We start from the raw sequence: 56,272 nt of genomic DNA on the forward strand, positions 1-56,272 counted from the left end.
CAGCAGACGGGGCGTATGACACGCGCAAATGTCACGAGGCGATAGCCGCCCGAAATGCCCACGCGGTAATCCCACCTCGCAAGAACGCCAAACCATGGAAGCCCACGAGCGCCGGTGCCACGGCACGCAACGAAGCGGTCAATGCTCAGCGATACCTAGGCCGCGCCCTGTGGCGACGATGGAGCGGATACCATCGCCGCAGCCGTGTCGAGACAAAGATGCATTGCGTGAAGCTGCTGGGGCAAAGCCTCATGGCTCGGGACTTTGACAGGCAGGTCGCGGAAATCCAAATTCGCGTTGCCGTGCTAAACCGCTACACAGCTATTGGCATACCCATCACCGAGGCCGTAGGATAAGTCCGCCCGGGGAAAGGGGAACTCCGACCTGCACCCGATTTGTACAACAGAGCCCATCACCGGCCATGTCGCGGGCCGTAACTTCAACCTCCGGAGTGCTTTCAACAACCGACATTCCGGCCTGAACTTTCCACGTGTCGGTCTCGACTTCTTGCCGCAAACCACGCTCAAGGCGGGTCGTCGCTGTCAGCTCAATTCCGTATCCTTCGGCAACCTCAACCTGGATAGCGCGCTGAACGTCTATGTTCATGTCGCTGCTCATGCCCATAGCCAACCACTGCCCATGTTCGACGCCTCGGTTGTTCACAACGATGTGGACATGGGGGTTATCGGTGTCGTTGTGGAACACGGTCAGATAGTCCCAGATATCGCCAAAATCACCGCTTCCAAATAGGCGATCAGCGAACTCCAATCCGGCCTCATGCGCGGCGTCCGGATAGGTGCCTTCGGGAAAAGAAACGATCATGTGACGGGTGTAACCGTAGTTGGTTTTCCCGTTGAAATCCTCAGCCCAAGTCTCGATCAAATCAATGACCTGGTCCGCATCGAGCGGGGTCACGCCATTGTCTCGGATGGTATTGCCAAGTTGTTGCCTGGGTTTGATAAAGATATGTCAGCCCTATGAACATTCCGATTGATATGTCGCGCCTGAAGGGCTTCCGTTTTCCTCGTGAGGTTATTGCGTACGCTGTTTGGGCGTACCATCGGTTAGCTCTGAGCACGGCTGATGTTGAAGATCTGTTGGCCGCGCGGGGCGTGATTGTCAGCCGAGAAGCGATCCGGCTGTGGGTCAATCGCTTTGGTCAACACTTTGCAAATTGCATCCGCCGGGATCGACCACGGCCGAACGACAAGTGGCACATGGATGAAGTCGTGATCACGATCCGTGGCAAGAAGCATTGGCTGTGGCGCGCGATCGACGCGGATGGAGACGTCCTCGATATTCTCGTGCAAACACGCCGCAATGCCAAAGCAGCAAAGCGCTTTTTCCAAAGATTGGTTTCACAGTTTGGCGAGCCGAGGATGGTCATAACTGACAAATTGCGCAGCTATATCAAGCCGGTCAAAACACTGGCCCCGAACGCTGACCATCGCGCGCACAAGGGCTTGAACAACGCGATCGAAGTGTCGCACCGGCCAACGCGTAAACGAGAGAAGATCTTCGGCAAATTCAAATCCCACCGGCAGGTTCAGAGGTTTTTGGCCGCACATGACCAGATCAACTTGCTCTTCCGTCCTCGCCGCTATCAACTGAATGCAACTTCATACCGCCACGCCCGCTCTGATGCGTTCAGCCTCTGGACTGAATACACTGCCGAAATGACGGCATGATCTAACATTCACCGATCCTTCACAAGCTGACGCCAACAACTTGGCAATACCCTGAGCCTGTATGTGAGACTTGAACTTGCCGAATAGCTTCTCTCTTTTGCGAGTCGGTCGGTGCGAGACTTCGATCGCGTTGTTGAGACCTTTGTGGGCACGATGGTCAGCGTCCGGCGCCAGAATTTTGATCGGTTTGACATAACTGCGCAATTTGTCAGTTATGACCATCCTCGGTTCGCCAAATTTGGCAACCAGCCCTTTGAAGAAGCGCTTTGCAGCTTTGGCGTTTCGGCGAGTCTGCACGAGAATGTCGAGCGTGTCGCCATTTGCGGCGATCGCGCGCCTCAACCAGTGCTTCTTGCCACCGATCATGATCACGACTTCGTCCATGTGCCACTTGTCATTCGGCCGTGGACGATCGCGCCTGATGCAATCTGCAAAGTGTCGACCAAAGCGATTGACCCACTGCCGAACTGCTTCCCGGCTGACGATCACGCCCCTCGCAGCTAAAAGATCCTCGACGTCAGCTGTGCTCAGCGCAAAGCGGTGGTAAGCCCAAACCGCATAAGCAATGATCTCTCGAGGAAAGCGAAAACCCTTCAGGCGCGGCATAATCGTTGGCATGTTCATAAGCGCGACTTAGCTGGATCACTCAGCACGAACAACTTGGCAATACCCGAAGCCGCTATGGGTAGCAAAGCTGATACCGGCCAGCCCGATCAGGATTCCGATCAGCCGGTAAGCGGGCAACATTCGCTTTTCGACCAAAGCCGTGATGGCGAAGGTAAAGAGAGGCGAAAGCGTGACCAGCGCGGAATAGAAGCCGGTCGATACTTGGCCCAACACTGTATAGGCAATCAGGGCAGGGCCGCTGATGCCGAGGATGCCCGCCCCCAGATAGTAGTATAGAAACCTGCGATGCAGCGGCGGGCGCTTGCCGGTGGTGGAGGCTATAGTGATCGAAACAAGGCTTGCGACCAGGAGTTGCCAGAAAAGCGCCACCTGCGGAGTGATGCCCGCGATTGCCACAAATTTAGACAAGGTAAAACTGACCCCAACCAGCGCACCGATCGCGATGATCAGGGCTGTCGGAGGAAGGTTTTTGACAAAGCGGGGCATCACGCGGCCCCCTGTGTCAGGAGTGCATCAAATTTACACGGCTCTGGCCCGATCGGGATGATGCCACTCGGGTTGATGTGGCGGTGGCTGAGAAAATAGTGCGCACGGATATGCTGCAAATCGATGGTTTCAGCGACGCCTGGTACTTGTGCGAAATCCGCCAGGTAGCGCGAAAGGGCTGGGTAATCCGTGATCCGCTTCCGGTCGATCTTGAAATGCGTCACATAGACGGGATCGAACCGCAGGAGCGTTGGAAAGAGCTTCAGGTCAGCCTCGGTTGGCACCGCTCCAGCCAGGTACCGCCGCGCCGTCAGCACTGCTTCGACGGTATCCAGCCATGCATAAAGCTGGTGGATCGCCTCGTCATAAGCCTCCTGCGTGGTGGCAAACCCGACACGATAGACGCCGTTACGAATGGGAGACTGGATTAATTTCGCCAACCGGTCGATCTCAACGGTTTTCTCGGCTGGATAAAGGTCCGGATCGGTCGCGTCCACGAAGACGGTGTTGAGCATCCGTATGATATCTGCAGATTCAGCGCTGACAATCTGACCGCTGTGCTTGTCCAACAGTACCGGGACAGTAATTGCGCCGGTATAGGCTGGAGCGGCGCGTTGATAAACCTGATAGAGGTAACTGTCACGCGGCACTCCGGCTGTATCGTCAAAGTTTGATTGGTCGATGACCCAGCCTCCTCGGACATCACCGGGTCCATCCAGGTGATGCTGATTACCTCGCGCAGCCCTTTGAGCGCCAACACCAGGTCGACGCCATGACACCATGGGCAAGCCTTGGACATATAGAGGTGGTAACGGCCAGACGCCGCCGGAAAATCTGCCTGTTCGTCCGAGCTGATCCAACTACGAAAGGAACTGGGCAAACGGTGAAAGCGCCCGCCGGATTGCACTGGCTTGTCGCGCAGAATTCCGTTGATGAGCATTTTAGACATGGCCGCCTCCATCCAATATGTGTTGAAGACGATCTAACGTGTTTCCTAAGGCGCGATAATTAGCTATTTGCTATACTCAAGGGTGAGGAAAAGTTGACTATATGACAGTAGCATGATCGAAATCGGCGCTATCCCCGTATTTGTCGCCGTGGCTGAAAGCGGTGGTTTTGCCGCAGCTGCGCGACGATTGGGGATCACCAAATCAGCCGTCAGCAAACGGATTGGCGCGCTTGAAGCGCAGCATTTCGTTGACCGAGGCTGGGGAAATCTACCTGACGCATGCTGTTTTGGCGCTGGGATCGGCGCAGGAGGCGGAAGACGCGGTTGCGGCAGTTCAGGGGCAACCGGTCGGGCATTTGAAGATAAGCGCACCCATGTCTTTCGGGCGGCTGCATATTGCGCCGATGCTCACCGAGTTTCTGGCCGCCTATTCTGATATCACGATGGACTTGACTATGGATGACCGGGTCGTCGATCTGGTCGATGCGGGGCTGGATTTGGCCATCCGGGCCGGCACCCTGCCGGACTCTGCGCTAATCGCGCGTCGGCTGGCGCCGATCCACAGTGTCCTTGTCGCTGCGCCGGATTATCTGTTGCGGCAGGGTGATCCACAGCAACCAGAAGATCTATTGGCGCATAACTGCCTTCATTACGCCTATTCACGAGATCCGATGGAATGGGTGCTGCATGGACCAAATGGTGAGTTGCGGATACGCACCAAAGGCACTTTGCGCATTAATAACAGCGAGACGCTTTGCACCGCCCTGCTTGATGGGCTTGGGATCGGGCGGTTACCGACCTTCGTGGCGGGTGCTCATTTGGCCGCTGGCCGTCTGATCCGGGTCTTGCCTGAATACGTATTGCCGGAACAGGCGCTATTTGCGGTATTCCCCGAGCGTCGGCATCTGCCTATGAAAGTGCGTGCCTTTGTGGATTTCCTCGCCGAATGGATCGGGAAGGACAGACCATTCTGGGATACCGAAGCGGGGCTTGATGCCTAAAGTTGCCGTCATTGATGATCGCGATCGTTACGCCTGGTGCAAAAAGCGACTTAGCACGCGCGGTAATTGACTTCTATTGCGGTCCAGGAGGCAGCGGCCAGTGAGCCGGATCAAAGAGTGATAGGGCGCGTGTTATTGGCCAACACTGATGAGGCCAGAGGTCGCACGGGAAGGGGAGATTGGCGTCATTTAGAGCAAAATACCGAATGCTGCGGGACCCGCAAATGACGGTTTCCGTTTGAAGGTTGTCTGCCGACCCGATCCTTGCTCATACGATATTGGCCGCCCAACAAGCACAGGAAACGGATCGCTCAGCACGGATGTTTTTTCTTAACTGACTGGCATGCAGAAATTGAAAGGCATGACCATGGAGTTGAAAGACAAAACAATCATCATCAGCGGGGCGAGCAGCGGGATCGGCGCGGCCGCAGCACTTTTGTTTGCATCGGAAGGGGCGAATGTCGTGTTGGGTGCGCGCAGAGAGGCGCGGCTGAACGAAATTGTTGGGCAGATAGAGCAAAGCAATGGGCGCGCCGTTTATCTGGCGGGTGATGTTCGCGATGAGGCTTTTGCCAAGGGCCTGGTTGACTTGGCAGAACAACGGTTTGGTAGCCTCGACGGCGCATTCAACAATGCAGGAATTGTGGGTGATATGGCCTCAATTCCAGAAATGGAAGCAAACAACTGGCAGTCCGTCCTCGCGACAAACCTCACCAGCGCATTTTTCGCGGCCAAAGCCCAGATTCCCGCTTTGCAAAGACGTGGCGGTGGATCGATCGTCTTTACAGGAACGTTTGTTGGCTTCAGCAACGGCGGCATGCCGGGCATGGCAGCCTATGCAGCGTCGAAAGCAGGACTGATAGGATTTACACAGTCGCTGGCTTCGGATCATGCGGTGCAAGGCATTCGCGCCAATACAATACTGCCGGGCGGTACAAAGACAGACATGGCCGGTGACGATCCGGCGGCGCACGACTTAATCGCTGGCTTGCACCCCCTTAAACGCATGGCTGAACCGAACGAGATTGCTCAATCTGCCGTGTTTTTGTTGTCGGACCGGGCAAGCTTCGTGACAGGCTCTCCGCTAGCTGTTGATGGTGGCATGGCGACACGCCTGCTTTGAAGAACTGCTGTTGGTCGCTTCATGGCCAACGGCGGCTTCGTCCATGTTTCGGGCGGGGCGGAAAAATGTCTGGCCAACACATGATAAACCCGCGCCCACTTGTTCAATTCGTCAGATTGCAGCAAGAAATCGGCCTGGTGGCCGCGGTCAGTCCGCGCAAGCGCTTTCATCCCTTTTGAATGGCGATGGAACGAGACGCAAACTCCATGAAGCGCCTGAACTTCGGGCAATCCATATGGGTCTCTGCCGGACAATCCGCCACGTGACGCAACGCATCGCGTAGTCGGGTGAGGCCTCGGATCTGTTCGTCGAGAGCATCTGCGCGCAGGTGCAATTCGGGGCGCGGCAATTGTGGAGTGCCGTCATTGGCGAACATTCCCTTGATCTCAGCAAGTGAGAATCCTGCCATTTTTCCTAAAGAGATCAAAGCAAGCTGCGTCGCGACGCGTATCTCAAACTCTCGTCGCAGCCCATACCTCGCAGCGGACTGGATCAGTCCGATTTCCTCATAATAGCGCAGTGTTGAGGGTGGGACGCCGCTCCTTTTGGACAAGACGCCAATATCAAGAAGTTTCATGGTTGACCTCAAGTCGACTTGAAGTGGCAGGATAACTCCTCACTGGCACATGAAACAAGAGAGTTCACGATGACTGATACGGTGCGGGCGCAATCTTCCCTTCCCATCCTGATCACCCTCGCTGCAGCGACACTGACCGCCTCATTGGGTATCAGTATCGCGGCGGTCCTGCTTCCGACGCTCACGCGTAGCTTCGCTGCGACAGTTTCCGAGGTACAATGGGTCGTACTGGCTTACCTGACATCCGTGACCATCACGATCGTCTCCGTCGGACGGCTTGGCGATCTATTCGGTCACCGTCGCTTGCTGATTGCTGGTCTCATCGTCTTTATTGCAGCGTCGGTTTTAAGCGCGATGACCCCGAGTCTCAGCTTGTTAATCACCGGACGCGCGTTGCAGGGGCTTGGCGGAGCGATCCTGATCGCGCTTCCGATGTCTATCGCACGTGATTTTGTCCCGACTAAGCGGCTGGGCACGGCAATGGGATTGCTTGGCACGACTTCTGCTGCGGGGACTGCCCTGGGCCCCTCACTGGGCGGTGTGTTACTGGCGATGGGCAACTGGCGTATGGCATTCTGGTTTCTTGCCGGCTTTGCTGGTGTCACGCTTATACTGTCTGTCACCGCAATCACGCGCGATTCCGAACGTCCGACAATATCCTTCCGAGAATTGGATTTTCCGGGAACCATAGTGTTGGTTATTGCACTCGCAACCTACGCTCTGGCAACCAGCGGCGGAGCCTCGCATATCCCCGTGCCACCGGCCGCATTGTTTTCTGCTGCTCTGTTCGCAATTTTCTTGTTTGGGCTTGTCGAAACCCGTGTGGCTTCACCGCTGGTGCCGATGAAATTGCTCCGCGACCAGAGGACAAGTATCGGGCTACTTTTGAACCTTTTGGTCAGCGCAATCATGATGTCCACTTTGGTTGTGGGTCCGTTCTTCCTAGCATATTCTCTGGAATTGAACGAAGCAATCATCGGTTTGGCTATGGCCGTTGGACCGCTGGTCGCTGCGCTCTTCGGCGTTCCGGCCGGATGGGTGACGGACCGGCTTGGTGCTGATCGCGCGATGACCATCGGCCTTGTGCAGACTACGGTTGGTCTGCTGTGTCTGGCGTACCTGCCGGGATACTTCGATGTCGGCGGCTATTTGGCCGCACTCATCATGTTGACGCCCGGCTTCCAGCTTTTTCTCGCCGCTAACAACACAGCGGTTCTGATCCACGGCGCCTATGAACAGCGTGGCCGGCTCTCTGGCCTTCTCGGGCTCTCGCGAAATCTGGGTTTGATGACGGGCTCGCTGACAGGGCTGGAACTGTTCCACAAGAAATTTGATCTGCCGGTCGAACAGGTGATCCATACCGAGGCACCGTACTACTACCGCCGAGACAATCTGAACCAGTCCGAAGAGCAGTTTGTCGCCCATTGCGCAACCGAACTGGAGGCGTTGATCGAACGTGAAGGCGCCGACACCATTGCCGCCTTCATCGGCGAACCGGTTCTGGGCACCGGCGGCATCGTGCCTCCGCCCGCCGGCTATTGGGAAGCCATTCAGGCAGTACTGAAGAAACACGATATCCTGCTGGTGGCCGATGAGGTCGTCACCGGTTTCGGTCGGCTCGGCACCATGTTTGGCAGTGAGCACTACGGGATCGAACCCGACATCATCACCATCGCCAAGGGACTGACCTCGGCCTATGCGCCGCTGTCCGGCTCGATAGTGTCAGACAAAGTCTGGAAGGTGCTGGAGCAAGGCACCGACGAAAACGGCCCGATCGGCCATGGCTGGACGTATTCGGCGCATCCCATCGGGGCCGCGGCAGGCGTCGCCAACCTGAAACTGATCGACGAACTGAATCTGGTCTCAAATGCGGGTGAAGTGGGCGCCTATCTGAACCAGGCCATGGCCGAGGCGCTGGCTGACCATGCCCATGTCGGCGATGTTCGTGGCGAAGGCATGCTTTGCGCGGTCGAGCTCGTAAAGGACAAGGACAGCCGCACTTTCTTTGACGCGGCCGGCAAGATCGGTCCGCAGGTCTCGGCCAAGCTGCTGGAGCAGAGCAAGATCATCGCACGCGCCATGCCGCAAGGAGACATCCTGGGCTTTGCCCCGCCTTTCTGCCTGACCCGTGAAGAGGCTGATCAGGTGGTGGCCGGGACCGTTCAGGCCGTCAAAGCCGTTCTCGGCTAAAGTCTCAGGAAAGAGCTACGAAAGGGCCGGTCATTCCGGCCCTTCTATCATTCCGCCTTGTTCAAATCGCCGGTTGTCAGGATCGCGCCGGCCTGAAGGTCTTCGGCGTCGAGCATCGTCGCAACCCTTTCGAGCGCGGCAACAAGCATCGCCTGCTCCCAGTCCTCCATCTGCTTGAACCGCTGCACATAGAGCTGTTGCAGCGGATCAGGAGCGTCCTTAAGGGTTTGCCGCCCGCGATCCGTGACCAGGATATTGGTCTGCCGTCGGTCGCTCAGGGATTTCTCGCGCACGACCATGCCGCCCGAAACCAGCTTGTCCACCAGTGCAGTGACCGTGGCCTGGCTGACATGCATGCGCATTGAAATTGCCTTGGCGGTGGTTTGCCCGGTTTCGCCAACCACCTGCAATACACGAAGTTGGACCGCAGTCAGCCCCGCGGCTTGCGCCAGTTCCCGGCCGGACATCTCGGTCGCGCGCAGGATTCGGCGCAGGGCGACAAGGCTGCTGTCGATACGATCCATGTCTCTACTCCGCATTCGAATGGAGTGAGATTGTCAAAATTGCATTGATTGCTCAAGCGTTAACCGAAAATGGAATAATTAGTCTTACAAATTAAAATATTGTTAAAAGAGATGAGTTTATGACGTTCTAGCAAAACTAACCTTAGGGTTCTGAAGTTTTGGTCTTCCTGTGGTACTTAGCTAATCAAAGTTTATTGATGGAGCGGTACATGCAGCATTCTTTGGAGTTGTTCGAACAACCTATTCCGGTTTTGCGTCCCCCTTTGCCGGAAGACGGTACAGCGGTGTCTTCGCTGGCCAGAACCGCGGATCAGGAAGCTATTGGTGATTTGCTTGGCGAACTGGCGGCGTTTGATGACTACAAAGAATTCTCGATCATTGCGGAACTGGATGGAGATCTGGTTGGCGCGATGCTGGCTTATGTACTGCCATATGACCCGGAAACCCTGTTCATCTGGCAAGTCGGCGTTTCAGAGCGTGAAGCGGACAAGGGTCTTGCGTCCCTGATGCTGGGGCAGGTGATGCGTCGGGAGGTCTGCACTGAAGTAACCCGTGTTCAGACTGTGATTACGTCGAACGACGAGGGTACCTGGGCGTTGTTCCACCGGTTTGCGCGGTGGCAGCGGTCTCGGATGGAAATCCAGCCCTTCTTCACGCAGGCGCTGACCCCTTATCGCCGTCATGAAAACAGCAACCTTGTGACGATCCGTCTTGCGGATCGCAGCGAACTCGCGGCCTGACCGCGCCACGAAATTTTCAAACAAAGTGAGAGAGCAGAATGAACGTAGCCACGACTATATCAAACGACACCTCATATTACGGTGATGAAGCAGCAACCTTGGGTGACCGGATCGTCGCCGCGCGCGAAGCCGTTGGATATTCGCAAAAGAAGCTTGCGAGCCGCCTGGGCGTCAAACTGAAGACCGTACAGGGATGGGAAGAAGATCGCACCGAGCCGCGTGCAAACAAGGCGCAGATGATGTCCGGCATTCTTGGCGTCTCTCTAGCTTGGCTTCTGAGCGGTGAAGGAGAAGGTGTGCTTGAACCGACCGATACCACTTCCGGATCGGAGGATATTCAAGGCATCCTTGATGAAATCCGTAGCCTGCGGACAGATATCACTCAGGCGACCCAAAAGCTGAGCACTGTCGAGAAGCGCCTGCGCGCCAGACTTTGACATCTACGCAAATGCGTATTTCAGGCATGACCTATGGCCATGCCACAAATGACAACAAAAAGGAGCAGATGATGACAGGACCGGATCCCTGCCTTGTGCCCGTTGATCCGGCGCAAAGCAACCGTTCGGACACCAATTCCGAGCCCGTCGCTACACCGCTTGAGGTTCGCGAAAAGGCCGGTTTGACCGCGGCGGAAATGGCCGAACTTATCGGGATGAGCGAAATTGGTTACAAACTGTGGGAGAGCGGCGCCCGCCGCCCCGGAGGACCAGCGTACAAGCTCCTCGCGCTGCTGGATGCTCATCCGAAAGAAACAGTGGCGCGGCTGCGGCAACACGGTTGAGTGTGGTGCTCAGCGGTAAGTGCGCATGTCCATTGGCGTTGCCTCAATAGCAGCCAAGACCTCCTGTAGCAGCAATTCTTCGGCTCGGTTTTTGACTGTGGCCGGGTTCCAGACAACGTGAACATCGATGGCAGGGAGACCTTCGTAAGGCGGAACTTGCCAAAGGTGTTGATCTCGGACGTCCCGTGCGGCGACATGCAGAGGGAGAGGGCCGATTCCAAGCCCGGCCACGATCATGCGCCGAACCTCTTCCAAATGGCTTGAGACGCCAGTTATCTTCTGCCCCAATTCGGCTTGGGCTCTCATAACAGTGACCGGTCTCAGTACGTCCTGGAGGCGGTCCGTTTCGAAGCTGACAGAGCTTTGCCCTGCCAAGTCCGCGACGGTTAAGTCTTTGCGACCGAAAAACGGATGATTAGGACCACAGAATAGCCCGAAGTATTCACGATATAAGCGACGGTATTCGAGTTTGGGATTGTGATCCTTCACCAGGCAAACTGCAAACGATGCCCGCTTCGCCGCGACCTCGGCGATGGCGTCGGCGCTGGAATGTACTTCGATCGAAAAGCACGCATTTGGGTGGTCCGCGTGGAAGCGGGCCAAGGCCTCGTCAAGTAGTGGGCACACAACGTGGCTGGCCACCGCGATCTTGACGTCGCCCTGAACCTCGTCAGTCAGGTCTCGCATCAAGGTTGAAAGGCGTAGAACGGACCCGTTGATTTCAACGGCCTCGCGATAAAGCAGATGGCCCGCATCGGTCAGCACAAATCGCCCTGGGGAACGGTCGAGCAGTTTTCGGCCAATCCGGTCTTCGAGTTTCTTGAGGGCCGCAGAAACCGAAGGCTGGCGAAGCCCAAGCTTATTGGCGGCGTCGGTTATCGAATGACTTTCTGCAAGAACAACAAAGGTACGCAGTAGGTTCCAGTCCAACTCGCGGGTCGTGCGGTCAGGATCGAATTGGTCGGGCGTCTCTGCCATAGATGATATCTATACTCAGAATTTCAATTATCTATTTGATCTATGATTGGAGCATTTGCACTGTAAGGGCAAGAGTCTATCCGAGGCCCAATATGTCAATCGAAACCCGCGAAGCGCGCCAGCCGTGGATTTTACTTTCACCAGCACTTGCCGCGGTCGCATTGCTGTTGTTCGTGCCATTGATGTTCATAGTGGTCTACAGCTTTTGGCTGCGCACCGCGACCGGGGCGGACCAGGCCGGGTTCTATCTGGACAATTGGAACGAGGCGCTGACCGATCCGTTCTATCGCGATATCCTGATCAGCACTCTGCGTATTGCTGCGATTACAACCATTGTCTGTGCGATCATGGGATACCCTTCGGCCTATTTCATCGCCAGATCGAAGGGAAACAAGGCAATATTGCTTTTGCTTCTGATGCTGCCGTTTTGGATCAGCTACATCATTAGAACGATGAGTTGGATCAACATTCTGGGAGTGTCCGGCGCATTCAATTCGGTGTTGTTGTCGCTTGGGATTATCGCCGAGCCGATACAGATGCTTTATAATGAAGCGACGGTCATACTGGGGCTGGTGCACTTCCTCCTGCCGTTCATGATCCTGAATATCTATGTCAGCCTTGACGGGATCGATACAAATTTGGAAGACGCCGCAAACTCGCTTGGCGCAACGAAATGGGAAGCATTTCTGCAAGTCACCTTGCCACTATCGCTCCCCGGGTTGGCCGCAGGTGGGTTACTGTGTTTTGTCTTGGGTGCAGGGACTTACATCACGCCTCTGGTTTTGGGCGGACCGCGTGATGCAATGTTTGCCAACCTCGTTTTCGAAGCCATTATCACCCAACTCAACTGGCCGCTTGGTTCGGCACTGAGCTTGATGCTGCTGGCAGTGCTGGGGGCCTTGGTAATGATCTATAACAGATATCTGGGCATGGCTCAGCTGATGAAAGGGCTGGGTTGATGGACGGCCGCGGCAAGATGGGATGGAATCTGATCCGCGCATGGTCGATCGGTGTCTATGTGTTCATGTTTCTTCCAGTAGCCGTTGTCGTGCTGCTAAGCTTCAACGCCTCGCAGTTCGGCAGCTTCCCGATGACAGGGTTTTCCTTTCGCTGGTTTGTTGAGCTTTGGAACAATGAGGCAATTCTGCGGGCCTTCCGGACGTCGATCCTGTTGGGGCTGATGACAGCGCTGATCTCGACCACGCTTGGTGTATTGGCGAGCCTTGCGCTGGTGCGCTACAAGGTGCCTGGCACCAACGCAATCTCGACTTTGCTGATTGCGCCGATTCTGGTTCCCGAAGTTGTTCTGGCTGTGGCCCTTTTGTTGTTCCTGAACTTCCTTGGCATCAACAAAAGCTTTGGCCTGCTGTTGTTTGGTCACGTGATTTTCACCCTGCCTTTCGTAATATTGGTGGTGCAGGCCCGGCTGATCAGCATCAAGCGCGATGTAGAAGAAGCGGCAATGAGCCTTGGCGCAACTCCGGTTCAGACCTTTTTTCAGATCACCCTGCCTCTGATGTTGCCAGCGGTTTTGGCCGGTGCATTGTTCGCTTTTACGATCAGTTTCGACGACATCACCGGCACTTTGTTCTGGAAACCCGGTGGTGTTGAAACCGTTCCCACCCAGATTTTTGCCATGCTGCGGAATTCGATCTCACCCGAGATCAACGCGCTTGGCACCGTGATGATTGTCATGACCGTTGGACTGCCCCTTCTGGGGGTCGCGGTCGCACGGCAATTGACCAAAAAGAGCGGCACATAAGAACCGCCACCTTCAAAACTGAACACCCGACAAGGAGAGACAAATGACCAAAAAAAAAATAGACAACACCACCCGATATGAACGCCTTCGTGAACGCTATATGAACGGAGACATCGACCGCCGCGGATTCTTGGGTCTGATCGGCGCGGCCGGTCTGGCCTATGGTGTTCAGACGCCCTTTGCCAAATATGCGCATGCCGCCACTGATCAGGTCCGTTTCGACGGCTGGGGCGGTGTTGTTTCCGAAGCATTTCGCAAGCACGCTTTCGATCCCTACACCGAAAAAACTGGCATTGACGTTGTTGACGGAACCTTCGGTGGCGGAGACGAATACCTGAGCCGCGTCAAGGCCAGCCAGCCCGGGGAATACAACATCGCCCACCTGTCTGGCGTTTTCGACTACGCGCGCTATCACGGGTTGGAACTGACATCGGAACTGAACGAAGACAACATCCCGAACCTGGAATTCGTGATCCCCAAACTGGTGGATGTGTTCCGTGGGGTGACTGACGGCAAGCTGAGCTGCGTTCCCTACGATTACGGAACAACTGGGCTGGCCTACAACCGCAAGTATGTCAGCGACCAACAGATGCAGGAAATGGGCGCGAAAATCCTGATCGACGAAAACCTAAAAGGTAAGATCGGTGGATGGAGCGATTGGCGCACCCGGATGTGGTACGCCGCGTTGCAAACGGACCAAGACCCCAACGGTGTAACCGACGAAGAGGCCGCGTGGGATGCGGTTCGCGCACACCGTGATCTGGCGCTGAAATACTGGACCTCGGGCGCTGAGTTGATGAGCTTGCTGGCCGAAGAAGAAATTTACGTGACCGAAGGCTGGTCGGGACGCATTTATGCGTTACAGGAACAGGGTCACGATATCGGCTATATGGACCCGCCCAATGGGTTTGGCTGGCAGGAGTGCCTGTTCGTGATCAAGGGCTCGCCGATGGAAGCCTGTGAGGAGCTGCTGAACTTCATGCTTGCGCCGGAAACTTCGATTGCCGTCGCCGAGGGGCAGAACTACCCAACGGCGCTTGATCCGACAAAAGTTGAGCTGGGCGACAAAATTCCAACTTTGCCAGCGTTCGATCCTACAGGAACTCTGTCAGGCCTGACCTTTGCCAATCCAGACTACTGGAACGGGCACGAAGCCGAGTGGTCCAAGACCTTTGGCCGCGTCCAGAAGGGCTACTGAAACGAATCTTTCCCCCGGGGCTGCCCCGGGGGGAGCTCCCAACGATCCGGAGAATGTTCTTTTGAGTTCCGTCACACTAAATAACATCGTGAAGCGCTTTGGATCGTTCACCGCAGTGCATTCAACAAACCTCGAAATTCCCGAGGGCGCCTTCGTAACTCTTTTGGGCCCTTCAGGCTGCGGTAAAACCACCAACTTACGAATGATTGCAGGCTTGCTGGACCCAACCGAAGGAGAGATCCTGATCGGCGGTAGGCGTGTCAACGATGTGCCTATTCACAAACGCAACCTTGGTATCGTCTTCCAGAATTACGCACTGTTTCCCCACAAGACAGTCGCGGAAAATGTGGCGTTCGGGCTGAAGTACCGGGATGTTCCCAAGGCCGACATTGCGGACAAGGTGCAGGCGGCTTTGGACATGGTGCAGTTGCCGGACGTCGGCGACCGCTACCCCAAGGCTCTGTCAGGGGGTCAGCAACAGCGTATCGCCCTTGCGCGTGCGATAGTGATCGAGCCTGAGGTGCTGTTGCTGGATGAGCCGCTGTCCGCGTTGGATGCTAACCTGCGCGAAGACATGCGGGTCGAACTGAAACGCATTCAGCACCAGATTGGAGTGACGACGGTATTCGTAACACATGACCAATCCGAAGCTTTGGCCATGTCCGACACGATAGTGGTGATGAGCGCGGGACGGGTCGAGCAAGTCGGCTCGCCTTCAGAAGTGTACAACACCCCGGCCAGTGAGTTTGTGGCGAATTTTCTTGGGGCATCGAACATTCTGGCGGGACATTGTGAACAAAAGGACGCGCAGGGTGCTGTTTTGGAGGCACCGCTATTTGGAAAAGTTCACGTGTCATCGGACAAAGCAGGTCAGATTCAACAGGGACCGGCGAAGCTGGTGCTGCGCGCCGAGAAACTGATATTATTTGACGAAAGCGCAGCGACCGATGGACTCATTACCGCCCCCGCCCGTGTTGAAACAGTTGATTATCAGGGCCAGACTGTCCGCTATTTCGTGCGCGTAGGTGACACGCAATTACAGGCTATCAATATGATCGACGACGCACCGTTTGCCGAGGGCAGCGCGGTGACCGTTGGCTTCCGCCCGCAGGATTGCGCGGCGTTGCAAGGGGGGTGACATGTCCCATCTGTTCTATCAGGGCAGGGGTCGCAAACCCGTTCTGGATCAGGCCCGCGGCGTCTATATGTGGGACAAGGACGGCAAACGCTATCTGGACGGCTCATCTGGCGCGATGGTTTGCAATATCGGGCATTCAAATCCCAATGTGCTGGCCGCAATGCGGCAGCAGATGGAGAAATCGACCTTTGGTTATCGCCTTCATTTCGAAACCGAAGCGTCAGAGAAGCTGGCCGCCAAGCTGGCTGCACTGTCACCGAAAGGGTTGAACAAGGTCTTCTTTGTCTCGGGCGGTTCAGAAGCTGTAGAAAGTGCGCTGAAACTTGCTCGACAGTACATGAAGGCTGTCGGGCAGGGCAGTCGATGGAAGGTGATATCACGGCAGCCCTCTTACCATGGAAGCACGTTGGGGGCGCTTGCCGTTACAGGCTTTGAGCCACTGAGTGAGCCTTTCGTGCCGATGTTGCGGCAGATGCCCAAGATCCCTGCACCAAGAGCGTATCTCGATGGTCTTAACCCGGAAGATCCGGACACCGGCCGCCATTACGCTGACATGCTGGCTGCGAAGATCGAAAAGGAAGGGCCCGAGAGTGTCATGGCTTTCATCGTCGAGCCGGTCGGTGGGGCATCAACCGGGGCGTTGGTGCCGCCGGTCGGTTATATGGAGCGTATCCGTGAGATCTGCGACGAATATGGTATCCTGATGATCGCTGACGAAGTGATGACCGGGGCAGGGCGCACAGGTCGCTTTCTGGGCACGGATCATTGGCCCGCCCGCCCGGATGTTGTCGTCATGTCCAAGGGGATCGGGTCCGGGTATGTACCACTGGGCGCGGTGATTGTGGATGATCGCTTGGTTGAAGCCGTACTGGATGCTGGCGGGTTTGCGCATGGGTATACGTATGCCGGCAATCCATTGGCCTGCGCTGCCGGGTTGGCGGTTGTCGAAGAGATCGAATCCCAGGGTCTGTGCGAAAACGCAGCCCGTATGGGGGACAAACTGCTCGTGCGGTTGCAAGGCCTGATGCAAAAGCACGACATCATCGGGGATGTGCGTGGCAAAGGCCTGCTAACTGCTTTTGAACTCATGGCCGACCGGGATCGCAAGACCCCATTGCCAAGAGAATGGAATGCCTATCAAAGAGTTGTGGATATTGCCTATGAAAAAGGGCTTATCGTCTACTCGCGCCGTACGCGCGACGGAATAGAAGGGGATCATATTCTCGTATGCCCGCCTCTGATCGTGTCTGACATGAATTTGGACGAGGTTATTGAAGGCCTTGATGCTTCACTGACCCAGTTTTCCAGCGAGATATCGGGAAAGGCGGCGTGACATGTCCAAAATTCTGATCACCTGCGCAATCACGGGCTCGATCCATACTCCGTCAATGTCGCCTCATCTGCCAGTCACGACTGATGAGATTGCCGCACAATCTGTTCAAGCAGCAGAGGCCGGGGCAGCAATCCTGCATCTGCACGCCCGTAAACCTGACACCGGACAACCTTCCGCAAGTGTCGACGACTTCATGGGCTTTCTGCCACGGATCAAGCAATCCACCGATGCTGTCCTCAATATCTCCACCGGTGGTAGCGCGACAATGTCGCTTGATGACCGCCTGGCAGCTCCTAAGCGAGTCGAACCGGAAATGTGCAGTCTGAACATGGGAACGATGAATTTTGCGCTTTATCCCGCGGCCAATCGTATTTCCGGGTGGAAATACGATTGGGAAGAACCGTTTCTTCGAAATTCGGATGACCTTGTGTTCAAGAACACGCCGCGAGACATGGCGCGAATCCTGACCGAAATGGGTACAGAGCGCGGTGCGCGATTCGAGTTCGAGTGCTATGATGTCGGCCACCTTTATATGTTGCGCCATTTCCTTGACCGCGACTTGGTTACGGGGCCGTTGTTTATTCAATTCGTATTTGGCGTGCTGGGTGGGATCGGGCCGGATCCAGAAAACCTGACGCATATGAAGGTGATCGCAGACAAGCTTTTTGGGCAGGACTATTATTTTTCTGTTCTGGCAGCAGGGCGCCACCAAATGCCGCTGATCACGATGGCAGCGGCCATGGGCGGGCATGTCCGCGTCGGGCTGGAGGACAGTCTGATGATATCTCGTGGGGTGCTGGCGAAATCGAACGCTGAACAGGTTCAGAAAACCCGTCGCATTGTCGAAGATCTTGGCCGCGAAGTGGCCAGTCCGGCTGAAGCGCGGGACATGCTGGGCCTTAAAGGTGCGGATAGGACGGCTTTCTGATGCAGGTTATTTTGCGTGTCGCCGAATGGCGTGATGCCGAGCGCCTAAACACAGCACTGCGGCACTTGTCGAGCGAATTGAATGACGAACATATCGCTCAGGCGGCGGACCTTGAACAAGTGGGGTGGTCGGATGTGCCGGGCTTTCGCGCTGTTCTGGCCGAAACCGATAAGGTCGTGGGCGTGGCGCTGTATTCCCCGGTTTTTTCAACAACCCGAGGCTGCGCCGGGATTTTCGTTTCAGATCTATGGGCTGCTCCGGAAGAGCGTGGAAAGCGACTTGCGGAGCGCCTTTTACGTGCGGCTCTGGAAGATGGGGGCGAATTGTGGGGCGCCAATTTCATCAAGCTCAGCGTGTATGCCGATAGCCCCGACGCTCGACGGTTTTACGATCGTCTGGGGTTTGAACCCCTTCAAGGTCAAAACGATTTAATTTTGAATGAAGCCGGATGCGTGGCTCTGAGAGGTGAAGAATGAAAGCGGTGTTTGACGCGCGGCAGTGGCGGCACGATCCGAAACATTTCATGGCCAACGGGGCTATCCTTCCCAACCCGGAACAGCCAAAGCGGATCGAAGTTTTGAAGTCCGGAGCTGAGGCCGCAGGCTGCGTTTTCCAGGCTCCTTGTGACGCGGGTTTTGGTCCGATTGCAGCGCTGCATTCAGCAGAATACCTGATTTTCTTACAGAATATCTATTCGCGTTGGCGCAGGATACCTGATGCTGGTGAGGAAGTTATTCCAAACATACACCCTGCGGCCCGGACTGATGGCTATCCCAAGTCTGCCGTTGGTCAAGCCGGGTTTCATCAGGCCGATACCGCTTGCCCGATCGCGGAAGGCACGTGGGAGGCTGCCTACTGGTCCGCTCAATCCGCAATCTCGGGGGCTGACCTGATCAAAGGCGAGGAAAGATCGGCATATGTGCTGTCGCGCCCACCCGGGCATCACGCATTTGGGGATCTGGCGGGCGGTTTTTGCTTTTTGAACAACTCTGGAATTGCAGCGGAACGCTTGAGCGAAGCTGGTCTTCGACCCGCAATCCTGGACGTTGATGTGCATCACGGAAATGGAACGCAGGGGATCTTTTATTCGCGTGACGACATTTTGACGGTTTCCATTCACGCCGATCCGGCGCGTTTTTATCCATTCTTCTGGGGTCATGCGCAGGAGCGTGGGGAAGGGCGCGGGCTGGGCTACAACCTCAACCTGCCGCTGGAACGGGGTACCTGCGACGACGATTATATGGCGACGCTGGATGTTGCACTGCGACGTGTTCAGAGTTTTGGGGCAGACGTACTCGTCGTGGCGCTTGGGCTGGATGCATCAATCGACGATCCGTTTAAGGGACTGGCGGTGACGAAAGACGGGTTTTCGCGCATTGGTGCGGCCATTGCGAAAACTGGGTTGCCCGTGCTGTTTGTGCAGGAAGGTGGCTACTTGTCCGAAAGTCTGGGTGAAAATCTGACTCGGGTTCTAACCGGGTTTCAGGAGGCGGTGTGAAAACGGCTGATGTCATTGTGATCGGCGGCGGAATCGCCGGGATCAGTGCCGCGGCTGAGCTTGCAGAGGATATGACCGTTCTCGTTCTCGAGGCCGAAAGCCAGCTTGGTTATCACGCAACGGGCCGCTCTGCAGCGATTTTCATCCGCAACTATGGCAACGAGACCCTGCGCGCACTGAACGCGATATCTGCCTCGTTTCTGCAAACCCCCAACGGAGTGAGCGATCAAAGCCTTCTGTCCCCTCGTGGTGAAATGCTGGTGGCGACGGGAAAAGAGCTCGATGCGCTCTACGCCTATATTTCAGGGTCAATAGGGCTTGAGGAATTGACTCCTGCTCAAGCAGTCGAACTGGTTCCGATCTTGCGCAAAGACGCTATCGCAGGCGCTATAATTGAGTGGGACGCGCAGGACATCGACGTTGACCGAATGCTTGCAGGGTATGTCCGATTGTTAAAGTTGCGTGGCGGTGCAGTTGAAACCAATGCACCAGTTACGGGATTGAAACGTATTTCCGGCGTCTGGGCCGTACAAACGGATGGCCAGAGCTTTCAGGCCCCTATAGTGATCAATGCCGGAGGGGCTTGGGCCGAGGCAATCGCCCGTATGGCAAAAGCGACGGATATTCGATTGTTGCCAATGCGTCGTTCGGCGGCTTTGTTGCCTGCGCCCTTGGGGCACGAGATCCGGAAATGGCCCCTTTTCGCCAGCGCGACCGAGCAGTGGTATGCCAAACCTGAAGCAGGAAAGCTGATGGTTAGCCCGGCAGACGAGGACCCCGTTGATCCCCATGACGCCTGGGTTGATGACATGGTTTTGGCGGAAGGTCTGCACCGATACGAACAAGCCGTTTCCACTCCTGTCACGCGCGTTGAGACAAGTTGGGCCGGCCTGCGTACTTTTTCAACGGATCGCACCCCGGTTGTCGGGTTCGATCCAACAGCCGAAGGTTTTTACTGGCTGGCCGGGCAGGGAGGTTATGGTGTCCAGACAGCCCCGGCATTGGCTCGTCTAACTGCTGCTTTGATCTGCAATTCAAATCCCGGCTTGCAACCTGACATCGTTCAGGCTCTTGATCCGGGTCGTTTCAACCCCTGACCACGAGGATAATTATGACAGAAATCACCCGCCATCATACCGCCACGCGCATGAGCCAGATCATTGAACATGGTGATACGATTTATCTCGCAGGTCAGGTTGGCACCGCCGGTGCACCGGTCGCGCGGCAGACGCAAGATTGCCTCGACAAGATCGATGCGTTGCTCGCCGAGGTTGGAAGCGACAAGACACGCATACTTCAAACGACCATCTGGTTGGCCGATATGAAGAATTTCGCAGAAATGAATGCTGTCTGGGACGCATGGGTGCCAGAGGGGCACGCACCGGCTCGTGCTTGCGGCGAGGCTAAGCTGGCAACCCCCGAGTATCTGGTGGAGTTTTTAGTGGTCGCAGCGCGCTAACTGTAGTTAGTGAACAGACCTGAGAAACCCGGCAAGAACGTCGATTGCGACGCCCATATCTGCTGCGGATGCAAACTCCTCGGGCCTGTGGCTCACACCATCACGACAGCGGACGAACAGCATCGCGACAGGGCACAGATCCGCCATTGCCGAAGCATCATGCGTAGCGCCCGAAGGCAATGACAACCTCTTGGCGCCCTTGGATCTGGCTGCATTGGTCAAGACACATGACAATCTGGCATCGCAGGGCTGGGCTTGCTGGGAATATGTTACCGAGCACTCGATGGCCAAACCCATACTCGCAGCTATGGATTGAGCGAATTGATGCAAGTCCTGACCTGCTTGCAGGCGGTTTTCGTCCAGCGGAGAGCGAATTTCGACCGTCAGCTGTACAATCCGTGGTACCGCATTGACGACATTTGGTTCCACCGTAAGTGAACCGACAGTGGCCCGCAGATCAGCCGTTTCGCGCCCCATTCTGTTCACCTCTGAAACGATCTCTGCTGCGCCGACAAGGGCATCCTTCCGTCCCTGCATTGGCAGGGTACCCGCGTGTCCGGTTTCTCCGGTCAGGATGATCTGATGCCGTTCGATGCCGCAAATAGCAGTGACGACTCCAACAGCCTCATCTTCGCGTTCCAGAACCGGGCCCTGTTCAATGTGCGTTTCGAGAAATCCAATGATGTCTTCTGGATCTCGGGCGAGTGCTTTGATCTTCTCGGGGTTCAATTCAAACGAACGCATTGCCTGCATCAGTGTCGTGCCTTGCAGGTCGCGCATTTCCAGAGTTGACGGGTCAAAGGTTCCGGACAGCGCGCGTGATCCGATGAGGGCGGTCGGAAACCGCACCCCTTCTTCATCTGCAAAGGCAAGAACCTCTACGCCAAATGACAGTTCGGTGCATTCGCTTTGAAGTTTTTGTAAGGCGAGGATTGGCAGGACAACGCCCATGATCCCATCATATGCGCCACCTTCACGAACTGAATCCTGATGAGATCCCAGCAACATTGTCTTGCAACCAGGTGGCCCGTCTTGCCGTCCCACCAGTGTGCCCGCGTCGTCGAGGCGTACAGTCAAACCGGTCTTGAACATTTCGGCCTTCAGTAATTCGAGAGCCGCATCATGCTCGGCGGTAAAAGGCAGGCGGGTCACCCCGGGGCCAGGTTCCGAACAGGCCGCGAGTTCGTTCAGCAAAGTTTCGGCGCGTGCTCCCCAATCAATCAAGGATGCGCTCCCGGTCGTTCGGGGTTGGTACTTGTTCCGTCCATCTGGAATACGCGCCTGTTGTTGCTTTTCCATACAAGTATTCAAGCGCTGCAATCGGGTTGTCAGTGTCGTAGTCAATCCGCAATGATAGAGGCGGTTTGTCGGGGTGCAGTACCAATAACGCCGCGGATAAAAGTCCCCGGCTGTCGCCGCCCATTTGAGTGGCCGCTCTCAAGGAGGCGAGAAGCTTGTCGCTGAGCCCCCCCTCGGTTTCAGCAAACCGATCGACCATCGCGTCCAAAACATTAGTGCTGGCCAGTAAGTTTCCGGCGACTACTCCATGGTGAAAAGTAAGACTGCCTTTCTCTGGCTCGTTGGAAGCCCCGGTGAATTCGCCAGTCTGCCCAAACAGATCGAGTGCAGTTAATTGACGATAAGCTCTGCCGTCATCCGCAGCGGAGATCTGTTCCACAGCGTCCGCGGCACAGGCCCCGTTGTGCATTGCTGTCAGAACCTCTTCACCCCAGATTGTTGACGGTGCGGCACCCTGGCTGGCTGACATTCCAGCTGAAACGTTGCCTCGCAGAACCCAGCCGCCAACACACAACGAGCCGGTTGCAGCTGCACCACCAATGGCGCCTGACACGGGATCACGTGCAAGAATCGAAAAAGTCATATCGCTCCAGTCTTTACAACTTCTGCAATTTATCATGATAAATTGACCGATGCAATTTATCATGATAAATACGTTGTGCCATGCCAACTGGGAGAATGATAATGTTGTTCAAGACCTGGACCCGACGGGGTCTGATGGCCGCTGCCGCAAGTACGGCGTTGGTTGTCGGCGCTGTCACGTCCCCCGCAATTGCGCAAACGCCACCAAATGTTCTGATCGTCGGTCAGATTGCAGAGCCGAAATCGCTTGATCCTGCTGCAGTGACTGCAGTGAACGATTTCCGGATTCTGGTGAACGTTTACGAAGGACTGACCCGTTACAAATCCGGAACGCTCGAAGTAGAGCCGGCGCTGGCAACGGAATGGGATATCAGCGAAGATGGTACGGAATACACCTTTACTCTGCGCGACGGTATTACATTCCACGATGGGACACCGTTCAACGCCGAGGCTGTGAAATTCAATTTCGACCGGATGCTGGATGAGAACCATCCCAATCATGACACCGGTCCATTCCCGCTCAGCTTTTTCTTTGGAGCCGTGGAGTCGACCGAAGTCGTAGACGACATGACGGTGAAGTTCACACTGAACGCGCCTTATGCGCCCTTCCTGTCGAACCTTGCTTATCCGACCGGATTGATCGTATCGCCTGCTGCGGTTGAGGCGAACGGCAAAGAGTTTGGCCGCAACCCTGTCGGCACTGGTCCGTTCAAGTTTGCGGAATGGCGTTCGAACGAGGCAGTTGTTGTTGAGCGTAACGATGGTTACTGGGGCGAGCCCGCGGGAACCGAGGCCGTCGTCTTCCGCCCGATCACCGATGCCAATACACGCGTGGCCGAAATGCTGGCAGGGGGCATCGACCTGATGGTCGAAGTTCCGCCCACCTCATTGGGCCAATTCGAAGGTGACGCGTTTTCGGTGGCTGAACAGGCCGGACCACATGTCTGGTTCCTGATCCTGAACGCGAAGGAAGGTCCATTCGCGGATAAACGCGTGCGTCAGGCTGCAAACTACGCGATCAACAAGGAAGCGATCGTCAATGACGTGCTGGAAGGTACAGCCACGGTTGCGGCTGGTCCTACTCCTCCGGCATTTGCCTGGGCATACAACGAAGAACTGGACCCCTACGCTTATGATCCCGAAAAGGCCAAGGCCCTGATCGCCGAGGCCGGCGCGGATGGAGCAGAATTGACCTTCTATGTCACCGAAGGTGGTTCGGGCATGTTGGATCCGGTGCCGATGGGAACCGCTATTCAGGCTGACCTGGAAGCGGTGGGCTTCGATGTCAACATCGAGACCTATGAATGGAATACATTCCTGGGAGAGGTGAATCCGGGCCTGGAAGGCAAAGCGGATATGGCCGAAATGGCGTGGATGACTAACGATCCGGATACGCTACCATATCTGGCGCTGCGCTCAGAAGCCTGGCCTGAAAAGGGGGGATTCAACTCGGGCTATTACGCCAACGAAAAAGTTGACGAGTTGCTGGAGGCTGCGCGTACCGCCACCGATCAGGATGAGCGTGCCAGACTGTACCGCGAAATGCAGGCCATTGTGCAGGACGATGCCCCATGGGTCTTTGTTGCCAACTGGAAGCAGAATGCCGTTACCAATGAGCGTGTTGAGAACTTTGGTCTGGAGCCGTCATTCTTGTTGCACCTGCAAGGTGTTGTGAAAAACTAAACCTTAAAGTCAGGGGCCGGAATTTTCCGGCCCTCTGCGTCTGCGAATGAGGGCAGAATGGGCGGTTACATCGTCAAACGTCTGGTATCGGCTGTCCCTGTCCTTTTGGGGATCACGATCATTGTTTTCTTGATCATGTCCCTGATTCCTGGCGATCCGGCCACGGCTATCCTTGGCTCCTATGCGACGCCGGAAAACATGGAAAAACTGAACCGCGACCTTGGCTTGGACAAGCCCGTAATCACAAGATACTTCATCTGGATCACCAACATGCTGACTGGTGATTTCGGCCGTTCCTATTCGCTGAACCGGCCTGTAATCGACGAAGTGCTGGAACGGTTCAACGCGACGCTGATACTGGCGGGCACGGCCTTTGTTCTGTGTTCGGTGCTGGGCATTCTCGCAGGGGTGGTCTCCGCTGCTCGCCAGTACGGCGTCGCAGACAAGATCATTACATTCGTAGTTTTGATCGGCATTTCGGTGCCTGCATTTTTCCTCGGCATGATGATGATCCTGCTGTTTGCGGTGAACCTGCGCTGGCTGCCGGTGTCGGGCATGTATGCCATCTATGGCGGCGGTGATCTGCCAGACCTGCTGCGTCACCTGATCATGCCTGCGCTGGCGTTGGCCGCTGTGGCAACTGGCGTTATTGCGCGCCTCTCGCGCTCGGCCATGTTGGAGGTATTGCGTCAGGATTTCATACGAACTGCCCGCGCCAAGGGGGTTCCCGAGCGTCGCGTCATCATGGGCCACGCATTGCGCGCGGCCATGGTGTCGATCATCCCGGTACTGGGTATTCAGGCAGGGTTCGTTCTGTCTGGTGCCGTTTACATCGAGATCGTCTTTCAGTGGCCCGGAGTTGGTCGAATGCTGGTCGATGCGATCCTCAAGCGCGACCTTCTGCTGGTGCAGGGCGGCGTGGTGTTTGTGGCCGCCTGTTATGTGCTGTTTAACATTGCGGTCGATGTTGCGCAGAGCTTGCTTGACCCAAGGATCAAGACATGACGGCTTTTCTCAAGCTGTTGTTTCGTAACCGGTTGGCGGCGTTGGGCGCGGTTGTCCTGAGCGCGGTTCTGATCCTGGTGTTGTTGACGCCGGTCCTGCCGTTACAAAACCCGGATATCACAGCCACTGCGGATCGTTTTCAAAAGCCGTTCACTGAAGGCCATCTGCTTGGTACCGACCATTTGGGACGGGACTTGCTCAGCCGCCTTTTACATGGCACGCGCCTAAGCCTTGCGGTTGGTATCGCCGCAGCCCTGATTGCGGCCACGATCGGTTCGGCCATTGGCATTGTCGCAGGATATTTTGGCGGTCGTGCCGACAACATCATCATGCGCGGTGTCGATATGTTGATGGCTTTTCCCTACATCCTGCTCGCGCTGGTAATTGTTGCTGCCTTGGGCCCGGGCCTCATGAATGCGCTGATTGCGGTAGCGGCTGTGAACGTTCCGTTCTTTGCCAGAAACATTCGCGGGATCACGGTCGGGCTGGCCGGGCGTGAATTCATTGATGCTGCGCGGCTTGCAGGAATGGGGCACATTCGTATCATCCTGACGGAACTTCTGCCCAACGTGCTACCGGTCATAATCATTGCCATGTCGACGACTGTCGGCTGGATGATCCTGGAAACCGCCGGTCTCAGCTTTCTCGGCCTTGGCAGCCAGCCGCCGCAAGCCGACCTTGGATCAATGCTGGGCGAGGCGCGGTCTGCCCTTATTTCACACCCACATACCTCGGTCGTTCCGGGGATAATGATCTTTCTGATTGTAATGTCGATAAACCTGCTCGGCGACGGGGTGCGCGATGCGCTCGACCCGCGCCTGCGGTCTGGGGCACTGTCCCGTCCACGCGCCATGACGTTGGTTGAGCGCAAGGGGGAAGTCCCCGCACCAACCGATGATCTACTCGCAATTCAGGATTTGCAGACTCAATTTCATGTCGGTGACCGCGTGTATCGGGCTGTCGGTGGTGTCTCTTTATCCGTCAAAGCAGGGGAGTGCTTGGGTGTCATCGGGGAGAGTGGATCGGGAAAATCGGTCACGGCTCTAAGCGTGATGGGGCTGGTGGCGTCCCCACCCGGCGTGATTACCGGCGGCGCGGTGCGGTTTCAGGGCGAGGATCTGATTGGCGCTTCTTATGAGAGCCTGCGTCAGAAGCGCGGTGATCGCGTCGCATATATTTTTCAGGATCCACTATCTACTTTGCATCCGCTCTATCGCGTTGGGCGACAACTGTCCGAAGCGATCCAGTCGCATCACGATATCCCAACGGCCGAAACTCAGGCTCGGGCTGTGCAACTTCTCAGGGATGTGCGCATTCCCAATGCCGAGGCGCGGGTGGACAACTACCCGCACGAATTGTCGGGCGGAATGCGTCAGCGCGTTGGCATTGCGATGGCGCTGGCAAATGAACCCGACGTGATTATTGCAGATGAACCAACGACCGCCCTTGATGTTACCGTTCAGGCTCAAATCCTTTCTCTTCTTGACGATTTGCAGCGCGAGCGTGGGTTGGCGATCATCTTCATCACGCATGACTTTGGCGTAGTCGCGCAGCTTTGCGATCGAATTGCTGTCATGTATGCCGGACGGATCGTTGAGGAGGGTCCGACGCCATCAGTATTGGAAGCGCCAGCCCATCCTTACACTAAGCGTCTGATCGCCTGCGTTCCGGAACTGGGTGGTGGACAACGCGCCTTGGCAGCTATTCCCGGGTTGCCCCCACTTGTCGACGACCTTCCGCCGGGCTGCGCCTTTGCCTCGCGTTGCGAAAAGGCGCAAGAAACGTGCAGAACGGGCGAAGTAATGTTGAAAGGTGATGCCTCCCGCGCGGTTCGGTGCCACTATCCCGAGGAGGCGATCTGATGCCCGCGCTCAAAGTGGACAATCTGGCAAAGACCTTTGCGTTGAAAAAACCGCTTTTTGGCGCTGCGTCGACAGGAGTGCGCGCGGTGCGGCCAATGTCGTTTCAGGTCCAAAGCGGGGAAACACTGGGTGTTGTCGGGGAATCCGGGTGTGGCAAGTCCACATTGGCGCGGATGCTGGTCGGGCTTCTGGACGCCAGCGAAGGGAAAATCGAAATTGAAGGGAAAGCGCTCGACAATGCGGACCCTGCCAAATTCGGCAAACTGATACAATATGTGTTTCAGGACCCGAACAGCAGTCTCAACCCGCGGAAAACCATTCGGCAGGTCATGGAAGCACCGCTGAAACGCCTTCACGGGATGCCAAGGTCCGAGCGTGAAGCGCGAGTTTCCCAAATTTTCGCATCGGTCAATTTGCGGGAAGAGTTCCTCGAACGCTATCCTCATGAATTTTCGGGCGGGCAGGCGCAGAGGATTGGAATCGCACGGGCTTTGGCCGCCAACCCCCGGATCATTGTGCTGGACGAGCCTGTTTCAGCTCTGGACGTGTCGGTGCAGGCACAGGTTTTGAATCTGCTGGCTGACCTCAAAACAGAGTTTGGTCTGACCTACCTTTTCATCACACATGACCTTGCCGTGGTTGAGGCGGTCAGTGACCGGATCATGGTGCTGTATTTTGGTTCGGTTGTTGAGATCGGCGATGCCAGGCGCATCTTTGCAAATCCTCGTCATCCCTATACAAAACTGCTGGCTGAAAGCGCGCCGGTTGTTGGCCGTCCGCTCACCGCACCTGAGCAAAAAGGAACTGAGCTTCCGGACCCGCTGAATCCACCGCTGGGCTGCGCCTTTGCCGGACGGTGTCCAAATGCGACCGATCTGTGCCGGACGCAGGAGCCAGAACTTGAACCTGTGGGAGAAGACCAACTTGCCGCCTGCCACCATCCGATACAAGACTGAACCCAGGCTCAGCAGACCGGTTCAGGTCGCCGAGGCGATCAAGGACTGGGTGGTAGAGCAGGGGCTGCAAGCCGGTGATCGATTGCCCGGCGAGGCGGATCTGATCGCGCGCTTCGGAATGGCCAAGGGCACGATCCGCGAGGCCATGCGGGTGCTGGAGGCGCAGGGTCTGATCAAGACCCGCACCGGACCGGGCGGTGGAAGCTTTGTGCACGAAGTCAGCCAACAGCGTGCCAAGGCCTTGTTGGGAAATTTTTTCTACTTCAAGGATCTCACGATCGGCGACATTTACCAGCTACGTTTGACCTTGGAGCCAGAGCTTGCAGCAACGCTTGCGGGGAAACTGCCCGAGGAAATCTTGTGCCAGCTCGAGGAAAACATTGCGGAATATTCCGAACCGGCAACCAGCGCCGATGAAGAGCGCGAACAACACGTTGCGTCGCTCCGGTTTCATGCCATTCTCGCGGACCAGGCACAAAATCCACTTCTTGGTTTCATCATCGATTTCATGGTTAATCTTTTGGCGGACTTGACAGTTTACCGCCGACTTTATTCGCCGCCAAATACCGAACTTTGGAAGCAGGGCCGTGATCATCAGCAGCGGCTTGTCGCAGCGTTGCGGGACGGCGAATCAGATCTGGCGCGGTCCATTATGGCCGGCCATATGGAGATTGCCTGGACTCTTATGCGCCAGCAGGAAGCCGAAATGCAGCGCCGGTTTCTGTCGGAATAACGTGACCAGTTTCAACCACTGGAACGAATGCACCAACTGCTTGGCCGCTAATTCAGTGGCGCGACAGTAAACACAAGCCCGATTGTTATTCCTGTTATCATTGCACATGAGAGTGACACTTCTGAATTGCTCACAGGTGACGTATTAGCTTTGCGGGTACATACAAGAGCCTCGTAATTGCAATTATGTACAATGTGCGCCAAATGCCTTTGTAGCCGTCGTAACGACCAGCTTCTCACAAACGAAAACTCGCGGCTGGCGAAAGCTCTACTACTTTCGGCCCACTTTTAATCTTCGCTTCATAAGCGTCAGCAAAAGGACTCTTGCGGCGCTCACTGCACCTGCTTCCGTTCCAGCCATCTCAATTCCCAGCAACCGGTCTATGCCGGAGCTGGCACCGATTGCCCCTAGTGACCTGCCATGTCCAAGAGCAGGCAGTTGGTCTCTACTTTCAAACTTGAGCGGTCGAAGAAATCTTGAACGAATCCTGATAGACATATTCATAGGTTTCGAACCCGAATTTTTCGATCGGCATCTTCACCAAATGCGGCAGTTATGGCCTCAATAGAAATTTGAAACCGCCCTGACAAGCTCGCCGCTTCGACAGATACAAAGCTCGTAAGATCCCGAACCTGTCGACCCCGATCAAAGGAGATGATCTCATAGTTATTGCGGGTCCAGTACACTATCCCACCAAGGAGAACACGTTGACGCGGGTCGACGACTTCTAACACCGGATTTGCGAACAAGTCGGTCCACTGCAGTGTTCCAACACTCACGGCGCGTCCGACAGCCTGCTCAATCGTATTGCTCCTGAACTTGGTCATAATAGAGTCCATAAGAATGTCGACCAGGCCGGAGGAAAAGCCAACCTGGCAAGCGATGCACTGCGGAGACAAACCAGCCGCCAACATTCTAAGGACATCTCGTTCATCCCCAGACAAAGACTCCGCCGGGAAATCGAGGGTAATGTCGATTACATCCAGCGCCAAGAGGTGCAGAAGCTGGGCCTCGTGTTGCAATTCGGGGAGGAGCTTCTGAACCTTTGATTGCCAGCGCGTGGCGGGTAGGTTGGAGGTGACAGTGAAAAGGCCACGACTACCGAACGGGCCGATTGTGGGAATTGATATCCCCTGGCATCCGACGCCGAAGCGTTTTGCAGCCTCAAACATTGGAGCATACTCGGGTTGTGCGGAATATGCTGACCACTCCAACGGCGCAATGGTGGTCGCCCCAAAGCGAATGAGTGGATCAGCCAATATCAGATTGTTGTCCGTGTAGTAATTCACCCAATCTGTAGGGAAGGTTGTGCACCCATGAACGATTTGGAGAGACGTGTCGATGTGTGCATAAGACGCATTTGTCAGCCCATATCTGTCGCAGATTTCTTGCAACCTGGCTTCGCCGGTCTGCTGCAAATCTAGGGTGCTCTGCCCAATATCTGTAAGTTGCATTGTGTTGTCCTCGAGCGTTTGTTTGTGTTTCGTGCCCTCAACTAGCGGTTGTCGCGAACACGATAAGTCTAGTTGCCGCGTTATCACTACTGTTGATTGCCACAGCTGCTTGACAACGCCACGAAACGGAACGAGATCATACGAGAAGATGTGAGAGTAATTTTGCTAAAACCTTGAAAAATAATAAAAGTAATATCGTCCTTCCGCCTGCAAATGGCAGCGATTTTAAGGAGCTGTTCAAGTACGCGACGGATATCGGCGTAGGTCTGCCGATGGGTGGCGATGGTTTGCCGATCGGAACCTGGACGCCGCAAACGCTTGCGGCTGCTCTATCTGAGATTGAGGCAAACAAGACCGGTGTTGACCTTCGTGCCGTACAGCACTGGTTCGAAAATAATGATAAAGGAATAAGTGCTCCGAGCATCAATTTGTTAGCCCGGGTGTTCGGCGGTGGCGACACCGAAGCCACAACAGCGTGGCGCTCTGAGCTGACCGCTGGGCAAAGGCGGCTGATGGCAAAAAGGAAGGCAAGCAAAAGTAAGACGAAGCGCCAATCAAAAGAAGCAGTTGTAGAAGATCCAACTCTAGCGAAACCAAGGCCTGCTGATGCCATTCCGGTCGGAGAATTTCCCGAGCAGTCTTTTGTACAGACTGACACCAGCGGGATCAGTGGCGTACAGCATCATCCAAAGACCCTTGCCGAAAGATGCGAACAGATCTTGAGTGGTGCAGCGTCAATGAACCTTCTAATCGTGTATTGGTTGGTTTTTTGCGGGCTTGGACTGATGAACTATGTCTTTGACACTCTGAGTGTCACATACAGCCCGTTCGAAGGCCTGGACAAGCAAGTCGGGTTTATCTGGGCCCCAACCCTGACCGTCTTGCCGTTGGTGGCTCTCCCGGCTTTCATCTATTACGTGAGCGAATTGACAACCTATTGGAAGCGGGTCGGTCGTTCGAAGTGCATTTTGCAAGGCGTGACGTCAACTGATAGCCAGGGCAGCGCGGCCTGGTACGCTAAGGTAAACGATTTCAAGTTTTCATTTTGGGCAATTGCCCTTTTTTGCCTTCTCTTCGTGTTCGGCTTTCAGTGGGCAGGGATCTACTTGCCTGCTTACCTTTCCGGAGATGCAAACAGCGTTCAGATCGATCGGTACCTTGTTGCCCTTGTTCGGCCAGAAGTCATCTCTATCGAGGAAGCAATGGTGCTATCGTTCGTGGGCTATTTTTATACCGCGTCATACATCGCAGTTTTCATGTTTGGCCTCCTATTCTTTGTCATAATCGTCTTGGACTTCCAAGATATCTGTACGACGCTTGACGTCGAAGGAAACAAAATCGAGGGCCGCCAGATCCAAAAAGAGGGACAGAAAGTAGTTTGGGGCGGTTTCAGGGTTGTTGTCTTTGCTTTGTGGTTGGCCACCCTTGTAAAGCTTCAAATCACTTACCTGTCTTCTGATAGCTCAGATTTCCTGTCTTGGGTGCGCATAGACATGATGGGTGCTTTTGATGCGACCTCATTGCGTAATGGCTTATTGGAGAATAGCTCAATTAGCCATTTCACAACTTTCATGATGATGGCCGTAACGGTCTCCGTTTTCATTTTTGGAGTTCTGAGAATCCGAAGCTCTTTTGAGCGTTTGGCCGTTTACAACCGGATTCAGCAATCGAAACGGGATTATCTTGCGTTGTCCGAGATGCTGGGTGTGATCGCGTTGTTGTCGATTAGTTTGGTGCTTGTTGGGAGGTTCACTGGGTTTTCTATTGTTGTGGGTATCAGTGCCATCGCTTCACTACACGTGCTGTCGGGACCGAAACTGAGAACCTATTAGGTGGAAAATGATAGAAGCTGAATTCTACGACCAAATGGCGGAAGGGCCAGCGTCCAGCAACGCATACTGGATGCAGACCGAAGATAATGTGCGTGTCCGCGTAGGCGCGTATGGGTGCGAAGGCGAGAGTAAAGGTACGATTTTGCTCATGCTTGGAAGGTTTGGCTACGTAGAAAGATATGGGCGGGTCGCAAAAGCGTTCGCCAGGCATGGGTTTGCAACCGCAGTCATTGATTGGCGAAGCCAGGGGCTTTCGGATCGCATAGCCGATGACCCTTTGGCAGGGCACATTGACAGCTTCTCAGACTATCAGAAGGACGTTCAGGCTCTCATCGAGGCAGCAGACAGTTTGGATCTACCGAAGCCGTATTTCCTGATTGGCGTGTCGATGGGTGCTTGTATCGGTCTCAGGGCGATGTTCAACGGTCTGCTAGTTGTGTCTGCGGCATTTATCTCCCCGATGTGGGGAATAAGAATGACTACGGCTCAGCGTATCGCTGCTTGGCCCCTTTCGTGGGCATTCAAGCAATTTGGGATTGGGCAAAAATACGTCCCGGGTGAGAGCGGCGCGATATACGTGTTGGAGACCCCATTCGAGGAAAACAATCTAACCCACAATAACGCCATGTATGACTATTGGGTTGATCAAGCCAAAAAAGCCCCACAGCTACAAATAGGTGGACCAACAATGGCGTGGCTCTACTCAGCTCTATCCGAATGCCGAAGCCTATCAAAGATGCCTTCCCCTGATACTCCGTGCATAACTTTTTGTGGTGAGTTGGACCAGCTGGTGGACAATTCATCAATCAAACGTCGAATGGCGGTTTGGCCAAACGGTGAGTTTTCGATGATCCGCAATGCCAAGCACGACGTGCTGACAGAAACCTCCGAGGTTGGGGGCGACGTGATAGGCCAGATCTCCGATTTCTTTACCAAACATGGCGCCACTGCGAAGCCAGCAGAATAGCGTTGGCACGCTGCCCCTTCTGGGCTTGGGGTTGCGAACATCCCAAGTCATCTCATCTGGTTTTTCCTAAACCAGCCATTCAGGCAAAGCGCAGCAGAATCAACGAGTGAGCCCATAGTACTGGTTTCTGCGTTAACTATCTATGGCAGCACTGTGCAGAAAAAGGGCATTGCGAAGTGTAGCAGGAAACATTGAGGAGTCGATATCGAAAGGCGCCCGTAACAGCGCCCGCGGCACCGCCTGAGGGGTCCGCAAAGTACCCAGTCCAATCAATTCTAGAGTGGATACTTTACAGCATTGCTGTTGCCTACCTACCCTGAGCGTGCATTTCGCGTTTGCGGTTGCGCGTGCGCTTTGTGGCGTCCTCGGACCCGTCGTGATAGGTGCCAAACCATTTGTCCCATGGCATTTCCGCATTGCCGTAGTTGCACTCGTAATACCTGTGGTGAAGCTGGTGAAAGAACGCGCCAATCAGCAGGGCCTGACGATCGCGTGTCCAGATCGCCTCGTATCCCGAATGGGATGAGGCCGCGCCCAGCATCAGCCAATAACCCAGAAACAACATGTGCACCGGATGGCTGGGCAGAACCAGCACGATCAGGATTGCGCTGAGATAGCCAAAGGACTCGACGGGATGCATCGACATGCCCGACCACGGCCCGGTGTTGACGTTTCGGTGATGCACGGCGTGGACGTGTTTGTAGATGAACGGCTGATGCAGAAAGAGATGCACCGCGTAGAAATGAAAGCTTTGCCAGATTGCCAGGATCGGGAACAGCGCGATGAACCAGATGGGATGGGCCGGAAAGGTCAGCGTGCCGATATAATCATTGGCGTACATCCAGCGCAGGAAGGTTTCCAGCCCTGACAGGATCGGGGCGCCGAAGACCAGCGAATAATACATGTTGTCCCAGGTCTGATATCCGAATTTGTAAAGCGCATTCTTGCGCTTCATATAAGGGCGCGGATCGTATTTCAGCAGCTTGCCCTGACCGTCGATCCCATAAAACCACATATGCAGGCCGCCCGCGACGATCAGCAACAACATCCAGTTGCGGAGAAAAACATGCGCGACCCAGCCAAAAGAGAAACTGGCCTGATCCGGGCCAACGGGCTGCAGCCAGAAGGCCACGACAAAGGCCAGCATCAGAAAGATCGAGCGGTCCGAGAACTGCAGCCAGTTCTGCCAGACCCATTTGCCCATGACGCCGAATTTCGGAGGCCACAGCCAATAGGGCGCGTATTTCACCGGCAGATCGGGATGCCAGTGCCATTCACGGCTCATCGGGGCGGGCTCCGCGGTGTCGTTAGTGGTGTCTTCGGGGTTGGTGTCAGCAGTCGTCACTGTATTTCCTTTCCATACCTGAATATATACGAAATTCAGGAATGAGAAGGCGGCGGCTCATAGGGGTATTTGCGTGACGGTCTGGTGAACATGGGATTACTCATGAAACCGGCGGCGCTTGTCCAGAGCCTCGCGCAACTTGTCATGCTCACCCGGTTTCATCGCAATGCCGGTAGCGACATCGGGATAACTGCGGTCAAGCACGGCGGCGCGATAGGCGATCAGGCCCTTCATCCGCTCGGCCTCAAGTGCCGCACGGGCGCTTGCCATATTGGCAAAGGCCCGGGCGTGGCGCGGCGGGTTTGGCGTGTCACCGCAGGCATCTTCCTGAAACAGGAAAATCACATCCGCAGCCCCACCCGACCCGATGGAATGGTGATCAGCCCGGTGCGCGGGCTGATTTCGGCAATAGCCTCATCTGCCACGCATTCCAGTTCAACCGCATAGGCGCCCGCGTCTTCCAGACGGCGCAGATTTTCGGCCAGTTGCATCGCTTCATCCGCGGTGCGGCCATAGGCACGCAGGCCCCCGATCTGTGTTGAAAGGCGCGGCACAAGGCCCAGATGCCCCTGCACCGCCAGTCCTTCATCGGCCAGCAGTTCCACGGCATTGAAACTGCGCAAGGTGTAAACCGCATCCGCCCCGGCTGCGGCGGCACGAATACCCGCGCGTAGAATATCCTGATGGGTCTCATAGTCGCTGGCCATCAGCGCGGCGGTGGTGAAGGTGTCGGGTGCGCCGGCACGCACCTCGGCCAAATCATGATCGACAATCGACAGATGGTCGATCCCGGCGGCCTGGGCAGCGGCGGCCTCGATCCGGTTCACGGCTGTGGTCTGGACAAACTTGCGCTTGCCCTTGCCTGCGATGATATCGGCAACATTCAGGTTGCGCGTCGCAGGAAATCCGCCATTAGTGTAAATCCGTTTCATGGCCGCCGTCCCCTTTACTCTGCCGCTTTGAGCTCTGCACCCCGCGGGATGACCTCGTAGCCCGGCTCTTCAGGCTCGTCATCCAGCATTTCGGGCGGGAAGCCGGGCGCGCGAATGTCCAGCCCGGTGGCCTCTTCTAGACGCTGGATGATGTTGGGGGAATAGCACCGCTCTCCATAACGTTCGATGCCATCTTCGAATATCTGCACAAGCATGGGTGAGATTTCCAGCGGTACGTTGTGGCGGTCGGCAACCTGCTGAAAGAGACCGGCGTCCTTTTTCACCAGATCCATGGTAAAGGAAATGTCGCGGCTGCCGTTCAGGATGACCTGACTTTCGGTCTCATGCACGAACGACGTACCGGACGAGATTTTCATCGCCTCATAGGTGGTGTTCAGGTCCATGCCAGCGGCCTTGGCGGTGACCAGTGCCTCGCAGCAGGACACAAGATTGGCGGTAGCCAGATAGTTGGTCACAACCTTCAGAACCGAGGCGCTGCCCAACTCACCCGTGTGCAGAATGCGGCGGCCCATGGTTTTCAAAAACGGCGCGATCTGTTCGAATGTGGCGCGATCACAACCCGCGAAGATCGAGATATTGCCAGTGGCAGCGCGGTGACATCCGCCCGAAACCGGGCAATCCACGGCTGCGCCGCCCTTTTCCATCACCAATGCGCCAAGGCGTTTGACCTCTTCTTCGTCGGTGGTGGACATCTCCATCCAGATTTTGCCCTCTTTCACCGCGGGCAGCATTTCCTGCATGACCGCGTCTGAGGCGGCAGGCGATGGCAGGCAGGTGATGACCGCATCGCAATCGCGCATCAGCTGAGCGGGGTTTTCACCGCGCTTGGCCCCGCGCGAGACGAAATCACCGACCAGTTCTGGGTTCAGATCATGCACGGTCAGGTCGATGCCATTGCGCAGCAAGCTACCGCTCAACTTGCCACCGACATTTCCAAGGCCAATAAATCCAACTTTCATATGCGTATTCCCTGCTTTGATACCGATCCGAGGATCAGAGATGTCGCGGTTCACTGAAACTACAGAGGTTGATTGTAAGGTGTAAAACGAATTAAAAAGGCAGATATTAGCGAAAATTTTCGGTGCTAGAAATGGCGCATTCTCCCAACCTTGTGTGGCTTCGGTCTTTTGAATGCGCCGCCCGTCATCTGAGCTTCACGGTTGCTGCTGGGGAACTGGGCATCACGCAATCGGCGCTTAGTTTGCATGTGCGTTCGCTGGAGGCCGAGCTTGGCTGCCCCCTGTTCTTTCGCGCCGCGCGCAGGCTAAGCCTGACCGAGGTTGGTCAGGCCTATGCCTATTCCGTTCGGCGAGCGTTGGGCGACATCGACATGTCAACGATCAACCTGTTTGGGTCAAATCAGGTGCACGAACTGGTCGTGCGGGTTCCGATCTCGACAGCGGCCCTTTTCCTGGCGCAAAGGTTGCCCGAGTTTTCGCGCAATCACTCGCATATCAGCATCAGGCTGGTGTCCAATATCTGGGCTGAATCTGCAGGGCGCGAAGATGTCGATGTGGAACTGCGCTTGGGTAACGGGGAATGGAACGACGTGTCGGTAAGAAAAATATCGGCCGAACGCATTGTTCCAATCGCTCCCAAAGACTCTAACCTCCGGATATTGCGGCCTGAAGAATTGCACCAAGAACCTTTGATCCATATCCTTGGTTTTCAGCATATGTGGCACAGATATTTTTCCACCATCGGGGTCGAACCTGCCGAAACGGTGTCGCCGTTTATCGTTGATACGACTATCGCTGCGGTGGATATCGTGGCCGCTGGCGGCGGCTACGCCGTTGTGGTCGAGAGATTTGCAAAAACGGCCCTTGAGGCGGGGCGAAATGTCAAGATCGTCGGCCAGGCCGTGCCGATAGAGCAGAGCCATTTCCTGATTGAGGGCCAGAGCTCGAAAACAAATAACGGCGCCAAACAGTGCTTTGAAGCTTGGCTGGAAGGTATTTTTAGTCAGGATAACTAGGTTCTTCTCCGTTCGAACTCTTTGCCATTTCTAAAGGCTTCGCTCTGATTTTTCCACGGGTTTCGGGCATCGGTTTTTCGGAGAAACGTGCCCGAACGACGGAGAGCTGTCATTCGTATCGACGCAGCGACAGCTCGCTTTGTCCGGATACTGTTGAAAAAGTCGGTGTTTTGGCTGGTTTGTCGGCTGTCGAGATTTGGGATGACGCGCCTCCTATTCATGTGGGGGTTGGTGTAGGAACCAGTTTTGCGAGTTTCCTGAGATTTTGTGCCGTGGCTGCTAGCTGGAACTGTTCATATGCGCCTTTGGGTCCTCGAAGCCGCATCATCCGCACGCCGATGTATCGCTTTAGATGTGCGAAGAGCATCTCGACTTTCCGCCTCTGAATGAATGAGGTCATGTAAGCGTCGGTTTTTCGGATATCGCGCACGACGTCTCGGGCAGCTTCGTGCACAGAGCGCATGAGGCGTCTCCCGTTGTCTTTCGGACAGCATTGCGGTTTCAAAGGGCATATGTCGCAGTCATGTTTGGAGGCACGGTATCTGATGAAGCCGTCTTTGCCACCATTTGCTTTTCGTGGGGTTGAGAAGTTCCGGCGATAGGTCTGCAACACCTTGCCGCCCGGACAGGTGTAGCTGTCGGTCGCGGCGGCATAGACAAAATCTTCGCGTGAGAAGGTGCCATCGGTTCGTTTCGATTTGTCCCAGACCGGAATGTGTGGAGCGATGCCGCGCTCTTCCACCAACCAGCCGAGCATCTCTGCCGATCCATAGCCGGTGTCACCGACCAGCTTGTCCGGGGTCATGCCAAAGCGATCCGTGATCCGGTCGATCATGCGCCGTGCGGCAAAGGCTTCTGCGGTTCGGATCGGAACCGACGGCTCAACATCAACAATCACCGCATTATCCAGATCCACCATATAGTTGGTGGAATATGCGAAGAAGGCGGCCCCACCGTCTGCACCTGTCCAGCGTGCCACAGGGTCGACTGGCGAGATGTATTTGGGGACGACTTTAGTGGATGCACCGAATGCGGCATCATCCAGCGTTTCGAGGTACTCATCCAGAACACGAGAGATCAGTTCAGATGGCAAGCCTTCCTTGCTATCAATACCGCGTGTCTGGTTTGCATTTGCGGGTATCAGGCTGGCGTCAACGCCAAGGCTGTGGCCGCCGACAAGGCCTTCATCCATGCAGCGTTGTAAAACTTTCTCGAACAAATGACGGAACAATCCGCTCTCCCGGAAACGGCCATGCCGGTTCTTTGAGAACGATGAATGATCAGGCACCGGATCGGCCAGGTCCAGCTTGCAAAACCAGCGGTAAGCCAGATTGACCTGTATCTCTTCGCAAAGCCGCCGCTCGGAGCGGATACCCATGCAATATCCCAACAGCAGCATGCGGATCATCAGTTCCGGATCAATCGACGGACGACCATGTGAGCTGTAATACGGCGCAAGCATTGGGCGCACTTCGGTCAGATCAAGGAAGCGATCAATCCCACGCATCGGGTGATCCTGCGGCACAAACTCTTCGATTGAGAACTCATCAAACAACGCACCTTGCGCCACCTGCCTCGGTCCCATCATCGCCGCGCCCTCCCACTCTCAAAACAAGTGAATCAGGACACCAACAACCAATCAACAGACTTTTTCAACAGTATCAGCCCAACCTGTGAATTAGTATTTCGCGCTGCGCGCGCTCGCAGCACACATTTTGTCGCGTAGGCATCATCGTGAGCACCGCACTGCGGCATAAATAGCTACCATTCGCGCCTATGGCGACGTTGAATAAGGTTAGGTCGCGAAGGTAGCCCCGCGAGTTCTAGCCGTGCCCGGATCGCCCAGACCTGTTTTGGCAAGAGTGGACGTTTTTGGCCGATGATACGCCCCTTGTTCCATGTTCGGCGTTTCGGGGTGACGGCGGGAAGTTGGACTCTTGGCATGATTTGCCCTCCGATCCTCCCTCCGAACCCAATCACCAGCGCCATGCTGGCAGTGGGATTGTATCGTCCTTGGCAGGGTTGGTTTTCAAAGCCGACCGACTGCGGTGGTGCTGCATGCGCAGTCGGCGCTGTGAGATGGGATGGTTGCCGCCCTCCCCAGACGGCATCGCAATGTGCCAAAGATGTGGTCGTACACGGCCACGATTGAGAGAGGACGGCAATTTGATTGATACAATGATCGGTGTGGACTTGGCAAAGAATGTCTTTCAACTCCATGGGGCTTCGCTGACAGGGGAGGTCAAATTTCGGAAGAAGCTCTCGCGGCCTCAGTTTCGAAAATTCATGGAAGCACAACCCGCAAGTATTGTGGTGTTTGAAGCGTGCGGCAGCGCTCATTTCTGGACGCGGGAGATGCAGCAACTTGGACATCAGGCAAAGCTAATCGCCCCTCAATATGTGAAACCGTTTGTCAAACGGCAAAAGAATGACGCGGCTGATGCTGAGGCGATTGTCATTGCGGCGCAGCGCCCGGAGATGAGGTTCGTGGAACCCAAAAGCAACGCGCAAATCGCGCGAAGTGTTGTGTTCCGTTCGCGCGACCGCCTGGTGCACCAGCGCACGGAACAGATCAATGCGCTGCGATCGGTTCTATATGAACAGGGCCAGGTCTTCCCGACCGGCGTCCATCAGATGAAGAAGATTGCAGAGTTTCTGCAACAGGCCGACAACGGCTTGATTGCTTTGGTCCGGGAGGAGTGTGAGGAGCTGATCGCTTCAATTTCCGAACACACGACCCGGATTGATGCGAAGACGGTGAAGCTCAAAAAGCTATCGCAGCAGTCAGAGATGTCCCGACGGCTCCAGACGATACCCGGCGTTGGCCCGCTCACGGCCATGGCAATTGAAGCCTTCGCGCCGACAATGGATATCTTTCGATGCGGGCGAGACTTCGCCGCCTGGGTTGGGCTTGTGCCCAAGCAGCATTCATCGGGAGGCAAAGCGCGGCTCGGTAAGATATCAAAGGAAGGCCAGGTCGACATTCGCCGCCTTCTTATCATCGGTGCGATGACGCGTATCGCTTGGGTGGGTCGAAAACCTATTCAGGACGGCTCCTCGTTGGATCGCATGTTGAAACGCAAACCCAAGATGCTTGTCGCAATCGCACTGGCAAACAAAATGGCGCGAACTATTTGGGCCGTGCTGACGAAGCAAGAAGATTATCGAGATCCGGTGAAGACCGCAGCTGCCTGAGCATTAACAGGCGACGCAATCTGAAGCCGGAAACTGGGGGTGAGAAGACGATGACCTGAATGGGCAACATGATCGAATAGATCTAGGTTGGGAAAACCAGTTTTGGGCTCCGAGCCACGAGCTCGCCTGTGAGATTTGGACCCAATCCGCTGATCACCAGGCCGGCCCGCGGTTTCTGAACACGCCGCACTAAGAGCCCTGACAGAAGACCGCACTCGATCACCCTCCCTAACGGTCAAAAACTTCTTGCATCCCGGGCGGCAACCACAGAAGCCCAATGCGTGGTTTTTCTGCGCAATAAGGTAACGACTGCTTCGGGACGGCGTTCGAAATCTGAGTTCGAATGCAAATTTATTGAGAACTGGGTCGATTTATTTCAGTTTCAATCCTCGACAACAGGCAATTCCAGTACCAGCCTTTCACTGGCAGGTCGGGCGCAGCATAGTAAAACCTCACCTTCTTCGGGCGGGCTGGACGGCGGAGTGTCGTAGATCACGTCTCCTTCTGTCAGGCGGCAACGGCAGGTTTGGCAGAGCCCGATACGGCAGGCGTTCTCGGGTGACAGACCCGCCGCTTCGGCCAATTCCAGCAAGGTGGGGTTAAGGCCCGCGTCCCATGTGGTCGTCACGTAGTTAGGGACGAACGTGACCTCGGCTTCCTGCAGGACCGGTTCAACAGGTGCGCCTGTTTCGGTTCCATAGCTTTCGGTGTTGATCTGATGTGAATTGGCCTCCATCCCTTCGAGGGCGGCGCGCATGTCTGTCAGGAAAGCCTTAGGTCCGCAGATGAAATGGTCCATTTCATAGGGCGGCATGTCGATGCGCAGATCGCCGTCCATGATATGGCTGCCCTCGATCAGATCGACGATGTAATCAGCTGTCACCCTGCCGGACAAATCGAAACTGCCCTGCGCAATGTCGGCTTCGGTTGGTTGGCTGAACACATGCCGGATCTCGACATTTTCCAGGCCTTTGAACGCATCAACCTCGGCGCGTAGCGCCTGATCCTGACCGTTGCGCGCGCAGTAGACGAAATAAACGGGTGGCATGTGATCTCCACGGCCGATATGCGCCTTCAGCATTGACAAAAGCGGGGTTACACCGATTCCGGCGGCCAGCATCAAGACCGGTTTGAAACCGCCCCGATCCAGCACGAACCGCCCAAGCGGGGCGGATACCGCAAGAGCATCACCCTGTCTCAACGTCTCGTGCATGAAGGCTGTGCCAGGGCCATCACCCTTGCGAATGGTCAACCGGTAATGGGTCGGGTTTTCCTGAAAATCAGAGAGGCTCCAGACCCGGCGCCCTGTCTCGCCCAGATCAACCGACAGAAACTGTCCGGCATGATAGCCCGGCAGCGGCGGACCATTGGGTGCGACAAGATAGACGCTTTTGGTATCCGGGGTCTCATCGACTATTCGGTCCACACGCAGGTCGCGAAACCCTTTCCAGCGGTTTTTCTGCACCCGGTCGGCATCTCTGGCCGCATCAATCAGCCCGTCCAGCGCAAAACCTGCAATTTGCGACAGGCCGGGCAGAGATTTGATGCGTTCCAACTCCGCAACCGATGCACCGCCCGCAAAGATGGCCCGCGCGATATCAAGGATCAGGGTGCGGTTCCCGGTTGCCGGGATATACCGGATGTCGTCGCCCGCCTGAATGATACCGGTATTCTCAACGTTCAGGTAAACGCCACTTTGACCCGACAGGGCAAAGTCGCCGATAAAACTGTCAGGCTGGCCCAGCCGCCAGCACAGTTTGAAACAGGGCAGCCGGGGCCCGGCCACAGACAGCACCACCTGATCCCCGATTTCAATCCGGTCCCCGACCGCGAGATTGGCCTCATCCAAACCTTCAATGATTAGGTTTTCGGCAAATCTGCCGCGTGGCCAGTCGTCACCACACAGTTGTGACCTCCAACGATCATAGGTCGCGTCCGAAACGGCATAGATCGCGTCCAGATGAACCGCCACATCGTCCCCCTCCAACCCGTTTTCCAATACGCGGACCGGTCCGTGTACTTCTTTCTTCACATATGCCGTGGTGACATCATGTCCGCGGATGCTCTGAATTTGGCTGGGGCCAATGCAAATCGCCTGCAATTTCATCAATTTGTCTTTCACTTTGTATCGCCGTGGAACTCTGGTGGCACATATTTTCCGAATGGATTGTATTTTGTATCCCCATAGCCGAAAGCTTGGGGACCAACGACTTTCAGCGCCTTTTCGCTGCGCAATGCATCGCTGCACGCGATCGCCAGCGTCGTGACACGCAGACCGAACCGCAACTCTTCGCAGGCGACAGGTGCGGCGGTTTCGCTGTCCAACAGACAGATCAGATCGGGTACAACACAAAGAACCGTATGGCCGTCGCGCGCAATCAGATACTCGTTCTGAATGTCGATACTGACGGTGCGTGCGCCGCCCACCTCTGTGATCTCCATTTTCCCACGCGAGAACCCATCGACGGTTTCCCGATCCAATGCGGTGATCTTGCCGGTGATCAGTGCGGTCGCGCTTTCGGATCGCAACAATGCGGCGACGGGATCGGTATTGTTGGCGCGGGCACTCAACACTTCGTGTCCGATGCGCCAGGCATGGCTGATCGTGTGATGAATGGCTGTCCGTCCGATATCAAGACCATTGAACGGGCCGAAGCCGAACATGGACATACCACCCATGCTGATGGCGTTTGATCTGCAAAATGTCTCGAGCCAATCAACCGAGGCGCCCTTGGGATAAAGAACAACGTTGCCCTTGTCATCCGCCTGCGCGGCCGGGAACAGGTCCAGCCCGTTGATGTACAATGTCGTCATTGGAACTTCGGGAAAGGCGCGGCCCATGCCGTCGCAATCCACCACGGGCAGGCCCATATCGGCGGCAACAACCATATGTTCCAACCCATTGGCCCCGCCAACTTCGTCGCTCATCAATGCTGTCACCGTTCGTCCGGTAAAGCGTTCCAGTGCCGTGATGACCTCACCGGCTTCGGAGCCGGCGAAAGGTTTTTCGTGCCAGACAGTCGGCGCGCCAAGCGCACTGAGAGGCAATACCCAATCATCAGAGGTTAGATCCCGAGGCGAGATCACCCGGATTTCTTTACCCGCCCGCAAGGCGGCTTTGGCCCGCAATTGCACCAGATGAACTGCACCCCCGCCGCCAGTGCCCAGAATGCCCGCCCCCAAGGCGATGCAATCAATATCGCATTCCGTCAAAGACCAGACCGTCATTTCGCCAGTTCCCCCACGGCCTTGACGCGAATGCGACAGGCATCTTCGGTCAGATAGGCCAATGCCATATGCTCGATGTCCAGAATCTCGATACTTTCGGCCAGAGCGCCTGCATCAATACAGGCCTGGTGCGCCTGCTCTTTTACCTCTTCCACCGCGGCGCTGCGTGGACGGCCATTCAGTTTTAATGTGCGATCAACTTCACCAGATACCTGCGACATGGCTGCGCCAACGGCATTGGCTGCACCAAAGTGTTCCGGGCGCAGGATGCGCGATGCCCCTTCGATAGGGTGATGTACAAGTATTGATCCGCCCCCTACCAGAATAACGGGTATTGGATCGGCGGACAGGCGCACGCGATCCACCATGTCATCGATAATACCTCGCATCTGTTGATCAACCTGGGCAACCAGCGATGCGTCCAAATCCACAGGCTGGCCAAACGCAACCTGCCCAAGGGCCGCGACAATGTCTGTCGCGGTAGTGGTGTCGCCACCAAAACATAAGGCTTTTTCCATCAAAGCGTGCCCCACTGAATCTGGCCCGACGGACACCGCATCAGAGCGCACGATGCTACCCCCCCCCAACCCAACAGAGTAGACATCAGGCATGCGAAAATTGGTGCGGACACCGGCCACTTCGACCACGGCGGAGGTTTCACGCGGCATGCCATTCATCAGAACACCCACATCAGTTGTGGTGCCGCCAATGTCCACTACAATTGCGTTTTCGATGCCTGACAGGAAGGCTGCGCCCCGCATTGAATTCGTTGGGCCAGACGCGAAGGTCATGACGGGAAATTCCCGCGCCCGCGCCGCCGACATCAGAGTGCCATCGTTTTGTGAGATATAGAGCGGGCAATCCAATTCAATCGCCTGAAGCGAAGCCTCATAGGCCGTAATGGCATGTGCGCTTAGATCACGCAGGCAGGCGTTCAGGATTGTGGCATTCTCCCGCTCCAGCAATCCAAGCCGTCCAATTTCGCTGGAGATCGAAACATACGCATCGGGCATTGCGTCCTGGACAATGGCACGTGCTTCGGCTTCTTGCTCGGGGCGCAGGGCGGAAAACACTCCGGTTATCGCGACCGAGAGCAGCCTTTTGTCCTGCATCTGGGCACAGGCATCCCGCAGGGCGGCTTCGTTTAGCGGCTCAATAGCGCGCCCATCAAATTCAAAGCCGCCGGGCAGCAGCTTGGCATAATGCCCGACTTTTTCAGCCAAGTCCTGCGGCCAGCCACACATCGGCGGCGCCGATCCCGTGGCCTGGCCGCATAAACGCAGTATGCCGACAGGCATCAGGTTGCGATGCTCAATCAGCGCATTCAGAAAATGCGTCGTACCAAGCATCACTGCTTCGATATCGCCCGGCATTGCACCCGACTGAGAAATCACATCACCGATTGCGCCGGAAATACCGCTGGCCACATCGGGTGTTGTTGGATGCTTGGCCGTTGCCAGCACCGTATTTCCGTGCAACAGCACAGCATCGGTATTTGTCCCGCCAACATCGACGCCAACACGCAGTTGCGTCATGTACATTTTCCTTGCTTAATCCGTTTTCGTAAATCGTCAGCAGCGCGGCTCTTGAAGCCATAGAGCTTCAGTACGGCCATGTAGAATTCTTTCTTGATGTCGCGAATGCCGGGAATCGCCGAAATTTCTTCTATTTTCTGCATTGCCTCTGCGCGCGACATTGGCGGGAAAGCGACGGCTACATCATGATCGGTTCCCATATATCCGATCCATTCAACATTTGGATTGTCGATCAAGGTATCAGCAACCTCTGCTATTCGCCCCGGTTCAGTGGTGATGCGCAGCTCGACTGAAACTGTGTCACCCAGCGCAACGGGATCAGGGATCGCAGCCATAAATACCAATTTTTGTTCGATCAGGGCATTCAGGCGATTGCGAATCGTTCTCTCAGAAACGTCGCCAATGTTGTTCGCAATTTCCGAAGCTGACCGCCTGCCATCACTGGCAAGCATCTCAACAATCTGGCGGTCCAGTGTGTCGAATGTCTCTGGTTTTCCCATTATTTACACCACATGCGTTCCGAAACAGAAATATCTCCGAGTCAATATTACCAAAAAAGAAAATAATAGCAATATTTTTTCCATTATGGTACTCTCGCAAAAAGCCTGCAAGATGCAATAACCATCATGTGATGGATCGCAAGGGAGGAAGCGATGAAAAGCACAAGAATTACCAGACGAGGATTTGTAAAAACCGCCGTATTGTCCGCTGGTGCATTGGCATCTCCGGTCTTTTTACGCCGGGCTTATGCGGCCACACCTTTGTCCGTAGGGACATTCGGCGGCTACTTCGAAGAGCAGGTAAAAGAAAAAGTTCTTCCGCTCTTTACCGAAGCAACCGGTATCCCGACACAATCCATCCCGATCAGCTCTGGTGCGCCGTTCTTTAATGGAATGCGTCCTGCGGTCGAAGCAGGTGACCCGCCCATGGACGTGGTCATGGCCGGTGGCGGCGAAATCATCAAGTTCAACGAGCTGTTTCATCGCAACGACGCTTCGGCACTGCCTAACAGTTGGCACCTCGGGGACGGTTTTGTCTCTGCGGATGGCGATGGCAGGGTCTATGCCGTGGCCGTTCTGGCGTGGTATCAGATATTTGCGCAGAACACCGAGTATTTCCCCGACCCGATTCAGTCTTGGGCCGAGATCTGGGACCCTAAATTTAATAACTCGCTGGCGATTGCCGACGACATCACCGACAACGGCCTGCTTGAGATCACAGCGCACACGTTCTTTGGCGGAGATGAGGCGCTCAACACCAAGGAAGGCGCCATGGAGGTCATGAAGAAAGCGCTGGAACTGAAGGGCAACGTGACGTTGTGGTATGGCGATGAGGGCCAGTTCGAATCCGCGCTCAAGACAGGCGAAATTCCGGCAGGCACGTATTATCATGACGTCGCTCAACTGCTGATCGCGGATGGATTCCCGATTGCGTCGGTCTTTCCGAAAGAAGGCGGGTTGATTGATTTTGGATCATGGTCGATACTGCGAAACTCTAAAAACATCGACGCTGCACAACAATTCCTGAACTTTTGCTGCGACCCCAAGGTGCAGGGCGACATGAGCCGTGGAATTGGTACGGCACCCGTTGTCAGCCAGGAGGCCGCCGGAATGACAGACGAAGAATTTGCGCTTGTGTCCTCGCCGATCGAACCAATCTTCCCCAATTACAAATTCCAGGTCGAGCTTGCCGATTGGGCAAACGAAGAATGGAACAAAATGCTGGCCGCTGGCTAGGAAGGCAATACTGATGGGCGTGCAAGCGCCCATCACGCCGATATGGAAGCTTCCCGATATGACTGAACTTAGCCTACAAGGTGTCGCCAAGAGTTTTGGCACGTTTGCCGCAGTACGTGAAACCGATCTTGCCCTGCAGGATGGCAGATTTGTGTGTTTTCTCGGGCCATCGGGCTGCGGGAAAACGACATTGCTGCGTTTGATTGCGGGGCTGGAAACGCCGTCATCGGGGCGCATTATGCTCGGCGGCAAGGACATCACGGCACTGCCTGCACACAAGCGCAACGTTGGTATGGTATTTCAGTCGCTGGCGTTATTCCCGCACCTGAACGTAGGACAGAACATCGCGTATGGCATGCAGATGGCCGGTCAGGATCGGGCCGCGAGCATGGCCAAAGCGGGTGAATTGCTGGACCTGGTGCAATTGTCCGGTTACGCCGACCGCGCCGTTTCAGCTTTGTCCGGCGGACAAAGACAACGGGTTGCAATCGCCCGTGCGCTGGCGCTTGAACCGCAGATTTTCCTGCTTGATGAACCCCTGTCGGCGCTGGATGCAAACCTGCGCGAAGAGATGCAGGTTGAATTACGTCAGTTGCAACAACGCCTTGGGGTGACGACAATCATGGTTACTCATGACCAATCCGAGGCTATGACCACCGCCGACACTCTGGTCGTCATGAACAACGGGAAGATAGAGCAGGTCGGCGCGCCGCTTGAGGTTTATCAGAACCCCGCAAACGCTTTTGTTGCCGGGTTTGTCGGCAGCAACAACCTGATCCCGGGCAAGGCGCAGGGGCAAACGGTTCAGGCGTTGGGCACAAGGTTGAAATGCGACCACGCTGCGGATGGGGATGTGACACTGTCCATCCGTCCCGAGCATCTGGACATCACCGACACCCCAGGTAAAAACTGCGTCGAGGCCCGTGTCGAATTCCTGCGTGACCTCGGCTTCGAAGTCGAAGCTTTTTTCTGCGTCGGAGACGAACGAGTTTCGATAAAATGGGTTCCGAAAGGCGACCCGGACCTGGTGCAGGGCGACGTGAAATACCTGCATTTCCCGGCCGACAAGATAAAGCTCCACGTGTCATGACCCTCTGGCGAAATAGCATCCTGAGCCTTGCCGCGATCTTTCTGATTGCCGGTTTTCTAGCGCCAATCGCGATCATGTTCGCAACCTCTTTCTATCATCGGACAACCACGCATTACGTGCCGGGGTTCGAGTTGACGCATTATCTGCGCGCTTTCGATCCGCTGTATCTTGGGGCCATGTGGAACACTTTTCGTCTTTCGTTTCTGGCCGCGACAATTGCAATGATCATTGCGTTTCCCTTCACATTCTTCATGGCGGCCACGTCACGGAAACTGCAAACGGTGGCGCTGGTGCTAGTCCTTAGCGTACTATCCCTGTCCGAGGTAATCGTGGCCTTTTCCTGGTCCACGGCGCTGTCGCGGTCTGCCGGCATCAGCAACCTGCTGGTCTGGTTCGGTCTGATGGACCGTCCTGCCTCATGGGCGCGCGGCCTGCCTGCCGTTGTTGCCGCGCTGACCTATTTCAATCTCTCATTCGCGATTCTGATGCTGTATCCCCATTGCTCGCGGTTGGACAATTCCTACGGCGAGGCCGCGCGGGTGATGGGGGCTTCGCCCCTGCGGGCGTTCTTCAATGTCATTGTGCCGATCTTGCGCCGCCCGCTGGTTTCGACATGGATTGTGCTGTTTGTCTTTAGCATGGGCGCAGTGGCCACGCCGATCTGGTTGGGACGCCCGCAGGAATGGATGCTGGCGGTTCATATCAGCCAGCAAGCGCTGGAACTGGGGAACATGCCCTTTGCGTCGGCCCTTGGCGTCGTCTTCCTAAGTGTTGCCATTATTCTGGTGGCTGCCGTGAACAAGCTGGGGAACAAGCCATGACGCGCTTGCTGAAAATCGGGTTCTGCGCTGCCTTTCTGGCGATCCTGATCATGCCCTTGATCATCGTGATCGGCGTGTCACTAAACGAAAAGCGGGTGCTGTTCTTTCCGCCCCGGGGGATTTCCGGCCAGTGGTATGCCGAACTGTTTGTGAATCCCGGATGGTTTACCCCCCTTGTCACCAGCCTGGGTATCGCCACAGCGGCAGCCGCGGCTGCCGTGCTGATTGCCCTGCCCATCGCTTATTATCTGCGCATGCAGAAGGTGTTTTATGCCAAAGCCCTGTTTGGTCTGGGGTTGATGCCCTTTGCCTTTCCACCGGTCATCACCGCCATGGGCATGCTGCTGTTCTGGGTCGGCTTGGGTCATTTCGGCCAGCCGGACAATATCGTGATCGGCCATGCGGTTTTCCTGGTGGCCCTGCCATTGACCATGGTCTCGCTTGGATTTGAAGCCATTGATGAGGAGGTGCTGGAAGCGGCGAAAACGTTGGGGGCGGATCGTCTACGCATTTTCACGACTGTGGTCTTCCCGTTGATCCGACCGTTCCTGATTTCCGGATTTGCCTTTGTGTTTGTTTTGTCCCTGAATGAATTCGTCATTTCATTTTTTTTAGGGCAATCCCGGGTAGTCACACTGCCGGTCAAGATATTTTCAAGCCTGCGCAGTGGTTACTCACCAAGCGTCGCATCAGCCTCAGTGCTGTTTATCGCGATTTCTTTCGTATCCTTTGGATTGATCGGTGTATTCGGCAATCTTACGCGACTAATGGGGGCATACGAGGACAAGTGAATTGGATGTCGTATTTTCTTGGAATAAGTTACTGACATACAGTTAGGGTTTGGACTCAATTGATCCAGCATCTGATTGCGAAGATGTGGAGCATTGAGAGGAAGTTTTGTTTCAGCTTTTCGTATCGTGTGGTCAGTCTTCGCATGTCTTTCATCCTGCAGAAGAAACGCTCGACAAGGTTGCGCTGTGCGTAGATGCCGGGATCATGCGGGATGGGGATGCGGGCGTTTGATTTGGTGGGGATGACAGCTATAGCGCCCTCGTCTGCGATGGCTTGACGGATGGCTTTTGATCCATAAGCCTTGTCCGCGACGATGGTTGCGGGCCGTTTGCGCCAGCCTGTGAAAGCCAGGAACGTTTTGCTGTCATGGACCTGCGCGCTGGTGATTTCGATGCGCAGGGGCCGCCCGCGCTAGTCTACCGCGGCGTGAACCTTTGAGCCGCGACCGCCGCGTGAGCGTTCAATACCTTGCGCCAGTTCCCCCCTTTTGCGCCCGCCGCCGCGCGGTGCGCCTTGATGATGGAACTGTCGATGAAGATCAGCGCATCGTCGCATTCGGTGGCCAGGGCCTCAAGAATATCGCGCCACAGGCCGCGATCGCCCCACCGGACATAGCGATTGTAGGCTGTCGTCGGCGAGCCGTACCTGCCGGGAAAATCCCGCCACGGGGCTTCGGTGCGTAGGATGTAGAAATGCCGTCCAGGATCTTGCGGTCATCCCGCCGCTGCGGGCCACGCCCCTGTTTGGGTAGATTCGGCTGGATCGCAGCCCATTCCGCATCGCTGAGGTCAAATCTTGCCATAACACACCTGTTTTACGCAGGTGAATCACGACCAAGCCTTATCTGCAAGATACTGAATTGGGTTCAGACCCTAGTCAAATACAGCCGACATTGAAGAAACTCACCCGAACGGCGGCAAAGTCCGCATCTCACCAGTTCATGCGCAGTGTAGCGATGGTCGGCTAGCGACGACCACGAGCAGACGAATGTCTTCGTCCTTGAATCGGTCACATAATTCCGCTTGGTCGCTATATATGGGCAAATACGACAACCCAGAATTAATCTTGCCAATAGTATGACTGTAACACCGCCTGAACATGCACTAGCCTTCGCCAGGAGCGACTGCGGATTGTCTGGTCGAAAGGGAGAGGTATGGGGAAATCAGCGGTGCGGAACATGGCGGCAGAATGGCCGATAGCCCTGATTTGGCTATCCTATGTGTTCATGACACAGGTCGGTTCATTTCTGAAACCGAACGCGATTGGCGTAGTTCCATCTTATATCGTGCTCGCCTCCATATTCGGTATCATGCTATTAGCCGTTTTCCGCGTTGTTCACCACGCCGAGTGCCTTGCCGAGATTTTCGGGGAACCTTTTGGAACTCTGATCTTAACACTGTCAGTAATCGGTATCGAAGTCGCGGTCATAACTGCGGTGATGTTGACTGGCGACAACAACCCAACCTTGGCCCGCGACACAATGTTTTCTGTGCTCATGATTGTCATGAATGGTCTCGTTGGACTGAGCCTGTTGGTGGGTGGATGGCATCATGGCTTGCAGGTATTCAATCTATCAGGCGCAAATGCCTATCTCATCGTTCTCTTGCCGGTTGCGGTAACTGGATTGGTCTTGCCAAGCTTTACAATTTCAGAACCCGGAGGTGCGTTATCGCCTCTACAAACCATATTTCAGATCACTATTTCGCTTGTTCTTTATGGGGTTTTTTTGTTGTTTCAAACGGTGCAAAACCCAATGGCATTTCAGCAACCACGACTTGATGTCGATCAACCTGAACAGCTCCATTCAGACCATCACTGCCTGGACATACGGGGAAAATATTATCACGCGGTTGGCTTGGCCCTTACCTTGATCCCACTCGTGTTGATGTCAAAAAAACTCGCGGTCTATGTAGATTTTGGCATCGATCAAGTGGGCGCTCCGGTTGCACTCGGAGGCGTCATTGTCGCAATCATGATTTTAACCCCCGAAGCGCTGGCGGCTCTTGATGCAGCAAAACACAATCAACTCCAGCGCGCAGTGAATATCTGTCTCGGCTCTGCCCTAGCGACAATCGGGCTAACGGTCCCCGCCGTCCTTATTGCCGGAGAAATTGTCGGGTTGCCTGTAGAACTGGGTTTGGATTCGCCAGAGATAGTTCTGTTGGCGCTGACGTTGTCGATTAGTATCGTAACATTTGCTGGATCGCGGACAAACGTCCTTCAGGGGGTTGTACATCTGGCCGTATTCTTGGCCTATGCCATACTAATTTTTGACATCTAAACTGCACAAAAAGCGGTTGCTCTAAGCCAATTTCTGAATATTCGCGAAATTGATTTTGGCAGTCGAAGCCCAATTCTTGCGGGCTTCACAACTGAACTGTAGATCCTGCGCATGTTCTTTGGGACACGCCGCGGATGCATTGGGCTGGTCTGAGCCCAACTTTACCAAATGCTGCGGAAACGATGAACAACTGTTGTCAAAACGTGGTGATGTTCAGTCGCGCGTTTCCATCACAACGATCATTAGGGTTTCTGGCATCAGGGCTTCGTACATATGCGGCCGGTCGGCGGGGTAACGGTAGTAGTCTCCCGCGTTCAATGTCTCTTCGGCGCCAAGCGGTCCAACCTTGGCTTGGCCGACGCAGAGGATGGCGTGCTCAAAGGTCCCGACCGGATGTGGAGTGGATCGACGGATGGTGCCGGGTTCAAGGTCCACGCGGTAAAGATCGCGTCGCGTTCCTGGGGGACAATTGGCCAACAAAGTTGTCTGATAACTTGCATGATCTGATCCAACTGCATCGCCTTCATCAGCGCGAACAAGACTAACATCGGGCTTGTTGACCTCAAACAATGTAGAAAATGTGACCTCTAGCGCTGCGGCAATAGCCCACAGGGTTTCAATGCTTGGATTTCCCTTTCCGGATTCCAACTGCGATAAGGTAGATTTCGCGAGGCTTGCTTTCCCCGCCAGAGCTGAAAGGCTCAGACCCTTGCGATTGCGTTCTCTTTGAATTGCGTTGGCAATCAGATCGTTGGGAGTCATGCAAGCCACCATAAAGAACGATTGTATTTTTTAGCGAACGATTATAGGTTCACTACAGTGAACAGTGTTCGGTATAAAAGGTCAATCATGCCTGAAGCATCTACATCGATCATGCCTGAAATGACATTGGGTGCACGAGATATGTTGCCGATGGCTCTGGCAGCAGCGACCAATGGTGTAGCCTTTGGTCTGTTGGCATCGCAATCGGGGTTTTCACTCGCGCAATCCCTCAGCATGAGTGCCTTCGTATTTGGCGGATCAGCACAGTTGATTGCATTGGATCAACTGATGGCGGGCGCCGGAGTCGCTGCGGCTATTCTGGCTGGTGCCGCGCTGAACATGCGTATTCTGCTGATTACGGCCAGTATGCGAAGTGCTCTGATCAACCGCCCATGGTGGCAAGTTGTGACCGGTGTATATCTCGCCACAGATGCATCCGTGGCTCTGATGCAAACCGCCAGAAACCGGGGCACACTGGCAAGCTACTGGTATCTCTTCGGTGGAGGAGCTTTCCTTTTGACGACTTGGATAGCAGCAACCAGCATCGGTGCGCTACTTTCAAAGGGCATACCCGATCCGGCCCGCTTCGGGTTGGATTTTGCGATCATAGCCGTCTTTGTCGCCTTGTTGCCCGGCCTTTGGCGTGGACGCAGCGATTTGTTGCCATGGGCTGTGGCAGCTGGCACCGTCATTTTGCTCGCCCTGACATTTTCCGAACACGCCAGTTGGGCCTTGGTTGCCGGGGCCGTTCTGGGCGCTATCACGGCAGGGGTTGTCCATGACGACTGAGATATGGCTGACCATACTTGGTCTCGCGATCGCCAGCTATTCCATTCGCCTTGGCGGCTATCTGCTGGCCGTACGCCTACCACAAAAGGGCGGCTGGACACGCGGGATGGAAGCGCTACCGGGTTGCCTGATTGTCGCGCTGGTGGCCCTGATGATGTTAAATGGAGGGGCGATCGAATGGGTCGCGGGAGGAACCGTTTCTTGTCGCCGCAAAACTCGCAATCTGCCGATCTCAATGTTGGCTGGCATGATAATCGTAGCGGCTTTGCGTGTTCAGATGCAGTGATGCCGGTGGGCTTACTAAGCCCCGTTTTTCCAAATTCTGCGCGTGGATCGAATGGTGGCTATCGCATCGCGGCCTTTCTAGTTCATACAGTTTTCCTGCAAAACTTTGAGCGTCCTATTGATCACGCTGCGCACCTCAGGAAGAAATCTGTCCTCATGATGTGTTACGAGCCATTGATCGTGCGTTAGATCGGTAATTGGTGGTGATATTCTCTCAAGCTGCGGGAACTTTGCACCAATGAAGGTGGGGAGAACAGCGCGACATGAACCGGCGAAGGCCAAGTCAAGCGCGTTGCGTGGTTGAGTAATCTCAACGTCCTCATTCGTTCGCGGCTTGGCCTGAACCCATTGAGCCGAGGGGGTGGTTCCACGAACACGTGCCCAGCCTGTAACGCTTTTGTCGAGAGCATAGACTGCGAAACGAACCTCACCAATGCTGCGACCAGCAAGCCGCGTGTCGAAAGGGCGGTGATTGCGAATTCCGATAACTGCTTCACGATGCCCGATTTCCAACGTCGCATCGTCCGCAATGAACCGAAGTCTCACAGGCTCCCGGCCTGCTATGTAGGAGACCCTTTCGCAAAGCACATGCGTCACCCAGATCCCTGCGGAAACCTTCACCAACGGTCCCGCCCATTCGTTCTTGTCGTTCACCAAGGGCCGGATACGGTTCTCCAACCCGGCGACGCTGGCCAGCAGGTCCTCTCCGTCGGGAGTGAGCGCATAGCCACGAGCAGTTCGTTCAAACAACTCTTGGCCCAGCCGCCTCTCCAACGCCAACATTCGCCTGCCAAGGGTCGGCGCACTTTTTCCTGTTGCGCTTGCCGCAGCAGACAGGCCGCCCAGCCGGGCAACGGCGAGAAACAGCCGTAAGTCATCCCAATCTAACATCGTTTCATTCATGAAATGATCTTTGCAGAATGTTCCATTCATGTGAAGGCGCGGACGTGTTCTGGTGCGGTAAACGATATCTGGAGGTATGAGATGCGCTTTCTAAACCAGGACATTTCTCCCATCGGCATGGGGTGCTGGCCAATCGGTGGTCCGATGTTTGTAGGAGATGAGACAGTGGGCTACGCAAATTCTGACGATGCGGAATCCAACCGGACCATCCATGCGGCGCTGGCATCGGGAATCACGCTCTTCGATACCGCTCCTGCCTATGGCGCAGGACATGCGGAACGGCTGCTGGCTCGTGCTCTCAAAGGTCGTCCAGATGCGCTGATTGCAACCAAGATCGGTGTCGCCATTGACGAGGAAAGCAAACAGCTTTTGGAGAACGAAGAAGACCCAGGCACGGTGGGTCCTGCAATCGAAGCGTCGCTTTCAAGGCTCGGGCGAGACCGGATTGATCTGCTTCTGCTACACCTCAACAGCCTTTCGGTTGCAAAGGCAGAAGACATTTTCGATGAGGTCGAGCGGGCGCGGATAGCGGGCAAGGTGCGTGCCTACGGTTGGAGTACGGATTTCTCAGTCAATCTCTCGTGCGCGGCGGAACGACCTGGATTTGCAGCCGTCGAACACGCCATGAATGTTTTGCTCGATGCACCAAAGATGCAAAGCGTCGTCGACCAGCGCGACCTTACCGCATTGATCAGATCGCCACTAGCGATGGGTCTATTGTCTGGAAGGTATAGTTCCGAAACAGTTATGCCCGATACCGACATACGTTCAACATCAAATCCTCGAACGGATTACTTCAAAGACGCTTCTGCAAATCCCAAGTATCTCCAGAGGTTGGATGCTGTACGAGACTTGCTGGAGACAGGCGGACGCAGTCTGGTTCAAGGCGCAATCGGATGGCTTTGGGCAAGGGGCCAGACGAATATCCCTATTCCCGGCATACGAACAGTGGAACAACTCGAAGGTATTGCTGGGGCGTTGTCCTTTGGGCCTCTGCCTGCATCTGTCATGGGTGAGATCGAAACTGTGATCGAACGCAACTCTGCGGATACGATAGATCGAGCCCGCTAGAGTATCTAACCAACTATCTTGAGGGATGAGGTTCCGATGAGGGCGATCCACAAGATCGTCACTCATTATTTGCTAAGCAGACCTTGACGCATTCGCAGCGAAATCACACTTTGGTCCGCGTCCCTTCAGTTCGTGCCTGGTGCAGCGAAAGGCAGGCT

General features: G+C 55.4%; 57 protein-coding genes and 3 pseudogenes. 36 read left to right on the forward strand and 24 right to left on the reverse strand.

From position 1 onward, the window contains the following. A partial coding sequence (locus D9K61_RS13335; protein ID WP_162946876.1) for a transposase occupies window positions 1-356 on the forward strand: 356 nt, incomplete at its 5' end. On the opposite strand, the gene D9K61_RS13340 is transcribed toward D9K61_RS13335, so the two are convergent. Further along, a complete protein-coding gene (locus tag D9K61_RS13340; RefSeq protein WP_120633721.1) occupies window positions 337-966 on the reverse strand; it encodes a relaxase/mobilization nuclease domain-containing protein in 630 nt (209 codons plus the stop codon). The two genes, D9K61_RS13335 and D9K61_RS13340, sit on opposite strands and share 20 nt — an antisense overlap. Window positions 967-977: 11 nt before the next feature. On the opposite strand from D9K61_RS13340, the gene D9K61_RS13345 reads away from it, so the two are divergent. After that, window positions 978-1,688 (forward strand): IS6 family transposase, encoded by a 711-nt coding sequence (locus D9K61_RS13345; protein WP_120633722.1) that lies wholly within the window; start codon window positions 978-980, stop codon window positions 1,686-1,688. Between the two features lie 51 nt (window positions 1,689-1,739). Here D9K61_RS13345 and D9K61_RS13350 read toward each other — a convergent pair. The 3 genes and pseudogenes from D9K61_RS13350 to D9K61_RS13360 form a co-directional block, all read right to left on the reverse strand. After that, window positions 1,740-2,312: pseudogene (locus tag D9K61_RS13350) on the reverse strand (IS6 family transposase); the annotation flags it as partial. A gap of 18 nt (window positions 2,313-2,330) precedes the next feature. Next, window positions 2,331-2,801: an EamA family transporter gene (locus D9K61_RS13355; RefSeq protein WP_120633723.1), complete on the reverse strand. Its 471-nt coding sequence runs from the start codon at window positions 2,799-2,801 to the stop codon at window positions 2,331-2,333. Beyond that, window positions 2,801-3,451: a glutathione S-transferase C-terminal domain-containing protein gene (locus tag D9K61_RS13360; protein WP_254055774.1), complete on the reverse strand. Its 651-nt coding sequence runs from the start codon at window positions 3,449-3,451 to the stop codon at window positions 2,801-2,803. The genes D9K61_RS13355 and D9K61_RS13360 overlap by 1 nt, the downstream gene beginning before the upstream one ends. Window positions 3,452-3,862: 411 nt before the next feature. Here D9K61_RS13360 and D9K61_RS27560 point away from each other — a divergent pair. From D9K61_RS27560 to D9K61_RS13370, 3 genes and pseudogenes are all read left to right on the forward strand, one after another. Next, a pseudogene (locus D9K61_RS27560) lies at window positions 3,863-3,940 on the forward strand (LysR family transcriptional regulator); the annotation flags it as partial. A 40-nt stretch (window positions 3,941-3,980) separates the two neighbouring features. Then, window positions 3,981-4,751 carry a substrate binding domain-containing protein gene (locus tag D9K61_RS13365; RefSeq protein ID WP_254055775.1) on the forward strand — a complete coding sequence of 257 codons (771 nt, stop codon included), beginning with the start codon at window positions 3,981-3,983 and terminating at the stop codon, window positions 4,749-4,751. Between the two features lie 367 nt (window positions 4,752-5,118). Further along, window positions 5,119-5,874, forward strand: coding sequence for an SDR family oxidoreductase (locus tag D9K61_RS13370; protein ID WP_120633780.1), 756 nt, complete (start codon window positions 5,119-5,121; stop codon window positions 5,872-5,874). 166 nt (window positions 5,875-6,040) lie between these two features. Here the strand turns inward: D9K61_RS13370 and D9K61_RS13375 are convergent, their stop codons facing one another. Further along, window positions 6,041-6,451, reverse strand: a complete 411-nt coding sequence (locus D9K61_RS13375) for a helix-turn-helix domain-containing protein (protein WP_120633724.1) — start codon at window positions 6,449-6,451, stop codon at window positions 6,041-6,043. A 69-nt stretch (window positions 6,452-6,520) separates the two neighbouring features. On the opposite strand from D9K61_RS13375, the gene D9K61_RS27690 reads away from it, so the two are divergent. Then, window positions 6,521-8,641 carry an aminotransferase class III-fold pyridoxal phosphate-dependent enzyme gene (locus tag D9K61_RS27690; protein WP_120633725.1) on the forward strand — a complete coding sequence of 707 codons (2,121 nt, stop codon included), beginning with the start codon at window positions 6,521-6,523 and terminating at the stop codon, window positions 8,639-8,641. 47 nt (window positions 8,642-8,688) lie between these two features. Here the strand turns inward: D9K61_RS27690 and D9K61_RS13385 are convergent, their stop codons facing one another. Beyond that, on the reverse strand, window positions 8,689-9,165 hold the full coding sequence (locus D9K61_RS13385) for a MarR family winged helix-turn-helix transcriptional regulator (protein WP_120633726.1): 477 nt from the start codon (window positions 9,163-9,165) through the stop codon (window positions 8,689-8,691). Window positions 9,166-9,374: 209 nt separating this feature from the next. Between D9K61_RS13385 and D9K61_RS13390 the strand changes: the two genes are divergently transcribed. The 3 genes from D9K61_RS13390 to D9K61_RS13400 all read left to right on the forward strand — a co-directional run bounded on the left by D9K61_RS13390 (window position 9,375) and on the right by D9K61_RS13400 (window position 10,686). Then, a complete protein-coding gene (locus D9K61_RS13390; RefSeq protein WP_162946878.1) occupies window positions 9,375-9,905 on the forward strand; it encodes a GNAT family N-acetyltransferase in 531 nt (176 codons plus the stop codon). Window positions 9,906-9,943: 38 nt separating this feature from the next. Next, window positions 9,944-10,342: a helix-turn-helix transcriptional regulator gene (locus tag D9K61_RS13395; RefSeq protein WP_120633728.1), complete on the forward strand. Its 399-nt coding sequence runs from the start codon at window positions 9,944-9,946 to the stop codon at window positions 10,340-10,342. Window positions 10,343-10,413: 71 nt separating this feature from the next. Continuing rightward, the gene (locus tag D9K61_RS13400; RefSeq protein ID WP_216825804.1) at window positions 10,414-10,686 is read left to right on the forward strand and encodes a DNA-binding transcriptional regulator; all 273 of its coding nucleotides are present in this window, start codon (window positions 10,414-10,416) and stop codon (window positions 10,684-10,686) included. Between the two features lie 9 nt (window positions 10,687-10,695). Here the strand turns inward: D9K61_RS13400 and D9K61_RS13405 are convergent, their stop codons facing one another. Then, on the reverse strand, window positions 10,696-11,664 hold the full coding sequence (locus D9K61_RS13405) for a LysR family transcriptional regulator (protein ID WP_120633730.1): 969 nt from the start codon (window positions 11,662-11,664) through the stop codon (window positions 10,696-10,698). 92 nt (window positions 11,665-11,756) lie between these two features. On the opposite strand from D9K61_RS13405, the gene D9K61_RS13410 reads away from it, so the two are divergent. From D9K61_RS13410 to D9K61_RS13455, 10 genes are all read left to right on the forward strand, one after another. Continuing rightward, window positions 11,757-12,623: an ABC transporter permease gene (locus tag D9K61_RS13410; RefSeq protein WP_120633731.1), complete on the forward strand. Its 867-nt coding sequence runs from the start codon at window positions 11,757-11,759 to the stop codon at window positions 12,621-12,623. 17 nt (window positions 12,624-12,640) lie between these two features. Then, on the forward strand, window positions 12,641-13,426 hold the full coding sequence (locus D9K61_RS13415; protein WP_120633781.1) for an ABC transporter permease: 786 nt from the start codon (window positions 12,641-12,643) through the stop codon (window positions 13,424-13,426). 58 nt (window positions 13,427-13,484) lie between these two features. Continuing rightward, complete coding sequence (locus D9K61_RS13420; RefSeq protein WP_120633782.1) at window positions 13,485-14,624, forward strand: extracellular solute-binding protein; 1,140 nt, start codon at window positions 13,485-13,487, stop codon at window positions 14,622-14,624. A gap of 61 nt (window positions 14,625-14,685) precedes the next feature. Continuing rightward, window positions 14,686-15,762, forward strand: coding sequence for an ABC transporter ATP-binding protein (locus D9K61_RS13425; RefSeq protein ID WP_120633732.1), 1,077 nt, complete (start codon window positions 14,686-14,688; stop codon window positions 15,760-15,762). Between the two features lies 1 nt (window position 15,763). After that, window positions 15,764-17,095: an aspartate aminotransferase family protein gene (locus tag D9K61_RS13430; RefSeq protein WP_120633733.1), complete on the forward strand. Its 1,332-nt coding sequence runs from the start codon at window positions 15,764-15,766 to the stop codon at window positions 17,093-17,095. A gap of 1 nt (window position 17,096) precedes the next feature. After that, window positions 17,097-18,023, forward strand: a complete 927-nt coding sequence (locus D9K61_RS13435) for a 3-keto-5-aminohexanoate cleavage protein (RefSeq protein ID WP_120633734.1) — start codon at window positions 17,097-17,099, stop codon at window positions 18,021-18,023. After that, complete coding sequence (locus D9K61_RS13440) at window positions 18,023-18,499, forward strand: GNAT family N-acetyltransferase (RefSeq protein WP_120633735.1); 477 nt, start codon at window positions 18,023-18,025, stop codon at window positions 18,497-18,499. The genes D9K61_RS13435 and D9K61_RS13440 overlap by 1 nt, the downstream gene beginning before the upstream one ends. Beyond that, on the forward strand, window positions 18,496-19,521 hold the full coding sequence (locus D9K61_RS13445) for a histone deacetylase family protein (RefSeq protein ID WP_120633736.1): 1,026 nt from the start codon (window positions 18,496-18,498) through the stop codon (window positions 19,519-19,521). Before D9K61_RS13440 ends, D9K61_RS13445 begins: the two co-directional genes overlap by 4 nt. Then, entirely contained in the window at window positions 19,518-20,618 is a 1,101-nt protein-coding gene (locus tag D9K61_RS13450) for an FAD-binding oxidoreductase (RefSeq protein WP_120633737.1), read from the forward strand. The genes D9K61_RS13445 and D9K61_RS13450 overlap by 4 nt, the downstream gene beginning before the upstream one ends. A 14-nt stretch (window positions 20,619-20,632) precedes the next feature. Continuing rightward, window positions 20,633-20,980: a RidA family protein gene (locus D9K61_RS13455; RefSeq protein ID WP_120633738.1), complete on the forward strand. Its 348-nt coding sequence runs from the start codon at window positions 20,633-20,635 to the stop codon at window positions 20,978-20,980. Window positions 20,981-20,986: 6 nt separating this feature from the next. Here the strand turns inward: D9K61_RS13455 and D9K61_RS13460 are convergent, their stop codons facing one another. Together D9K61_RS13460 and D9K61_RS13465 are read right to left on the reverse strand one after the other, a co-directional pair. Then, complete coding sequence (locus D9K61_RS13460) at window positions 20,987-22,204, reverse strand: Zn-dependent hydrolase (protein ID WP_120633739.1); 1,218 nt, start codon at window positions 22,202-22,204, stop codon at window positions 20,987-20,989. Continuing rightward, the gene (locus D9K61_RS13465; protein WP_371688475.1) at window positions 22,197-22,949 is read right to left on the reverse strand and encodes a DUF1028 domain-containing protein; all 753 of its coding nucleotides are present in this window, start codon (window positions 22,947-22,949) and stop codon (window positions 22,197-22,199) included. Before D9K61_RS13465 ends, D9K61_RS13460 begins: the two co-directional genes overlap by 8 nt. A 14-nt stretch (window positions 22,950-22,963) precedes the next feature. On the opposite strand from D9K61_RS13465, the gene D9K61_RS13470 reads away from it, so the two are divergent. From D9K61_RS13470 to D9K61_RS13490, 5 genes are read left to right on the forward strand one after another with little or no spacing between them, the layout of a single operon-like run. Continuing rightward, the gene (locus D9K61_RS13470) at window positions 22,964-24,544 is read left to right on the forward strand and encodes an ABC transporter substrate-binding protein (RefSeq protein WP_120633741.1); all 1,581 of its coding nucleotides are present in this window, start codon (window positions 22,964-22,966) and stop codon (window positions 24,542-24,544) included. Window positions 24,545-24,601: 57 nt separating this feature from the next. Beyond that, window positions 24,602-25,549: an ABC transporter permease gene (locus D9K61_RS13475; RefSeq protein ID WP_120633742.1), complete on the forward strand. Its 948-nt coding sequence runs from the start codon at window positions 24,602-24,604 to the stop codon at window positions 25,547-25,549. Then, complete coding sequence (locus D9K61_RS13480) at window positions 25,546-27,411, forward strand: dipeptide/oligopeptide/nickel ABC transporter permease/ATP-binding protein (RefSeq protein WP_120633743.1); 1,866 nt, start codon at window positions 25,546-25,548, stop codon at window positions 27,409-27,411. The genes D9K61_RS13475 and D9K61_RS13480 overlap by 4 nt, the downstream gene beginning before the upstream one ends. Next, complete coding sequence (locus D9K61_RS13485; RefSeq protein WP_120633783.1) at window positions 27,408-28,367, forward strand: ABC transporter ATP-binding protein; 960 nt, start codon at window positions 27,408-27,410, stop codon at window positions 28,365-28,367. Before D9K61_RS13480 ends, D9K61_RS13485 begins: the two co-directional genes overlap by 4 nt. After that, a complete protein-coding gene (locus tag D9K61_RS13490; RefSeq protein ID WP_254055780.1) occupies window positions 28,351-29,100 on the forward strand; it encodes a FadR/GntR family transcriptional regulator in 750 nt (249 codons plus the stop codon). Before D9K61_RS13485 ends, D9K61_RS13490 begins: the two co-directional genes overlap by 17 nt. A gap of 500 nt (window positions 29,101-29,600) precedes the next feature. Here the strand turns inward: D9K61_RS13490 and D9K61_RS13495 are convergent, their stop codons facing one another. Then, window positions 29,601-30,554: an autoinducer binding domain-containing protein gene (locus D9K61_RS13495; protein WP_162946879.1), complete on the reverse strand. Its 954-nt coding sequence runs from the start codon at window positions 30,552-30,554 to the stop codon at window positions 29,601-29,603. 173 nt (window positions 30,555-30,727) lie between these two features. Here D9K61_RS13495 and D9K61_RS13500 point away from each other — a divergent pair, with 173 nt between their 5' ends. Together D9K61_RS13500 and D9K61_RS13505 are read left to right on the forward strand one after the other, a co-directional pair. After that, window positions 30,728-32,386: an RcgA family putative transporter gene (locus D9K61_RS13500; RefSeq protein WP_162946880.1), complete on the forward strand. Its 1,659-nt coding sequence runs from the start codon at window positions 30,728-30,730 to the stop codon at window positions 32,384-32,386. Window positions 32,387-32,393: 7 nt separating this feature from the next. Then, window positions 32,394-33,353: an alpha/beta fold hydrolase gene (locus D9K61_RS13505; protein ID WP_120633747.1), complete on the forward strand. Its 960-nt coding sequence runs from the start codon at window positions 32,394-32,396 to the stop codon at window positions 33,351-33,353. A gap of 307 nt (window positions 33,354-33,660) precedes the next feature. On the opposite strand, the gene D9K61_RS13510 is transcribed toward D9K61_RS13505, so the two are convergent. From D9K61_RS13510 to D9K61_RS13525, 4 genes are all read right to left on the reverse strand, one after another. Beyond that, on the reverse strand, window positions 33,661-34,698 hold the full coding sequence (locus tag D9K61_RS13510; protein WP_120633748.1) for a sterol desaturase family protein: 1,038 nt from the start codon (window positions 34,696-34,698) through the stop codon (window positions 33,661-33,663). Window positions 34,699-34,794: 96 nt separating this feature from the next. Continuing rightward, window positions 34,795-35,043, reverse strand: a complete 249-nt coding sequence (locus D9K61_RS13515) for a hypothetical protein (RefSeq protein WP_120633749.1) — start codon at window positions 35,041-35,043, stop codon at window positions 34,795-34,797. Continuing rightward, on the reverse strand, window positions 35,040-35,630 hold the full coding sequence (locus D9K61_RS13520) for a 3-methyl-2-oxobutanoate hydroxymethyltransferase (protein WP_120633750.1): 591 nt from the start codon (window positions 35,628-35,630) through the stop codon (window positions 35,040-35,042). Before D9K61_RS13520 ends, D9K61_RS13515 begins: the two co-directional genes overlap by 4 nt. Window positions 35,631-35,644: 14 nt before the next feature. After that, on the reverse strand, window positions 35,645-36,610 hold the full coding sequence (locus D9K61_RS13525) for an NAD(P)-dependent oxidoreductase (RefSeq protein WP_120633784.1): 966 nt from the start codon (window positions 36,608-36,610) through the stop codon (window positions 35,645-35,647). A gap of 131 nt (window positions 36,611-36,741) precedes the next feature. Here D9K61_RS13525 and D9K61_RS13530 point away from each other — a divergent pair, with 131 nt between their 5' ends. Then, window positions 36,742-37,626 (forward strand): LysR family transcriptional regulator, encoded by an 885-nt coding sequence (locus D9K61_RS13530; protein WP_120633751.1) that lies wholly within the window; start codon window positions 36,742-36,744, stop codon window positions 37,624-37,626. A 217-nt stretch (window positions 37,627-37,843) separates the two neighbouring features. On the opposite strand, the gene D9K61_RS13535 is transcribed toward D9K61_RS13530, so the two are convergent. Both D9K61_RS13535 and D9K61_RS27575 read right to left on the reverse strand, forming a co-directional pair. Further along, entirely contained in the window at window positions 37,844-39,214 is a 1,371-nt protein-coding gene (locus D9K61_RS13535) for a transposase (protein ID WP_120633752.1), read from the reverse strand. A 187-nt stretch (window positions 39,215-39,401) separates the two neighbouring features. Continuing rightward, window positions 39,402-39,570 (reverse strand): annotated as a pseudogene (locus D9K61_RS27575) (integrase); the annotation flags it as partial. A gap of 234 nt (window positions 39,571-39,804) precedes the next feature. On the opposite strand from D9K61_RS27575, the gene D9K61_RS13545 reads away from it, so the two are divergent. Continuing rightward, on the forward strand, window positions 39,805-40,821 hold the full coding sequence (locus D9K61_RS13545; protein ID WP_120633753.1) for an IS110 family transposase: 1,017 nt from the start codon (window positions 39,805-39,807) through the stop codon (window positions 40,819-40,821). A gap of 382 nt (window positions 40,822-41,203) precedes the next feature. On the opposite strand, the gene D9K61_RS13550 is transcribed toward D9K61_RS13545, so the two are convergent. Genes D9K61_RS13550 through D9K61_RS13565 form a run of 4 tightly spaced genes read right to left on the reverse strand, consistent with a single transcriptional unit; the run spans window position 41,204 to window position 46,084 of the window. Next, window positions 41,204-42,943 carry an MOSC domain-containing protein gene (locus tag D9K61_RS13550; protein ID WP_120633754.1) on the reverse strand — a complete coding sequence of 580 codons (1,740 nt, stop codon included), beginning with the start codon at window positions 42,941-42,943 and terminating at the stop codon, window positions 41,204-41,206. Next, window positions 42,940-44,049 carry a DUF917 domain-containing protein gene (locus D9K61_RS13555; protein ID WP_120633755.1) on the reverse strand — a complete coding sequence of 370 codons (1,110 nt, stop codon included), beginning with the start codon at window positions 44,047-44,049 and terminating at the stop codon, window positions 42,940-42,942. Before D9K61_RS13555 ends, D9K61_RS13550 begins: the two co-directional genes overlap by 4 nt. Beyond that, window positions 44,046-45,584: a hydantoinase/oxoprolinase family protein gene (locus D9K61_RS13560; protein WP_216825805.1), complete on the reverse strand. Its 1,539-nt coding sequence runs from the start codon at window positions 45,582-45,584 to the stop codon at window positions 44,046-44,048. Before D9K61_RS13560 ends, D9K61_RS13555 begins: the two co-directional genes overlap by 4 nt. Beyond that, window positions 45,581-46,084: an Lrp/AsnC family transcriptional regulator gene (locus D9K61_RS13565; RefSeq protein ID WP_120633756.1), complete on the reverse strand. Its 504-nt coding sequence runs from the start codon at window positions 46,082-46,084 to the stop codon at window positions 45,581-45,583. Before D9K61_RS13565 ends, D9K61_RS13560 begins: the two co-directional genes overlap by 4 nt. Window positions 46,085-46,237: 153 nt before the next feature. On the opposite strand from D9K61_RS13565, the gene D9K61_RS13570 reads away from it, so the two are divergent. The 4 genes from D9K61_RS13570 to D9K61_RS13585 are packed head-to-tail and all read left to right on the forward strand — an operon-like array spanning window position 46,238 to window position 50,022. Beyond that, a complete protein-coding gene (locus tag D9K61_RS13570; protein WP_120633757.1) occupies window positions 46,238-47,320 on the forward strand; it encodes a PotD/PotF family extracellular solute-binding protein in 1,083 nt (360 codons plus the stop codon). Between the two features lie 58 nt (window positions 47,321-47,378). Continuing rightward, window positions 47,379-48,410 carry an ABC transporter ATP-binding protein gene (locus tag D9K61_RS13575; protein WP_120633786.1) on the forward strand — a complete coding sequence of 344 codons (1,032 nt, stop codon included), beginning with the start codon at window positions 47,379-47,381 and terminating at the stop codon, window positions 48,408-48,410. Then, window positions 48,407-49,231, forward strand: a complete 825-nt coding sequence (locus tag D9K61_RS13580; protein WP_162946881.1) for an ABC transporter permease — start codon at window positions 48,407-48,409, stop codon at window positions 49,229-49,231. The genes D9K61_RS13575 and D9K61_RS13580 overlap by 4 nt, the downstream gene beginning before the upstream one ends. Continuing rightward, a complete protein-coding gene (locus D9K61_RS13585) occupies window positions 49,228-50,022 on the forward strand; it encodes an ABC transporter permease (protein ID WP_120633759.1) in 795 nt (264 codons plus the stop codon). Before D9K61_RS13580 ends, D9K61_RS13585 begins: the two co-directional genes overlap by 4 nt. Before the next feature lie 55 nt (window positions 50,023-50,077). On the opposite strand, the gene D9K61_RS27870 is transcribed toward D9K61_RS13585, so the two are convergent. Beyond that, entirely contained in the window at window positions 50,078-50,422 is a 345-nt protein-coding gene (locus D9K61_RS27870; RefSeq protein WP_120633760.1) for a transposase, read from the reverse strand. Between the two features lie 17 nt (window positions 50,423-50,439). Beyond that, window positions 50,440-50,709, reverse strand: a complete 270-nt coding sequence (locus D9K61_RS27875; RefSeq protein WP_120633787.1) for a transposase — start codon at window positions 50,707-50,709, stop codon at window positions 50,440-50,442. A 491-nt stretch (window positions 50,710-51,200) separates the two neighbouring features. Here D9K61_RS27875 and D9K61_RS13605 point away from each other — a divergent pair, with 491 nt between their 5' ends. Next, window positions 51,201-52,304: a calcium:proton antiporter gene (locus D9K61_RS13605; RefSeq protein ID WP_216825806.1), complete on the forward strand. Its 1,104-nt coding sequence runs from the start codon at window positions 51,201-51,203 to the stop codon at window positions 52,302-52,304. Between the two features lie 213 nt (window positions 52,305-52,517). Here the strand turns inward: D9K61_RS13605 and D9K61_RS13610 are convergent, their stop codons facing one another. Next, window positions 52,518-53,066 carry a helix-turn-helix domain-containing protein gene (locus D9K61_RS13610; RefSeq protein ID WP_120633763.1) on the reverse strand — a complete coding sequence of 183 codons (549 nt, stop codon included), beginning with the start codon at window positions 53,064-53,066 and terminating at the stop codon, window positions 52,518-52,520. 87 nt (window positions 53,067-53,153) lie between these two features. Here D9K61_RS13610 and D9K61_RS13615 point away from each other — a divergent pair, with 87 nt between their 5' ends. Beyond that, window positions 53,154-53,855, forward strand: coding sequence for an AzlC family ABC transporter permease (locus D9K61_RS13615; RefSeq protein ID WP_120633764.1), 702 nt, complete (start codon window positions 53,154-53,156; stop codon window positions 53,853-53,855). Further along, a complete protein-coding gene (locus tag D9K61_RS13620; protein WP_216825807.1) occupies window positions 53,845-54,141 on the forward strand; it encodes an AzlD family protein in 297 nt (98 codons plus the stop codon). Before D9K61_RS13615 ends, D9K61_RS13620 begins: the two co-directional genes overlap by 11 nt. A 77-nt stretch (window positions 54,142-54,218) precedes the next feature. On the opposite strand, the gene D9K61_RS13625 is transcribed toward D9K61_RS13620, so the two are convergent. Next, window positions 54,219-55,043, reverse strand: a complete 825-nt coding sequence (locus D9K61_RS13625; protein WP_120633789.1) for a LysR family transcriptional regulator — start codon at window positions 55,041-55,043, stop codon at window positions 54,219-54,221. An 81-nt stretch (window positions 55,044-55,124) separates the two neighbouring features. Between D9K61_RS13625 and D9K61_RS13630 the strand changes: the two genes are divergently transcribed. Continuing rightward, complete coding sequence (locus D9K61_RS13630) at window positions 55,125-56,114, forward strand: aldo/keto reductase (protein WP_120633765.1); 990 nt, start codon at window positions 55,125-55,127, stop codon at window positions 56,112-56,114. Window positions 56,115-56,272: the final 158 nt, after the last annotated feature.

The sequence above is a fragment of the Ruegeria sp. EL01 genome (assembly GCF_900313035.1).
Lineage (GTDB): Bacteria > Pseudomonadota > Alphaproteobacteria > Rhodobacterales > Rhodobacteraceae > Ruegeria.

Coding starts and splice junctions, on each gene's coding strand:
- D9K61_RS13375 (WP_120633724.1), bottom strand. CDS start 6,451: ATGAAACTTCTTGATATTGGCGTCTTGTCCAAAAGGAGCGGCGTCCCA.
- D9K61_RS13580 (WP_162946881.1), top strand. CDS start 48,407: ATGACCCTCTGGCGAAATAGCATCCTGAGCCTTGCCGCGATCTTTCTG.
- D9K61_RS13610 (WP_120633763.1), bottom strand. CDS start 53,066: ATGACTCCCAACGATCTGATTGCCAACGCAATTCAAAGAGAACGCAAT.
- D9K61_RS13385 (WP_120633726.1), bottom strand. CDS start 9,165: ATGGATCGTATCGACAGCAGCCTTGTCGCCCTGCGCCGAATCCTGCGC.
- D9K61_RS13585 (WP_120633759.1), top strand. CDS start 49,228: ATGACGCGCTTGCTGAAAATCGGGTTCTGCGCTGCCTTTCTGGCGATC.
- D9K61_RS13570 (WP_120633757.1), top strand. CDS start 46,238: ATGAAAAGCACAAGAATTACCAGACGAGGATTTGTAAAAACCGCCGTA.
- D9K61_RS13390 (WP_162946878.1), top strand. CDS start 9,375: ATGCAGCATTCTTTGGAGTTGTTCGAACAACCTATTCCGGTTTTGCGT.
- D9K61_RS13400 (WP_216825804.1), top strand. CDS start 10,414: ATGACAGGACCGGATCCCTGCCTTGTGCCCGTTGATCCGGCGCAAAGC.
- D9K61_RS13475 (WP_120633742.1), top strand. CDS start 24,602: ATGGGCGGTTACATCGTCAAACGTCTGGTATCGGCTGTCCCTGTCCTT.
- D9K61_RS13505 (WP_120633747.1), top strand. CDS start 32,394: ATGATAGAAGCTGAATTCTACGACCAAATGGCGGAAGGGCCAGCGTCC.
- D9K61_RS13625 (WP_120633789.1), bottom strand. CDS start 55,043: ATGAATGAAACGATGTTAGATTGGGATGACTTACGGCTGTTTCTCGCC.
- D9K61_RS13440 (WP_120633735.1), top strand. CDS start 18,023: ATGCAGGTTATTTTGCGTGTCGCCGAATGGCGTGATGCCGAGCGCCTA.
- D9K61_RS13530 (WP_120633751.1), top strand. CDS start 36,742: ATGGCGCATTCTCCCAACCTTGTGTGGCTTCGGTCTTTTGAATGCGCC.
- D9K61_RS13435 (WP_120633734.1), top strand. CDS start 17,097: ATGTCCAAAATTCTGATCACCTGCGCAATCACGGGCTCGATCCATACT.
- D9K61_RS13560 (WP_216825805.1), bottom strand. CDS start 45,584: ATGACGCAACTGCGTGTTGGCGTCGATGTTGGCGGGACAAATACCGAT.
- D9K61_RS13565 (WP_120633756.1), bottom strand. CDS start 46,084: ATGGGAAAACCAGAGACATTCGACACACTGGACCGCCAGATTGTTGAG.
- D9K61_RS13555 (WP_120633755.1), bottom strand. CDS start 44,049: ATGACGGTCTGGTCTTTGACGGAATGCGATATTGATTGCATCGCCTTG.
- D9K61_RS13370 (WP_120633780.1), top strand. CDS start 5,119: ATGGAGTTGAAAGACAAAACAATCATCATCAGCGGGGCGAGCAGCGGG.
- D9K61_RS13535 (WP_120633752.1), bottom strand. CDS start 39,214: ATGATGGGACCGAGGCAGGTGGCGCAAGGTGCGTTGTTTGATGAGTTC.
- D9K61_RS13480 (WP_120633743.1), top strand. CDS start 25,546: ATGACGGCTTTTCTCAAGCTGTTGTTTCGTAACCGGTTGGCGGCGTTG.
- D9K61_RS13545 (WP_120633753.1), top strand. CDS start 39,805: ATGATCGGTGTGGACTTGGCAAAGAATGTCTTTCAACTCCATGGGGCT.
- D9K61_RS13520 (WP_120633750.1), bottom strand. CDS start 35,630: ATGAAACGGATTTACACTAATGGCGGATTTCCTGCGACGCGCAACCTG.
- D9K61_RS13495 (WP_162946879.1), bottom strand. CDS start 30,554: ATGCAACTTACAGATATTGGGCAGAGCACCCTAGATTTGCAGCAGACC.
- D9K61_RS13445 (WP_120633736.1), top strand. CDS start 18,496: ATGAAAGCGGTGTTTGACGCGCGGCAGTGGCGGCACGATCCGAAACAT.
- D9K61_RS13470 (WP_120633741.1), top strand. CDS start 22,964: ATGTTGTTCAAGACCTGGACCCGACGGGGTCTGATGGCCGCTGCCGCA.
- D9K61_RS13615 (WP_120633764.1), top strand. CDS start 53,154: ATGCCTGAAGCATCTACATCGATCATGCCTGAAATGACATTGGGTGCA.
- D9K61_RS13410 (WP_120633731.1), top strand. CDS start 11,757: ATGTCAATCGAAACCCGCGAAGCGCGCCAGCCGTGGATTTTACTTTCA.
- D9K61_RS13395 (WP_120633728.1), top strand. CDS start 9,944: ATGAACGTAGCCACGACTATATCAAACGACACCTCATATTACGGTGAT.
- D9K61_RS13355 (WP_120633723.1), bottom strand. CDS start 2,801: ATGCCCCGCTTTGTCAAAAACCTTCCTCCGACAGCCCTGATCATCGCG.
- D9K61_RS13345 (WP_120633722.1), top strand. CDS start 978: ATGAACATTCCGATTGATATGTCGCGCCTGAAGGGCTTCCGTTTTCCT.
- D9K61_RS13605 (WP_216825806.1), top strand. CDS start 51,201: ATGGCGGCAGAATGGCCGATAGCCCTGATTTGGCTATCCTATGTGTTC.
- D9K61_RS13415 (WP_120633781.1), top strand. CDS start 12,641: ATGGGATGGAATCTGATCCGCGCATGGTCGATCGGTGTCTATGTGTTC.
- D9K61_RS13575 (WP_120633786.1), top strand. CDS start 47,379: ATGACTGAACTTAGCCTACAAGGTGTCGCCAAGAGTTTTGGCACGTTT.
- D9K61_RS13455 (WP_120633738.1), top strand. CDS start 20,633: ATGACAGAAATCACCCGCCATCATACCGCCACGCGCATGAGCCAGATC.
- D9K61_RS13525 (WP_120633784.1), bottom strand. CDS start 36,610: ATGAAAGTTGGATTTATTGGCCTTGGAAATGTCGGTGGCAAGTTGAGC.
- D9K61_RS13405 (WP_120633730.1), bottom strand. CDS start 11,664: ATGGCAGAGACGCCCGACCAATTCGATCCTGACCGCACGACCCGCGAG.
- D9K61_RS13630 (WP_120633765.1), top strand. CDS start 55,125: ATGCGCTTTCTAAACCAGGACATTTCTCCCATCGGCATGGGGTGCTGG.
- D9K61_RS13430 (WP_120633733.1), top strand. CDS start 15,764: ATGTCCCATCTGTTCTATCAGGGCAGGGGTCGCAAACCCGTTCTGGAT.
- D9K61_RS27690 (WP_120633725.1), top strand. CDS start 6,521: ATGACTGATACGGTGCGGGCGCAATCTTCCCTTCCCATCCTGATCACC.
- D9K61_RS13620 (WP_216825807.1), top strand. CDS start 53,845: ATGACGACTGAGATATGGCTGACCATACTTGGTCTCGCGATCGCCAGC.